Consider the following 57,671-nt stretch of genomic DNA (forward strand, 5'->3'; position numbering starts at 1 on the left):
GAATAAAAAGATTTCTCGCTTCGCTCGAAATGACTGGTGAGCCAACTGTCAGTCTTGATGCATTAGATTTATATCGCTCACGACATTTATTGGGATCGATTTCGCCAGCATAGTCAAAATAAGGATCCAGAAAAACGGTTTTAATTTTAGTGATCAAATCCATTCGTTGGGCAAGAACCAGGTTTCGGGCTTCACGCTGCAAATCATCCTGGGTAAAATTTTTCCCTTCGGACTGCCATTGTTCCGCCAATTGTTTCTCGACATCGATTTGCAGCGTGCCTTTGACCATAATTCGATAAGCGTATTCATCGGGATGATCGGGAAAACAGAGCGTCTTTGCCATGCCCACGCCGTCCATGCCCCGATTGCGCATGGCAGTCAGCGCCTGGTCGAGAATGTAGCCAGGGATGGGCACGGTGCCGTTGATCGCTGCCACGCCGCAATTGGATTGGGCCGTGGCTCGTGCCGCCATCCGTTCCTCAAAAAGCTGCTCATCCTTTTCGATCTCTTTGATCACTTCTTTGCGAATGCGGTAGCGATGATCCACCCGCTCCTTCAATCCCAGCCAGTGGATGGCATCGAACCTGCCCCGCAGTTCCCGAATATCCTTGAATCCCAGCGCCGCCAGCGCCCTGGTCACCTGCATCTGGATCATGGTGAAGGCATTGATCATCTGCACCGTATTCAGCTCCACATCCCGCAGCTTCTGCAAAATCAAATTGCTGGTGGCGATGCCCCGTGAGCAGCCATCGTGACAGTTGCGATTGCGGTCGCAGCCAATGGCAACCAGCGGAGCGGTGCCCCAGATCACACCGTCAGCGCCCAGCGCCACGGCTTTGATCACATCCTCGTAGGTCCGAATGCCGCCCGAAACCATGAATTTGACATAGTTGCGCAGCCCATCTTTCACCAGCCGATTGTGGATCAACGGAATGGCATATTCGATGTGCATGCCCATCTGGCCCTTGATGATATTGGGCGAAGCGCCTGTCCCGCCTCGAGGCCCATCGAGCCAGATTTCGATCTTCATGCCATACTTTCTGGCGTATTCAGCCATCTCTGCTGAAAAATTTTCCTGGCGTTGAATTTCCGTACCAAATTTTGCCCTGACGATTTCTTCGGTATTATCTTTGGCAATTCGAGCCAACCCAGTGGCAATAAATTCAATATCGATGGAGGGCGAAACTTTGATGGCGATCACGGCCTCGGGATTGATCATTCGAATCACATCGATGAACGCCTTCACGTCTTCAATCGAATAGCAGTTGTGGAACGGGAACGGCGAGATGATGCTGCTGTAACTGTATTGAATGATCTCCTCGCAGGATCGGACGATATTTTGAAACTCAATCGGGTCGATGGAATGCTGGGCGTTCAAATTGTACGCCGTCTCCTGAATCTGCCAGAGCACGTTTTTCAGCTCGTCGGTGACTTTATCCGCTCGCTGTGCCTCATCGATGGTCGGCAGACTGGCTCCCGCCACGTCTTTCAGCGGATGATTTTCTTTGGCCTGAATTTTCTGGAGCTGTTGAAACAATCCTTCTAACTTTTCGAGGTTCAACTGCTCGATGCCTTCCACGCCTCGCATGTACGAGACCAGCTTGTTGACCTTCTGCGCCAGAATGTGCCCGCCGATGCCCATTTTGGCGCCCTGGCTATAGGCGATGACGACCCGCCGAGCCTTTTTGATGGTCTGTTTGGTCACGCCGAACAGACCCGTTTTCAGCTCGGTGCTGACAAACGGCTGATCCGCCTCATCGACCACGACGGTAAAATGAAACGGCTTGAGCGAGGGATAGTGCTGAATCTTTTGATAAATTTCGGGATGACTTTCTGGCGTAATGCCCTGCTCCGATAAAATTTGCCGCATCTGCTGAACCGTGTAATCCTGCCCGCTCTGAAAGTAGGGCTTGATCAATTGAATCTCATTTTCGGTGAAGAAAATCGGCTCGCCCTTGGAATTCAAAAAAAAGCAGGTGGGATAGCCGCCCTCGCCCGTGTCGAACTGGATGCCCAGCTCCCGTGCAGCGACCACATGGGCACGCCAGGTATCCAATCCGATCGAGCCGACCGATTTGCCGCCGAACATCCAGGGCGCCTCCAGAACCAGATTTTTATCCAAAGGCAGGGCGGTCTTAACCTGATCCAGTTCGCTTTCAGGAATATCCATGGGGTCACGGTTGTACAGAATCCGCATCACATCAAAGCCATCGCCCAACAGACCTGTGGCTTTGACATTTTTGAATTCCAGCATAGAGAGATCGCCCGCCGCCATCCGTCCCATGGATTCGATCAGTTGTCCAGGCCAGACGAAATCCCGCTTGTACAGGTTCTGATTGGTATCGCCCAGTCGATAAAAATCATGCGGCGCTTTGACCTGCTTGATGCGATTTTTCAATGAAGAATAAGTTCGCACCGAGCCATCAGGAATGGGTTCGGCCTGGATCAATTCTTCATTCAGCCTGGCGTATTCGGCTAAAATATTATCATCTTCAAAAATCTGGCGCTGGATGCGATTCTCCAATTTGATGAAATCGATCAGCCGACCCTCCTCGCCGACGGTTTTTTTCAAATCTTTGAACCCCGATGCGCCGAGTACTTCCAGAATCTGCACTTTGCGGGACTCGGCCTGATTGTTGAGTCGCTTCACGGCCCAGTCGATGTCCAGGCTCAACAATTTTTCCGTGGTCGCCTTTTTCTCGATTTTGGCTTTGTAGGCCGAAGGATCGAGCGCCAGCAGCGCCGCAAAATCGATCAACGTGGCTTCGGCGCCCCGCTGAATGGTCTTTTGCGTATCCGAAGCCAGCCGAATGCCGCCCGAGGCAATGATGCTGACCTCGTGCCGCCTGCCGATGCGCATGAGATAATGATGCAGCGCCCGCACCGCCATCGAGGTCACGTAATATTCGTCCTTGTTGCGCAGCCCGTGCAGGTGCAGAATATCCACACCCTGGTCGAGAAAATGATTGACCTTTTCCTTGATCTCGGCATCCAGGCTGAGCGAGCCGATGAGATCGTACTCGGAAATTTCCAGGTAGCCACAGATGAGGGGCTTGCCGCCATTTTGCGCAGCGACCGAATCAAAAATATAGTTCAGCGTGCGCTCGATCTGGGGATGATATTCCACCTCGAAAACGGGCATGCGCCACAGGTCGATCAAAAAATCCCGATTGGTGCGGGGATTGACCATCAGCCGATGGATCAACTCGTGATCGACCCGAGGGATGATCACGGCGGGCAGTCGCTCGTACTTGCCTTCTTTCAGGAGAAATTGATAATGCTCCAGCAGCCGCTCCAGCGTGATGACGACCAGGCTCTTCTGTTTTTCAGCGACTTTGATGAACGCCAGCTCTGCCTTGCCATTGCTCTCCAGCGGAATGGCGTTGTACAGGATCGGCGTCATCAATTTGATGGTCGGGTGAATGGGATTGACCAGGTTGCCGTCCCGATCAAACTTGCAGAAATCCTCCCGCTTGCCCAGGATCACCGAAAGCTCCTCATCGGGATCGCCCTCGTGCAGCCGATTCTGGGCAGGGCCCACGATGTGAAAATGGGCGAACCGTTCCGCATCAAAGCCAATGCCCTGGTGCCGATCGCCCTGCCCGCTGCCCGAAACAGGAATCTTGCCCGTGGAAGCCTCTTTATCGATCTCCATGATGATCTCTTCGGTCACGTAGCGATCGGCCATCTCGGTCAGGTAGGTCGAGCGCTGGACTTTGGTCGTGTCATGAATCCGATTCTGCTGCTTGATCCAGTATTTCTTCTCCTCCAGATCGGGCGCATGGAGGATCAATTTGTCCAGCACCATCCGCTCTTTCTGCGCCTGCTTATTTTGCGGGCAATAATTGACGCAGGCGTTACACAGCGCACAATTGATATTTTTCAGCTCTGGAATTTTACGAGGACGTCCCTCCCGTGCGCCGTACATGCAGGCATTTTCATGCGAACACATGCCGCAGCGGATGCAGGTCAGCGGATCGATGAACAACTGGCTGTACTCGAATCCTTTTTCATAAATCAGCTTCACGCCATGGGACAGGTGCGATTTTTCATCCTTTTGATCGGCCAGCGTGTGCTCCCTGTACAGCGGACTCTGCTTCACGATCTCCCAGAAACGATCGACAAAATCTTGTTTTTGATTCGGGTTCAAATTCACTCCTGTAACTTAGTACCATATTTTATAGGGCAGCAAGCTGCAAATTCCAAGTTCCAATAGTCAAATCCCAAATAAATTTTCAAATTTCAATGACCAAAAATTTTGAAAAAATCCGCCCGCTATCAGCCAAAAGCTCATTATAACCGCCATACCCATCTATACAAAACTGGAGAAATTACTATTCTTTTTGACTCATTTTTGACTCATTTGACTCATTATTGCCTCATTTTTGACTCATAAAGGATATAATGTGATCCCCTTTTGCCCTCTCCTATGAGTTTAATTATTTTTTTAGACACTAATTCCGCAAGGTCTCTGGTGGCAGATTGACGGCTTATGTTATTTAATTCGGTATAGTTCTTATTGGTGATCATCCCCTTTTCCTTAATAAACATAACAGCTTTAATCTGCCTTTCATTACATCCTAATTTTCTAAGATGCTCCTCTGTCCATTTATCCTTATAAAAAATAACATTCATCACGCCATGATCTTCAATAAATTCTGGTTCGGGCAATCCCTGTTCGATACACTTGTCAACCATCATGAGCGTGCCCCTGCCCCAGGCTTCAATAAATCCAGCATAGTAAAAAACTTCTGCCAGCAATTTATTCCTCGGTTTGGACAGATGATTGGTTTTGAGTTTTTCCACAGGCACTTCTGGCGGCAAACTTCCTTCGTTCATAATGACCAGCTTATCTGAATAAACTCTAATCTGGATGTGCGAAGTGCCCCAATAGTCTCTATGGATGAGCGCATTGATGATGGCTTCCCGTAATGCTTCATAAGGATATTCCAGAATATCCCGCCGATGGATGCCTTCGTAACTGATGTTACTTTTCAAATACTTGGTTCTGAGGATTTCCAGCGAATTTTCCAATTGTTGGAACAGATTACCTTTAACAACATCAGTGGTTTGAATATCCGTATCCGATAAAAAACGACCAATCTTTATATAAGCATGGCTATAAAACCGCTGTGGCTCATTCCCAAAAAGAAGAATTGCGGCACGTTTCAGGCTTTGATTTTCGATGAGATTTAATTTTTGTAGAATGATGATAAAATCGGTTTCACGAACAATTGAAGGAATGCGATCCACAGCAAATCGCTTGAAATCTTCTATGGTAGTATGATTGAGACAGTTCAGATCGCCTTTATCTTCAATGGAGTTGTCCCAGGCAATGCCAGTCTTTCTTATCAAAAAGTCAGCCAGGTCTTTTCCCTGCAATTCCTGCACGGTACTCCCAGTGCGGAGATAAAACTTCCCATTATGCGAAATCGGGACAGATGAAGGATGTATCTTTATTTTAATTATTTCATGCTCGTTTACCTTTTCTAATTCGACGAAGGGAATGATGCCAAGTCTGTTTCTTATCTTATTGGGAATATCCTCTAAAAGTCTATTGACGTGCTCCACAACGACAGGTTGTCCCTTATCATTGAGACCAATAATCAGCGTTCCGCCCTTGCTATTTGCAAAAGCAGAAACTACTTTCAGATGTTCATCTCGCCAGTCACTTTTAAATTCGGTATCCTGGGCTTCTTTAATTGACATTGGTATCTCCACATTCAAATCAGAAATAGCTATGATTCTATAACACATTGATTGCTTTTAATATAAAATTTTTCCCTTCAATTGTCAATAAAAAAGTCAATGTAACTTTTTACCATGCTAATTTTACCCAACCAGGTGAGAATTATGAATCAAAATTGAAAGCATATTAATGTTTTTGTCAACTCGTTGTCGGTGAACAGGCTAAGACGCAATCGTCTTAGGACGTGAGAAAAAATAACTCTGCCCTTGTCGGATCTCTACCATAATAAAGATCCGCCGAAGGAGGATTACCCAGTTGATAGTCCGATTATCGTTGTTTGCAGCTATCCTAAATTTGAAATTGGTCATTTTATTTAATCCCATGTCCTTAACTGCGCCAATTCAACGCCCGCTGAAAACGCTCATCTTCTTCAACCAGATCGAACACCTTCGTCAAATTGATATTCGTGGGACAGATATGGGTGCAATTATCGCATCGGGTGCAGGCCAGAAATCCGTACGCCTCCCGCTGGCTGATCGGCTGGTTGGTTGCGATGCGATGCGCCGTCAGCCTGCGAGTGATCGGCGTAGCAGGCCCGTACAGACCGAACACATCCGACGTCGGGCAGACCCGCTCGCAACTATCACATTCGGCGCAGACCGAAATCATTTCTAGAATCGGATTTTTGCCGTTGGCTTTGAGATGCGGCGGCACGATGCGTGGAAAAACGATCTGAATCGTCTTCCAGACTATTTTTTCCAGCGGATAGGACAGCAGCAGCCGCTTCCCCTCCAGCCGTTTATGATAGGTGCTGACAAACCATTGGCTGAACCATGGCGTGATGATTTTCATTATTTTGAAAGCCAGTTTCTGTCCCTTTGGATTGAGAAATTTGCCCTGGTTGATCAGCCCATTTGGATCACTCTGCTTTTTAAACGCAGCAAATTGGGTTGCTTTTTGGGGATAGACCTGGCGCCATTTTTTCATGAAAAAATAATTCCATAAGCCGATGCCATAGGGTTTGGCGCCGAAATAATGCGCTACCTGCGCCATCAATGGCACCAGCGCAAAATAAATTTTATGACGAAACGTTCGTGTATCTGCCAGGAAAATCGATTGCACCAGAATTTCGTGATTGGGCAGCAGATGGGCTTCATATTTCAATTCAATATCAAACACTTTGTCAAAGATTTTGCCCAACAAATGCTGATAGGCTGGAAAAGCCGCAAACGGCAGGATCGTTTCGCTCACCAACAGCGAAGGTCCCTTCTGCTTCATCTGCACGGGCAGGAAGCGATGCTCCCACAGCAGATGCGCCATCGCCGTAGTCAGTTGCCGATAGGTTAGATGATTGACCCGCCGCTGCTCACCGCCAGAGCCGAACAGTCGGGATTTCAGCGCCTGCTGATAATCGCTCGCTTCATCAAAATGCAGCACGATCACATGCGCCTCGTCCTTGATCTCCTCGATGAGATCGTAATCCTCTCGAGCATCGGCCAGCCGCAGTTGATCGTTGGTCTTGAGCGCCTCAGCTGAACGGTGCTCGATGTGTTCCTTTTCAATCTGGTAGGTCTGGGCTAAGTACGATGGATCAAAATAGATGATCGAGGTCGGGTTCAATTTAGCCTCATAAAGCATTCCCATGAATTGGTGCGCATCCTCGGCGCTCTGAAACGAAAAGGCGAACGGCCGTTGCACAAACGATTCCTTGCGAACCCTGAGCGCAGCGCCCACGATAATTCCGAATTGCCCTTCGCTGCCGAAATAAAAATCGAATGTCTCATCGCCTGGTTGGAGCGTAATCAACTCTCCATCAGGCTGAAGGATCATCAATTCCAGCACCGACTCTTTGACATGCCCATATTTGAAACTGCCCAATCCGATCCCACCTGTGGCGATCCAGCCTGCGATTGTTCCACTGCTGCGATTGGTCGTCTCCTGGCGCAAGGCATAGCCCCGCTCCTGCAAATATTTTCTGGCGTCAGGAAACAGTACACCTGCTCCGATCAACAGCGCTTCATGTTCCTCATCCAATTTCAGAAAATCCAGATAGGAGAGATCGACCAAAACATCGCCTTTCAAAGGCACGCACCCGCCAAACGGATAAGTGCCAGCGCCTCGCACCGTGTAATTGCACCGATTCTCACCCGCCCAGATGACGAACCGCCGCAAATCCTCGACACACCCAGGTCGGATAATAAAAGCCAGCTTGATATCGGCGAGCAAATTCTTGAAAATCTCTGGCATGATGTGCGTGCCCGTATCAGCGCTGTAAATCTCCTGCTGCACAGGCTCGGGAAAAAACACATCCGTTGCCTCCGAAATTTGATCGAGCAAATTCCTAATCTGTGGAAACTGTTGCTCTTTTTGATCCGAGCTTGATTCGATACCTTCGAACAATAGGGTTCTGGCACGGCGTTGTTCAAAGGCTCGTTTTTGATTGGATTGGGTTAATAGAAATTCTGATAGATTCATATTTGGCTATTATGGTTCTTGAATTATTATTTACTTAGACAAATATTGATTTTAACTTTATGGGAGAGTAGGTTTTAAAGGGTAAGAATATAGCAGAAAAATTTTATTATGCAAGGGAATATTTTTGGGAGCATGTGAAAAGGTTGTAATAAGTTATTCTGTCTGAGGAAGATGATTTATGATTAGGTTTAGAGAGATTATGTGGCTTTGTTAATAAAGTAACAGCTTATACTTTTGTTCTATCATCAGCATCCCCTGGGATAATTCATTGTAGCTTCATCATGATTCAAATCGTGTGCGGTTGCAAGTCTATAATTATGGAATATTAGTTGGTTTCAATATAAAATATTTTACGTGAATTGTCAAGAAAAAATTCAATTTACTTTCAATGCGTCTTATATCCCTTCACTCCCGCAGCCGACAGGCCAAAAGATAAAATGGCTTGTTATCGTCAACAATCCCTTATCCGAGGGAATCACAATTTATTCTGTATCTCTCGCTCACACAACTGACAACGAACTACAGACAACGGACAACTTACAATGGCCTTTCTCACGAATATCATTCCCACCACTTTGAAATTGAACTGCTCCACTCGCTGTTTTAATGCTTCTGAATTGGTGGTTTCGCCGTTGTGCGTAAACGCCTGAAGTAAACTGGCAACCAATAGCTTTCAATTTGTTGACATCACGCCATGCGTTAAGCATTAAAAGTTATTGATCAACAAAAGCGAGATATACAATTTGCTCATTATCCGAGATCAATAGCGATCAGTCACCTTGGGATAAATGCGCTCTCATTCTTAAATACATCACGGCCATCATCCGTGCTTTTCGAAGGGTTTAAATCGCCTTTGGTTATTATTTGATCACCGCAGCCTTAGTCATAGCCGTCTCGCCGGTGCCGGTCTTGATGTAAATAATATATACGCCATTCAGTACCCGATATCCCTTATCGTTGGTAGCATCCCAGACCACATCGCCATCGTGCGGGCCTTTTCTTCCCTGGGGATCACTGGCGCGGTAACTCCGAGACCAAACCAGTTCTCCAACCAGCGTATAAATTTTGATGTCCACGTCAGTGTCCTGGGTCAAATAATAAGTAATGGTCGTGGTGGGACGGCTTGGACTGCCAAATGGGTTCGGATAATTGGCAAAATATTCTTTTAAATTATCCGCTTTGATCAAGCAAAAATCAGAAGCCAATTTCAAATTGGCGCCTGATTGGTCTAATAGGTTCTTCAATTGTGGCCGATTGAATGTCAATGCCTCTTGAACGAAGATGTTGCTATCGCCATTGATTGAAAAACATACGCTATTGATCGTCGGTTCGGCAGCGATATCGATGATCACATCGATAGAATCAGCGCGGCCCGGATGCACTGTATCTGGCTGGGAAAGCACCAATGGGATGACAGCGCCAGTATTGAAACTAGTCACTTGACCGTAGATACGATCGTGATCATGGTAATCTGTGACAGCGACTCTAGAAATTACCTGAGCTGGATTTTCGATGGGATTTCCCAAACGATCTTTGATGACGAGATTGAAGCCGTTCAGGATCACATTATTAGAGAATTCATCTTCCTGCTGATTGAAGATGCGAATTCCCATCATGGGAACCTGCGTTTGACCTTTGACCACAGTGTTCGGCGTGCGATTGATGTCGATGGTTGAAATGATCACTGTTTTCCGAATGGTCTCAATTGCAAAGAAACTGCGCCGCTTTTCTTGCCAGAAATGAGCTTCCGCTCCTGAATTTTCGTCCTTTGGACCCAGGGTAGCAGGAACGCGGACCTCAATGGTCGCCGCAGGCATCGGCTGAGCTGGCGCTTCAATGAGCCATTCCACTTCCTGATGCCCAGTGGTCGCCCGTCGTAATGGGTCCTGGGTGGTATAATTTGCCGGGAGCACCAGTTCGAGATAATATGGATCGTTGGTAAAGCTGGCATCGCCATAATTTTCCAGATGGGCGCGAACAGTGAACTTCTGGCCAACTGATACTTTTCCATCAGTAGCTCCCATGGGCGAGACAATGGCCGCAATCACCTCTGCCTCAGCTCGACGAATCACCGCGAACGAAAGACCGACAGTATCGCTTTGGATCAGAACCGTTTCGTCCTGCTGGTCATAACCCCAGGCATAAACCTGGACATCAGCTCGGGACCTGGCATCTACCGGCGCATTCAAACGCCATTGCACCGATTCGCCGGAACGGAACGATTGAGTCGGTTTGATATCAGCGTCAAACGAGAAGTCGCCCGGCAACAATCGCGCCCGCAAGCTATCTACCCCAATAGCAGTCACATTGGCTTCTACCCGAATGATCTGCTGGGTTGAGATGACGCCATCCACAGCACCAGCGGGTCCCAGCAATTTCAACGCGATGCCGATGCTGCCGCCGCTCACAGTCGCTACGTCCAGCCGAGTAAATGTACTATCGTCATCGAATGCTGGCAGATTGGTGTTTTCATCGTTCGGCTTTTTGAGATATTTGATAATTATGGGCGAAGTGGAAGTCGGAACATCCGGGGCAATTAAGTTCCATGTCAGCGCGCTATCGACGACAAAACTTTTCACCAGCGTATCCGTTGTATCGGCAAGCCGACAGCCAGTCGACCCCAGATTGAGCTCCAATTCCCCGGCGCCAGCAACGCCGGCCACGCCATAATTTTTGATTTCAACTTTGATCCCAAACGGTCGACCGACACGTAGTTTGCCGTTTTTGGCCGCCTCGGGATAGGCAATGCCTCGCACAAATTTCAGCTTGGCGCGGGCCACGGTTTTCACCCAGAGCGAATCCAAATATACCTTCGGCGTACCGCGCTCCTTCGCGGTGATCCGAATCTGAAACAATCGAAAATCTCCATCTGGAACCGGCGGGGCATCGATGCTCCAGTAAACTGGGACGCCTTTCTGCACCGATTGGGTCGGATTTATTGTGGAATGGAAATTATAAGTTGGCTCAGCATCAGGCAAAATGAGCGTCGCAGTCACATCTTTCAAATTGTCTGAAAATTGAATATCAGATTTTACCTTGAATGTCTGATAAGTGGAAACAATCCGATCCGTCGCACCAGAGGGTTCTGCGATTACCGTCTTATAGAGGATATTGGTCGCCAATGTGCGAACCACTATGGTATCGGTGCGCTGCGCCACCAGTGCGCGCTGGTCGATGTTCTTGTCTTTCGGCGCAACATCGATCGCGAGGATGATCGTATCCGGCCCCGAAGCATATTCTGGCGTAACAATGGTCCATTCGAGCTCTTGATTCGGCTTAAATAACTTGATGTGGCTATTAGGAATGCTGTCGGAACCGACAATAATCCGATAGTCTTTGGGCACAGAGAGTCGTAGCACACCGCTATCATCGACGTCGGCTGGCATGACTCCCAAATTTCTCACTAGCGCCTTTACTTGGAAGCTCTGATTGGTAGTGAATACGCTGTCTATCGCCCAGGCCGTCAGCGCAAGTTTGGCAGAATCATATACCGCAATCCGTGCTTTATTGTTGGCAGTGTTATCGATATCTGCCGGAAGGCCGGTATCAAACTCAATCGCCGACTCGATCGCCGAAGTGAACACCTCATTAAGGTCGGTCTGATTGGGATTGGCGATGACATCAAAATCAGCGAAACGGGTTTCATTGTATTCGATTGATGGGATCGAAAGCTGTGGCTGAGTGATGATCGAGCCTCCAGTATTGGTAAGCTTGACCCTCACATCCTTCACCTTCTTGCGTCCCAGATTTTGGAGTGTCAGTCTCACTGCAAAGTTTTGTCCCCGATTTACCAATCCCTTTGCGCCATCATAATTATTGCAGAGCACCTCGGTGCGCAATAATTGCACTGCAGCAGATGAACGGATGAAAAAGTCCCGACGAGCAGGTGAAATGAGCAGTTTCTGATTATTGCGATCGTTAGCTGACAAGACCGCTTCGATGCTTGCTGGCCCGGCATTGGTGGGAGAAATCGTTACCGTATAAACCAAAGTGTCGGTCCGGCCGCCTGATAAAATGAGCCCTCCTCCCTGCAATTCCATCGGGGGAGCGATAATATAGTCATGATGATCGATGTTATTCACTTTGATCACAATATTCTCTGGAGCTGGAGCTTGGATCGCTGCGGCCGCCATGCCTGTGTTGCGAACAACCAATGCTATTTTCCACGGTTCGATCTGCGAAGCTCGGATCGTATCCGGTGAGATCACATTGGTGATCTGAAATGTAGCAGGGTTCTGGATCACAACGCTCTCGGTCGAATCGGATGCCGATTCATAGATCACGGCTGCAGGCTCTTTAGTGTTCTGCGCTTCTGCTGAAGTTATTTTCACTTGAAAGACCTCGGTTGCGGCGGCAGATGAATCAGCTTTGATGCTAAAAGCTTGCTCCTTCCGTCCGCCATTGCCAGTAATATCTGTGAACACTTTGCTCATTCCTCCAGGGATTGAACCCCGATTGGAAGTCATGGTCACAGTCGCTTGCTTGATTTCGTCTTGGCCATTGTTCTCAAGTGTCACAAGCAATGAGAAGACCTGACCGCGATTGACAAATGGCGCATTTTGTGCCTGATTAATAACAGAGACGATCTTGAGCCGCGCAGGTTGTTCAATCACGATTGGCGTAGTCCGCTGAAAAGTCGCCACAGTGGTATCACCACTCGTGGTCTGAACCCCAGTGACTCGAGCTGAAATGAAACAGTTGCCCGTCGTCATGGTGGTCCCATCGATAATATAGGTCAATGTATCGATCGTACCTCCCGGCAGGGTTAGCCGACCGCTATTGAGCGCTGTCGGATATTTGATTACGAAATCATTTGCCAGGCTGAACGTTAAAAATGTTTTCGTCGGCTGCAATACCATTGCGATATCCGACCCGCCTTCGTTATTCAATATCACTTTCACCGTCCAATCCTGTCCCTGATTTCGGGTCACGCTATTCTGAGACGGAATCAGGTTGGTGATCCGCAAGGCCGCAGGCTCCTGAACGATGATGCCGGCATACGTTTCATCGATGCTGATCGGATTACCCGAAGCTTGATCTCTCAAGAACGGTTTGCCAGTAATAACCACTTGCCCAACGCTTGAGCCGGTCTTCGTGACGATAAACTTCAGCGTATCGATTCCACCAGCCGCAAGCAAATTTGTGCCGGATTTTTGAAATTTAGTGGGCTTCACCACTGAGTATTGGGAGCTGATATTGTTGCCTACCAGGAAAAACGCCACGGAAGCGCTATCCAATTTGACCACGGTCCCGCCCTTGTTTTCGATGACCATAATCAACTGCCATGGCATGGTCTGATTTTTGGTTACCACCGATTGGGACGGTGAAAATTGCTTGATGCCCACTAATGGTGCTGGTTTGACTTGCCATTTATGCGTGGTATCAGCAACATTGACCACTACAGTAGTCCCAGAGTTTGCGTCACTTCCAGTTAATCGTCCATTAATTACCACCTCTCCCAATGATGCTCCTGTGCTTACGCTCACCAGATAATTAAAAATCTGGGGAACAGCGGTTCCAGGCACAACGGTTGGGTTATTGGGTGCAGGGACAATCTGGTACTCACTGGTTACATCCTTCCCAAAGTTATTCGACCAGAAACTTAGGGCAGTAGAGCTAATATTGGCACTCGCTTGCCCTTGATTCAACACCCTCATTGAGACAGCGACATTGGCCCGACCTTGTGCTACTTCACTCAATAACGAATTGATACGGGTAATTCTGAGCAGCGGTGGCGTCTGCACCTCCCATTTATGCTTGGTCACGGCAAACGTATCGGTCACAGTCACACTGCTGATCTCGCCCGAAATCCAGGCGTCAATGGTCACTGTATCGGTCTTTGCCGTACCACTCACTGAGACATTAAATGTAAGGGTTCGATTGGCCCCTCCTGGGATGCTGGTGATCCCATCGGTGCGCACCACACTGGGAAAATCTGCATTGCGATTCTCAAATAAAGGCGCTGGACCTTTGAAAATCAGTCCAGCGGACAGATTGGTGATCGTGCTGGTCCCAAGGTTTTGAACGACAACATCCACGGGCACATTGGCCTGGCCCCGTGAGACTGCCGTCTTGCTGCTTGAGATTGAAACAATATTGAGATTGCTCATTGTCACCACGACATTGCCCACTGCGCTGCCATTAACACTGCTCACACTGACATATGCTGTCCCTCCAACAGTGGCGGATCGCAACGTGAATTGAATCTTGCCCGAATCATCGGCAGCCACCTGCACTCCTTGAATGAGCGGGTTGACATCCGTCGTGGTGATGGTCCCCAGCGTTGTGGTCACTGTAAATTGGGTATTTTTAGCAATGGTATTTCCATCAGCATCCTTGATCTTTTCAGAGCTGATGATTGATGTGCTCGAGCCATTCGCTGGAATAACTGATGGATTAGCGGAAAGCAATATCACGCCCACCGGTGCACCGGGAACAATGGTGATTATGCCCGTAGAATCATCGATCGCCGTGGGATGATCTGCGATGATCCGTCCCGAGGCAGGTGCCTTGGTTGGCTGGAAATTAACCGATTTACCGGTATCATTCACACTTGGCGTCAAAATCCCAATCGACCGCCACTGGACGCTCACATCGCCAATGAAATTCTTCCCTGCATCGTAGCCAGCGCAATAGAGCACCAAATTCTGATCGGCTGTGATCGTCGTATTGCCCAATTCGATTCCTGCTCCATCGGGTGCAGTCCTGACTTTTACATAAGCAATGCTGCCAACAGTGATCGTTCCAGTGGAATCGGACTGAAGGCCAGTGGAATCAGCGTGAATTTTGCCCGAGGTTCCAGGTGTCTTGGGATCGAATACCGTAAACCGACCTAACGTCGGTGAAGGCTGGTCGAGCGTCCCGCTCGCCCTCCAATTCGAGATGATGTCGCGGACATAATTATTGTAGGCATCGTACCCAGCCGCATACAGGGTAATCTTATCATCCAATGACATATTCAATGCCCCAACTTCGACACCGCTGCCACCAGCCGCGTCACGAATTTTTAATAAGACTGGATTATTGGGGATGACATTGAAGAAATTCGATTGACCGAGTTTTCCCGAGCCACTGGCCACAATATATACATCGTTCTGCTTCTTCGTAATCCGAACATTGCCAGTCCACTCGCCACTTGTGAAATTCGTCGTGCTCGTCGGAGTGATCGTCCCAGTATTATCGGTCAAAATAACCGAAGAATTATAGCTGGTCACCACGTTGTTATAAATATCCTTGGCCTTAATGGTGATCGGAAACGAAACGCCTGCTGTTTTGGGGCTTGGGATATTGGCGAATTCAAAATGGTCAAGCACATTATGAACAACGGAAAAAGCATTGGATTGGCCTGCTTTCCCACTGCTTGTAGCGGTGATTTGATTGTTGCTCCAGCTCTTAGTAATCGTGACATTGCCCTGCCAGACACCATTCACAAAATTTCCAGTCGTCGTTGGACTGATTGTCCCGCTCAAATCCGATAGCGCAGCAGTCCCAGTGAATCCAGTAACCGTATTATTATCTTTGTCCTTTGCCGTGATCGTAATTTGGAATGGCACACCAGCGGTTTTTGGGCTGGTAATATTATCGAAGACAAAATGATCAACCGAACTAGCAATGACATTGAATAGATTGGATTGACCGGTTTGAGAACCGCCGGTGTTGGTTACCGTGATTCGATTGTTCTGTCGAACCTGCGTGATCGTCACATTCCCAGTCCATTTTCCAGCACTGAAATTCCCACTAATTGTCGGAGTGATGGTATTGGTTAAATCTGAGATGTTTACCGTGCCAGTAAATTGCGTAGCGATATTATTATAGGCATCCAATGCGGTTACAGTGATGGCAAATGGTTCGCCAGCCGCTTGGGTGCTGATATTACCGATCTGAAAACTCGCCAAAGCACCGGGGTTCACGTTAAAGATATTCGATTGCCCACTCTTACCGCTCTGGGATGCAGTGATCGTCACATCCGTTTGGCTTTTCGTGATGGTCACGTTCCCAGTCCAACTACCGTTGGAGAAATTCGAAGTTACCGCGGGCGAAATTGTTCCAGTAGGATCCGATAAATTGGCGGTTTGGAGGAAAGAGGTCACTTGATTGCCGTACGGGTCCTCAGCATAGATGGTGATGGAAAAGGGATTACCCGCTACCTGGGGGCTTGGGATAGCCTGAAAGCGGAAATGATCTAACCCTGCCGGGGAAATATTAAAAGCATTTGACGTACCAGCCTTCCCACTGCTCGTCGCTGTGATTGTATTTCCAGTCCGACTTTTGGTGATCGTCACGTTGCCCGACCATTGCCCACCAGTGAAATTGGTGGTCGTTGTCGGGCTGATGGTGTTGGTCAAGTCTGAAAGTGTGGCAGTGCCAGTAAAGCTGGTCACTAAATTATTGTTCTTATCTTCAGCACGAATGGTAATCGCGAACGGCTGACCAGCCACTTGATTGTTGATGGTACTGATAACAAAATGATCGATTGAACTAGAAATGACATCGAAACCATTGGAATTCCCGGTCTCGCTGCCCCCCTGTCGAACCACAGTAATCACATCGTTGCTATTGGCCTGGGAGATAACCACATTGCCAGTCCAACGGCCGTTGCTGAAATTACCGCTCTCCGTTGGACTGATGGTATTGGTCTTATCCGAAATGTTGACTTTACCAGTAAATTGGGTTGCTGTATTGCCGTAATTATCCTGCGCCGTCACCGCAATCGCAAATGGGACCCCGGCCGCTTGTGTAGATATGGTCCCAATCACAAAATGATGGAGGTTGGCAGGATTGATATTAAATTTATTGGACTGCCCAGATTTTCCTGAGCCAGACACATTAATAATGTTATCTGTATAGGTCTTGGTGATCGTTACCTGACCAGTCCACTCTCCACTGGAGAAATTGGTGGTCACTGTTGGGGTAATGGAGTTGGTGCTTTCACTGAGATTCACTGTGTTGATGAAAGAAGTAACTTTATTCTCATACACATCTTCAGCGGTAATGGTGATAGAGAACGGTTGCCCGGCCACCTGCGGGCTCCCAATGGTCGAAACCCGAAAATGATCCAGACTTGCTGGATTGACATTGAACGAATTGGATATCCCAGCCTTTCCGCTGCTCGTAACGGTGATGGTGTTATTTGTCCGGCTTTTAGTGATAGTGACGCTTCCCGACCATTGTCCTCCTGAGAAACTACCAGTTGTGGTTGGATTGATGGTATTCGTCAAGTCGCTCAGCGAGGCGACCCCAGTGAAATTGGTCACCAGATTATTATTGCTGTCTTCGGCGCGAATGCTGATGCTGAACGGCTGCCCCGCCACTTGATTACTGATGCTTGAGATCACAAAATGATCGACTGAACTGGAGATGACGTCGAAGCTGTTCGAACTTCCGGTCTCACTCCCCCCTTGTCGCACCACGGTGATAACATTATTAGCATACGCCTGAGCGATGACCACGTTACCAGTCCATTGCCCATTAATAAAATTGCCGCTGGCCGTTGGGCTAATCGTATTGGTTTTATCGGAAATATTGACCTTACCGGTGAATTGAGTCGCGGTGTTCCCGTAATTGTCCTGAGCGGTCACGCTAATCGCGAACGGTGAACCAGCCGATTGGGTCGTGATGGTTCCCAGTACAAAATGGTGTAGGCTGGCAGCAATGACATTGAACCCATTGGATTGCCCCGTCTTGCCCGCTCCTGTCACTTGAATTACATTATCGGTAATGCTCTTGGTAATCGTCACATTGCCAGTCCATTCACCACTTGAGAACGCGCTCGAAACTGATGGAGTGATACTCCCGCTATTGTCACTCAGATTCACCGTTCCGGTAAAACTGGTGGCTTTATTATTATATGCGTCCTCAGCAGTAATTGTAATCGAAAAAGCTGTGCCAGCGACCTGGGGGCTAGTGATCGATGAAAGGCGAAAATGATCCAATGCGGCAGGATCCACATTAAAGGCGTTCGATGTGCCAGTTTTTCCAGCGCTGCTGGCGGTGATGGTATTCCCTGCTCGGCTCTTCGTAATCGTCACGCTGCCACTCCATTGGCCCCCAGTGAAGGACCCCGTTGTCTTCGGGGTGATAGAACTTGTTAAATCGCTGATCGAGGCAGTTCCATTGAAGCTGGTCACCAAATTATTGGCCGCATCTTCGGCGCGAATGGTAATGCTAAATGGCTGGCCAGCTATCTGATTGCCGATAGTTGAAATCACAAAATGATCCACCGCACTGGCAGTCACATCAAAATTGTTCGATGTCCCGGTCTCAGTGCCTCCTTGCCGTGTCACAGTAATGGCGTTATTGGTATAGGCTTGGGTAATTGTCACGTTGCCAGACCATTGGCCATTAGCGAAATTATCGCTTAGCGTCGGACTGATCGTATTGGTTTTATCCGAAATGGTCACCTTGGCAGCAAACTGAGTGGCTATATTATTGTACTGATCCCGAGCGATCACTGTGATATTGAATGGGATATTTGATTGCTGGCTACTGATATTATTGAGGCTGAAATGATGCAATGCGGCAGCCTGGACGTTAAATTTGTTTGAAGTGCCATTTGCGCCTCCCTGCGTCGCAGTGATCTCTACATCATTCTGGGCTTTTGTGATTGTCACGTTGCCAGTCCATTCACCATTACTGAATGGTCCGCTAGCGGTCGGAGACAAACTGCCAGTATTGTCGGAGAGCGTTGCAGTTCCAGAAAATGAAGTGACGATGTTCTCATAATTATCACGGGCCGAGATCGTGATCGAGAACGGCTGACCGGCGGTTTTGGGACTCGTTATCGTGGCGAAACTAAAATGCGTCAATGAATTCGACTGAATGTTAAATAAATTGGAGCTGCCCGATTTTCCCGCACCCGTGGCTGTGATTTTGTTATTTGTATAACTTCGGGTAATGGTCACATCACCAGTCCAAACCCCATTGACGAAATTGGTCGTCACAATCGGGCTTATCGTCCCAGAGAGATCGCTTAGATTAACCGTACCATTATAGCTCGTTACAGTCGCATTATTTGCATCCTTCGCCGTGATGGTCACGGCAAATGAGACTCCAGCGGTCTTCGGGCTTGCGATATTTGAGATCTCGAAATGATCGATATTGCCGGCGATGACATCGAAGCTGTTGGATGTCCCGGTTTGAGAGCCACCAGAATTTGTGACTGTAATTTGATCCCCATTCCTCACCTGAGTAATGGTGACATCGCCGCTCCACTGTCCCAGATCAAACGCCCCGCTGGCATTCGGTGTGATAGTCCCGGTGAGGTCTTGGATCGAAACGGTACCATTGAAGTTGGTAACTCGGTTTTCGAAGGTATCTTTTGCTGTGACGGTAATTGCAAATGGGACTCCGGCAGCTTTGGTCCCGATCGTCGCGATCGAAAAATGGTCTAGGCTGGCGGGCTCGATGTTAAATGGGTTAGATTGACCAGTGATAGAACCCCGGGTTGCAGTGATCGTCACATCGCTCTGGCTTTTCGTAATCCGAACGGCGCCAGACCATTGACCTTGTGCAAAATTTGAAGTTGAGGTCGGATAAATGGACCCAGTCGCATCATTCAATGTGACCGCGTTCGAAAAAGAGGTCACTCGGTTACCATAAATGTCCTCAGCGGTAATTGTGATTTGAAAAGATTGACCGGCAAAATGGGGACTGGAGATAAATGCAAACTGGAAATGATCGAGATCATGCGCATTGACATTGAAATCGTTAGAAGTCCCACTCTTGCTCCCATAAGTGACGGAAATTCGATTGGCCAACCAGCTCTTGGTGATCATGACGTTTCCAATCCACTCTCCCTGGTTAAAAGGTCCAGTGGTATTGGGACTAATCGTATTGGTTAAATCGCTAAGGGTTGCGGTCATACCAGTGAAATTGCTTACAGTATTTCCATGAGCATCCTTGGCCACGATCCTGACCTGGAACATAACGCCAGCCGTTTGAGGACTTCCAATGGGGTAGAACTCAAAACGGTCAAGGGTATTAAAACCGACATCAAAACCATTAGATGAGCCCGATTGTGTTCCATTGGCTGTCCGCTGCACTCGGATTATGTTATTTGTTTTAGCCTTAGTTATAGTGACATTTCCAGCCCAATAACCATCGACAAAGTTGCCGCTCACAGTAGGAGTCAGCGTTCCCGTGTCATCACTGATGTTCACCGTTTCATCAAATTGATCCACTTGGTTATTATACTGATCTCGGGCTGTAACTTCGATCAAAAAAGGCACGCCAGCGGTTTGGGAAGCAATCGATGCGAGTTCGAAATGATCCACGCTATTAGCTTGCACATTAAATGATTGCGATTGGCTAGAGACGCTGTTCGCTGAAACTGTGATCCTAACATCCCTCTGTTTTTTCGTGATGGTGACAGTCCCCGCCCACTGTCCACCGCTAAAAGCGCTGGTCATGGTTGGTGCGATGCTGCCAGTATTGTCCGAAAGTGTCGCCGAATTGGTAAAGGTGGTTACAATATTATTATAAGCATCTTCTGCGGTAATGGTGATTGGAAATCCGATCCCTGCGGTCTGTGGGCTGGAAATGGGCTGAAAAGCAAAATGATGCAAACTGCCTGGACTCACCACAAATGTGTTTGAATTTCCGGTCTTGTTTTGGCTGGTTGCAGTAATTTTATTGTCCGCATGGGTCCGAGTAATGAGGACTGTTCCGTTCCAGACTCCTGAGATAAAATTGGTGGTCGTATCTGGAACGACCGATCCGGTGAGGTCTGATAATGCGACTACCCCGTTAAAAGAAGTGACCGTGTTATTATAAAAGTCTTTAGCAGTGATCTTGATAGAAAAGTTGCTCCCAGCAACCTGATTAGGAATTGGGTCAAATTTAAAAGTAGCTAAGCTACTATGAGTAATGACGAATGTCGCAGATGAACCAGAATCGATGACCGTGTCATTTTTCTCCAACGTCTCAATCGTGACGAAATAACCAGAGGCAGCCAGCGTATCATTTCGAATGATGGCGACTTTTAGGCCGACGACTTTATCGCCTGAAATCAAATTGCCAGTCGAATCTCGCACCACGGTGATGACGCTGCCGCTCCCAGTAGCCGTTAGCCCACCATTGAGCACCAGGGGATCAGTGGCACTGGCAATCTCCGCCTCAGCAACGTTGAACCCAACTGGAAAAGTAATTCGGATTTTTCCATCGGCTGGCAAGCCGACAACCGAACCATTACCGACGGTTGATGTTCGAAATGAAAAGGTATAAATCGTAAAGGCACCGGCCTTGTTATCGGAAGGGGTTGCGATCACTGAGGTCAACTGACCAGCTTGAACTAAACCTGATATACTAAAAATAAAAATCACTAACCAGGACAAAGACTTCCAATTCATCTTGTTTACCTCACCAATTTTTTATTAGGCAAAATAATCTAAGTAAATCGACCAGCGCTGAAAGGCGAAGATGCAGAATCTCGGGTCATGTCTGTTGTAGGGAATTGAGCATCATGTGCTCTTTGATAATACTAAGTCGCTACAAATATTATGCCGTGTTCATTTTTTGTTATTGTCTTTTTTTCGTCCTGCAAATCAATATTAATAAAAATTTTTAAAGACAATGCTGGATCTAGAATTTATCAAGAATGTAACACTGTCTCTTTATAATACAGGTTTCGTTAATTTTTTTTAAACTTCGAGGTAGCCAATCCATGAGAAATGATCTGACCAAATATTTGCCATCCTAAGAATTACTCATGGCGGGTTATTTTCAAATTAATGCCGCGATTCGGTTTGCACCAACTCAAACAGATCAAAATATATAAAAAAAAATTGAAACATGAAAGCAAATATTAAGCCGATTTAAAAATGACTACCAGTGGTTAAAATTTTCCCTTGACATATTAATCGAATTTCTATATATTACACCAAATTCATATTAGCTCCGCTATTTTAAGCTAAGGCCTTGATCTTAACAACCTAAAGTGACCTCGATGCGCAAAAATTGCTCCATCGCAGACTATCCAATTTCTCTCATTTTAACTTCATGTGCTTTTTATATAAACCGAAATCCGTAGCTATGCATTTGCAGCGCTTATCAGTATTGAATCCATCAACGAATTTTTAAATTCAGTTTACGGGAGGAAAAATATGCCCAAGAATAAGCTCGCAAATTACTCGACCTTCCAATTGACTGCTTTAGTGATTCTAAGAATGATGATCGGTTGGCATCTGCTTTATGAGGGCATTTCAAAACTCATAAATCCCTATTGGTCATCGGCAAGCTATTTGATGGAATCGAAGTGGATTTTCTCTGGCTGGTTTCAATCCATCGTTGCGAATCCCACGGCATTAAAGGTCGTTGATTTTTTGAACGAATGGGGACTGGTCGCAATCGGCCTTGGGCTGATTGCTGGGATATTGACTCAAGTCGCCACGATCGCGGGCCTGGTGTTATTGCTGCTATATTATCTTGCAACGCCTCCGCTAGTTGGCTTGAGCTACTCGATTCCGAGCGAGGGAAGCTATCTAATTATCAACAAGACGCTAATCGAAGCCGCTGCTTTGTTGGTCCTGGCAGTTTTTCCAACAGGCAAAAAGATCGGTTTCGATGCATTGTTTTTCAAAAAATGAGAGATAACATGTGTGCATCAATCCGAATCATCAAAGTGATAAATTTGCCTTGAGGAATGATTAAATCGAAAATTTTTTATCGAGCTTTTTAAACATGAGGAGGCTAAATCCAATGAGTCAGGAAAACGAAAGAGAACAAATAGAGTTGAGTTCCAGCAAAAAAACTGGAGTGAAACGAAGGGATATCCTGAAAGGCTTGGCCACATTGCCGATTTTTGGAGGCTTCATCTATGCATTCCTGGTGAAACGCTCCAAAGATAGCACTAAAAAACAAGCGATTTTAGAGGAACTTGGCATCAAGCCGATATCACCGGCAGAACAAGCTCCAACTGTTAAGCCTTCTGCCCCAGCAGTGATCACTGGCAAGCCGAGTGAGACGATTCGTCTGGGAATTATCGGCAACGGTGGCCGGGGCGAGAGCCTGATTCGCGCGGCCGGCTTTGCCCATCCGGATTGGATCGAAGAACAACGGAAAAAAGCGCAGGAGAACAAGTTGCATACCGGACTGCGCGATTGGTTGAATCAGGACGATCTGAATGTGGTTCTCACCGCTGTGTGCGATGTATTCGATGTTCGAGCGGAACGGGGGCTGGCTGCTGCTAAAAATGAGCTCCGTCCTGGGGGTGCTTCTCGACCTTTGCCTGGGGCAAAGCGCTTTCGACATTATCAGGACCTGCTCAATAGCCCAGATGTTGATGCTGTCATCATCGCGACACCTGACCACTGGCACGCGCAGATGGTCATCGATGCTGTGGCAGCAGGCAAGCATGTCTATTGCGAAAAATGCATGACGCGAACGGAAGAAGAAACGCATAGAATGTACGCCGCTGTAAAAAACTCTAACATCGTCTTTCAATTAGGCCATCAGAACCGACAATTAGAGAGCCATGAGAAAGCCAAAGAGCTAATCCAGAAGAATATTTTGGGCAAGATCACGCTGGTCGAAACGACCACCAACCGTAATTCCCCCGATGGTGCGTGGTATTATGAAATTCACGAAAAGGGTAGCCCCGAGACGATCGATTGGGAACTTTTTCAAGGGCCTGCGCCTCATAAAGTGCCATTCAGTCTCGAACGTTTCTTCCGCTGGCGCTGTTGGTTCGATTACGGGACAGGGCTTTCGGGTGACCTGCTCTCTCACGAATTTGATGCGATCAATCAGATTCTGGAATTGGGTATTCCAAAAACAGCGGTCGCTTCGGGCGGAATTTATTATTTCAATGAGTCCTGGCCTAAAAAAGATGAATATAAGATGACGGAAATGCGCGATGTCCCTGATGTGTTTAACGTCGTTTTTGAATACCCAGACCGCGACCTGACCCTGATTTATAGCGCCACCTTAGCCAGCAATAAGGAGCGCGGTAAGCTGATCATGGGGCATGATGCGTCATTGCGCGTAGGTTGGGACCTGGAGGTCTATGCGGATCGGGAATCCACCCGCTATAAAGAGAAAATCGATAAAGGCATGATCGATCCATCGCTGCCATTGTTCACCTATACCCCTGGTGCCAAAGGAGTGGATGCCATTACTTCCGCCACTCAGAAATATTTCGCCAGCCGTGGCCTGCTTTATACCTATCGTGAAGGCAAACGGGTGGATACAACTTTTCTCCACATCAAAGATTGGTTGGATTGCATCCGCAATGGCGGAAAGCCCAAGTGCGATGTCGAGCAGGGATTCCAAGAAGCCATCACCTGCCATATGGCGACTCAATCCTATCTGCTGGGACGAAAGGTGGAATGGGATCCTGTGGCGAGGAAGATTGTTTGAATTGAAAAAATAACCAAATCCCAAACTCCAAATATCTAACAATAGTCAATGGCCGAATTCCAATTTTCAAACCCTTTCGAATCAATAAGTGCTTGGAGCTGGGAAAAGTGAGTTTTGCGATTTGGTTGGGATTTGGGTTTTGGAGTTTGGAATTTACAGATATAACCGCTAAGATGCAGAAAGATCAACAATCATTTCTTTGCTCCTTAGCGGTTACGCGTGAACTAAAAAGGAAAGGTCAATTTATGGGTGAAAATCTGAATAATCCAAAGTCTATTACTGCTGCCAAAATCCAGCTCAGCATCATGATGTTTCTGCAATATGCTATCTGGGGCGCCTGGGCGCCTGTGCTGTCTGCTTATTTAATGAACAATCTGGGATTCAGCGGAACCCAGGTCGGCTTCATTTATAGCCTGCTGCCGCTGGCAACGATCATTTCACCATTCATTGGTGGACAAATTGCTGACCGCTATTTTCCTACTCAATATGTACTCATGTTCTTACAATTAATCGGCGGCGGATTGTTGATTGCCATGTCCTTTATTACCGACTATACTGCTCTGGCCTGGCTGATGTTCATCTATTGCGTTTTTTACGCCCCTACTCTTGCCTTGACCAATTCCATCGCCTTCATCAATTTAAAAAATTCAGAAAAAGAATTCGGCGCAATTAGGGTCTGGGGAACCATCGGTTGGATCGCAGCAGGAGTGATCTTGATGGTTTGGCGTACCTTGGCTAAATCGACCCCCGCCATTGGCTTGCAGGGCGATACGCTGTTTCTGGCAGGTGTCTTTTCGATCATCATGGGGCTCCTGTCATTCAAGTTGCCGCACACGCCGCCCAAAAAAGAAGCTGCTAAACCCTGGGCATTTTTAGAAGCCATCAAAATGCTCAAGGACACCAATTTCCTGATTTTTGCCATTATCTCGTTTGTGGTCGCCACCGAGCTGCAATTCTATTATGTTTTGACCTCTCCATTTTTAACCTCGACGAAGATTGGCGTGGCAGAATCGGCCGTTTCTGGGGTGATGGTCATTGCCCAGATTGCCGAGATTTTTGTGATGGCATTCTTGCTGCCCTGGGTGATTGAGAAATATGGCATCCGAAAAACCATGGTGTTCGGCATCTTAGCCTGGCCCATTCGCTACATTATCTTTTCCATCGGCTATCCCTCCTGGCTGGTAATCGCTTCGCTGGCACTGCATGGCTTCTGTTATGTGTTCTTCTTTGTCGCCGCCTATATTTATGTGGACAAAGTCGCCCCCGCTGACATCCGAGCCTCGGCCCAGAGTCTGATCGCCATCGTCATTCTCGGATTCGGCAATTTTGTCGGGAGCAATTTTTCAGGTTGGATTCAGAAATTGTTCACAACTGATGCTGGCACCAATTGGACGAAGGTTTTTATCGTGCCGACTATATTGACAATTTTGTGTGCCGTGATTTTTATGCTGTTTTTTAGGGATGAAAAAGTGAAAAGCAGGTAATTTGGCGACTGGGGAATTAGGAATCGGGATCGATTCTGAATATTGCCACGACCACTTTAAAAGAGGAAATTAAATAATTCATAGATAATATAGCGAGCTGAAGAATGAACACTCTCCCATAGAAATGAAATCCCACCGAATCTCTTCATTTCGTTTCTATGGCATTCCAATTCTGTGGGAGAAAAAAGATTCTTATCAAGGAGGCCAAATATGCACAAAAAACCTTTAGGCGTCGGCTTTGTCGGTGGCGGTTTTGTTGGAAAATTTCATATCCGCTCATTTGTTGGCGTCCGTGATGCAGATGTTTTGGGCGTTGTGGGAGCGCGCAATGACAAAACTGCTGAGGAAGCTGCTGCCCTTGCCAGAAAATTGAACGTGGGCGAAGCCAAACCTTATAAAACCATTACCGAGATGGTGGCTGATCCTAAAATCAATGCCATTTGGATTTGCTCGCCCAATTTCACCCGCATCGAAGTGATGGAAGAAATTGCTCATGCAGTTCAAAGCGGCAAAGGCGAGCTGATCGGTGTTTGTTGCGAAAAGCCGCTCGGCAGAAATGTCGCTGAGGCGAAGAAAATGTTGGAACTGGTCCAAAAAGCTGGCTTATTGGATGGTTATTTAGAGAATCAATGTTTTTCGCCAGCAGTCGTTCGCGGCAAAGAGATCGTTTGGGCACGGGGTGTTGCCACGACGGGCAGACCCTACCTGGCTCGTGCCGCCGAAGAGCACAGCGGTCCCCATATGCCCTGGTTCTGGGAAGGCTCGCTGCAAGGTGGCGGAGTTCTGAATGACATGATGTGCCATTCAGTCGAGGCCGCTCGCTTTATGCTCACGCCCCCAGGAGCGGATCGCAATGTGCTTAAACCAATTAAAGTCACTGCTTACACCAATTGCTTGAAATGGCAGGATCCCCATTACGCAAAAATCTTAGCGAAAAACAGCAATGGAAAATTGGATTACACGAAACGGCCGGCAGAGGACTTTGCCCGATCACTCGTCGAATATCAAGATGAAAAAGGAAATAAATTGGTGGTGGAAACAACCACGTCCTGGTGCTATGTGGGCGCAGGCCTGCGGCTCACTATGGAACTCTTGGGACCTGAATATGCGCTGCAAATTAATACCTTAGATTCGGGCCTAAAGGTGTTTTTCAGTCGCAACGTGAAAGGTGAGGCAGGTGAAGATTTGGTCGAAAAACAGAACGCCGAAATGGGATTGATGCCGATTGTCAGTAGCGAGGAGGCAGAATACGGTTATGAGGCTGAAAATCGCCACATGGTGCAATCCTTCCTGGCTGGCAAGCGCCCGATGGAGAACTTCGCCGATGGTGTCAATGTCACTGAATTATTGATGACGGCCTACATGAGCGCTGAACAAGAAAAAACCATCCCGTTCCCACCGCCGGGGCTGGATAATTTCACCCCTGCTGTGGCAAAAGGAGAGTGGAATCCCAGCAAATGACATCAAAAATGAAAAGATGTAGTCCACTTTAGAAGTGGACTACATCTTCAAAATTGAGGTAAAATATGAAAACATTCCTATCATCCCTTTGCATATTGATTGTTCTCTTTTCTTGTACAAAGAAAGATAGACCCGCATCAAAACTTGAGCAAATAACAACCGAGTATCAATCCGTTAAAATCAAACCGTTCCCCATCGCGGTCCAGTCCTGGACATTTCGCAAATTTACTTTTTTTGAGACACTGGAGAAGGTTAAAGCGCTGGGGATCAAATATCTTGAGGCCTATCCAGGGCAAACGCTCAGCAGCGATCAGCCCGATCTTCGTTTCGATCACAATCTCAGCGATGAACAATTGCAAAAAGTAAAAGAGAAGCTGAACGAAATGGGGATTACACTGGTTAATTACGGCGTGGTGGATCTGGGCAAAGATGAAGCAGGCATGAGAAAAGTATTCGATTTTGCCAAAACGATGGGCATCACCACGATCATGGCGGAACCAGAATTTGAAGATTTTCCATTGGTCGAAAAACTGGTTCAGGAATACGACATCCAAGTGGCAGTCCACAATCATCCCCAGCCGTCCCGGTATGCCCTGCCAGACACGGTGTGGAAATACGTCAAAAACCTGGATAAGCGAATTGGCTCCTGCGCTGATACCGGGCATTGGCTGCGATCTGGCGTCGTCCCTGTGGAAGCGTTGCGCTTGTTGAAGAGCAGAGTTTTAAGTATCCATTTGAAAGATTTGAATGAATTCGGCATTCGGGATGCCTATGATGTCCCATTCGGGAAGGGTGTCGCCAATATCCATGATATTTTGGCTGAATTGACATTACAGGACTACAAGGGATATCTGGTCGTCGAGCACGAAAACGAAGCCGAAGCGCTAAATCCATCCCCTTCGATTTCAAAGGGATTGGAATACATTCGAAGCATCACAACGTTTGAGGAGAGATAACCATGTCCTATAAAAATCAATTCCTGCATTTATTCCTGGCCATATTGATCGGTGGAGCGGCATTATTGGGGTGTGCAAAAAAGTCCGAATGGATCGTGCTATTCAATGGCAGCTCAACCGGCGCCTGGCGCGGTTTTCAGCGGCAGGATTTTCCAAGCGGTGGATGGGTCATTGAAAATGGCTCGTTGAAGACTGTGGTTGGCGGCGATCAATGCGATATCATCACCAAAGAGAAGTTTAAAAATTTTGAACTGGAGGCCGAATGGCGGGTGGCTCCTGGTGGCAATAGCGGGATCTTCTATCGGGTGACTGAAGAGTACCCAGCGGTGTGGCAATCCGCCCCAGAAATGCAAGTACTTGACGATAGTCTCCACCGCGATGGCCTGGACCCAAGGACCTCAGCGGGAGCACTCTATGGACTGATTGCTCCCACCAACAAAGCGCTCATGCCTGTTGGCGAATATAATAAAGCAAAAGTAATTGTTCAAGGCAATCATGTTGAGCATTGGCTGAACAATGTCAAAATTTTGGAATATGAATTGGGAAGCGAAGAATTGCAAAGTTTGATTGCGGAAAGCAAGTTCAAAGAATTTGCTGGATTCGCGCGCGCCAGTGAGGGGCACATCGCGCTGCAACACCATGGTGAGGAGGTTTGGTATCGCAATATTCGAATTCGTCCCATTGATTAGTGAGGTAGGCTCGGGACGCTTCGGTATCACGCCTCATTTAGCTGGAAAACAAACCTTTGATTTTGGCCTATTAGATTTCTGCAAACTCAGATAGTTTGCAACATCGAGGTCATACACCTGCGAAGGCAGATATATTTGAAGTTCTTAATCTATTGCAGAGAGAAGACTCTAACATCCGCATGTTAGCGTCAACCTAAGAGCATTATCTCATGCTGCGCGACCGAAGGGAGAGAAGAATCTCCTGATTTAGCGAAAGCGTTTGCATTTATTAAGGGGTTCTTCGCGCTTCGCTCCTCAGAATGACAGCCTCTCCTCATGTATTCCCCTAGGTTGACGCCAAGATGCATCCGCAGGAGTCAGAATCATTGATTCAATATCTGTTTATTATTGTCGAGCAGCCAATTTTATCTAAAGGTGGAGTGCAAAATGCCGATCAACAAGCAAATGTTTCGGTGGGTTATCATCTTATCTTTTTGCATCGCCGTGTTTCCGACGGATGTTTCTCCTCTTCCCAATTTGCCTAATTACCCTACTGTTCAAGCTCCACCAGAGGGTTTTGTACCGCTCTTTAACGGAAAAGATTTGACTGGATGGAAAGGTTTGGTAGGCGATCCTGTGAAACGAAGTCAGATGTCACCTGAGGAGCTTGCGAAAGAACAGGCAATTGCGGACTCGATCATGCGCGCACATTGGAAAGTGGTAGATGGAGTCCTCGTGTTCGATGGTGAAGGATTTCATCATATCTGCACGGCGAAGGATTATGGCGATTTCGAGCTGTTGGTGGATTGGAAGATTCAGAAGAACGGAGATAGTGGCATCTATCTCCGAGGGTGTCCCCAGGTGCAAATCTGGGACCCTGCGCAATGGCCCGAAGGTTCGGGTGGATTGTACAATAACCAGAAGCACCCTAACAAACCGCTGAAATGCGCTGATCGGCCGATTGGGGAATGGAATACTTTTCATATCCGAATAATCGATGATCAAGTAACGGTCTATCTGAACGGCGAATTAGTGGTCGATCAGGTCGTCATGGAAAATTACTGGGAGCGAAACAAGCCCATTTATCCTCACGGACAAATTGAGCTGCAAGCGCACAATACCCCGCTATTTTTCAGAAACATTTTTATCAAAGAAATTCCTCGCAAATCCGATTGGCGTCCTTTGTTCAATGGGAAAAATTTCGAAGGCTGGACCGGCGCAACCGATAGCTATATGATTGAAAATGGAAAAATCGTGTGCTTGGAGCACGGCAGCGGAAATTTGTTCACGAAAGAACAGTTCAGCGATTTTATTTTTCGATTTGAATTCAAGCTCACTCCAGGCGCTAATAATGGCCTCGGCATCCGTTCCCCCTTGAAGGGCGATGCTGCGTACGTCGGAATGGAGCTCCAAATCCTCGATGACTCTGCCGAGCAATATCGCGACTTGAAACCTTACCAGTACCATGGCTCAATCTATGGGGTGGTTCCAGCCAAACGGGGTTTTCAAAAACCAGTCGGTGAATGGAATTTTCAGGAGGTGATTGTCAAGGGAAACCAAATCACCGTCAATTTAAACGGCGAGACCATTGTAGACGTGAATCTGGACATGCTCAGACACCCAATGGATGGCAAAGCCCATCCTGGTTTGAAGCGCAAGAAAGGGCATATTGGATTCTTGGGACATGGATCGAAGGTTGAATTTCGGAACATCATGATCAAAAAATTGGACTAAACCAAGGACAATTCAATTTAGGGAATATGATGTGAAATGGTTGTCAAAGAAATTTATTATTTTGAAAAGCCGGGGACTCAGAATACTGAATTGGTTATTCAGGCTGCGAAGAAGCGAATTCAGGAGCTAAATATTCAGCACGTCGTAGTCGCATCGACAACCGGTGTAACGGCGCTGAAGGTCTGGGATGCACTAAAGGATCTAAATGTTTCTATTGTGTGCATCGGCGAGCATTATGGCTTTTGGGGCGGTGATGAGCAAAAATTTTCTGAGGCGACTCGAAAGGATTTAGAAAGCAAAGGCGTGCGAGTTTTCTTCGGCTCTCATGCGCTCAGCGGTGTCGGACGCTCGATCTCCAACAAGTTCAAGGGCATCAGCCATACAGAAATTATTGCTTATACTTTGCGCCAACTGGGACAGGGAATAAAAGTATGCGTCGAGATAGCCATCATGGCAGCGGATGCGGGATTGATTCCAACCGATCGGGAAGTAGTTGCCATCGCTGGAACGAGCAAAGGCGCTGATTCGGCCATTGTGTTGAAGCCAGCGCATATGCACAATTATTTCGATTTGGAGATCCGAGAGATCATCGCCAAACCCCGACAATGTTGATACTCGCAGCCTATGATCTATTCATCACCGAGAGGATGTAATAGCTGCCAAGTGAATTGTACGAAATCAATGAAAAAAACCGGCAGGAGAAATAGCTGCTAAAATTCATGCGAGCATTTTGAGTTAGCTCTCTCAGGGCAAGCCACGACTAGCCCTCTTTTACCACATGCAGAGCGATCCATGTCCCTCTAATAAATTTGCCTCTGATGACTGAAGCGATCGGTCTCTGAGTCCGACCAATTAATCGACGGGAACTTTATTGGAACTTTAAGGTAAATTGTTCACCCCTTTGGTGTTATTAAGTCGAAATGCGCAAAATAAAAAGGACGTCGAATATGTCAAGTCCAATGCTGCGGGCACAATAGTCTGCGTCATCATGAGAGATGATGGGTTATAAGATTCCTTCATTCGTAGGTCTGATTCTTATATTTCAAATCATATAACTTTTGCTGAAGCCTAAAAAAATGATTCATTCTAAAGGAGCATAGTTTATGGAAATCGTCAATCCTAAATTAGAGAAATATATTTTCGATCTGTTGCCGAAAGAAAATGAAGTTTTAGAGGAAATGTATCAGTATGGAATTGAGCGAAATTTTCCGCTGATTGGTCCGTTGTGCGGTCAATTTTTGCGGCAAATGGCGCTGGTGAGTGGAGCCAAGCGAATTTTTGAAATGGGATCAGGGTACGGCTATTCGGCAGTGTGGTTTGCCATGGGGATGCCTGATGATGGTAGGATCATCTGCACTGATAGCGACCCTGAGAATCGCGAGCGAGCGATCGGCTATTTCAAACGGTTAGGAATTGAGCACAAGATAGAGTTCCATGTGGGCATAGCGCAGGATATTCTGCTACAATTTGCTGGCCCATTCGATATCATTTTTAATGATGTGGACAAGGAGCAATATCCAGAAACGCTGGATCTCGCCATCCCACGCTTGCGAAGCGGCGGGATTTTCATCACTGACAATGGCCTCTGGGACGGAAAAGTGATTGACGCAACGGGTGATATTTATACCGAGGGGGTGAAAAAGTTCAATCAGCTATCCTTTAGTCGCAAAGATCTTGTCACTATGATCGTCCCGTTGCGCGATGGCCTGGTTGTCAGCGTGAAAGTCTGAGATGCTTTATCAACTGGCCTATGGCAGATGTTCAGCAACAAGCTGAGATTAGCAAGCTCCTGAAATGGGAAGATAGTCGATTAAGTCGCCGCGGGATACGATCCCAACACTTTGATGAATTCGGTGATCTCTTCCAGATGGCGAAGGGCATTCTGGCAACTTTGCTGCGCCAATGATCCCTCAAAATCCAGATAGAAGATATATTGCCACGGCTTGCCGCGAAGTGGCCGGGATTCGATCTTGAGCAAATTTAAGTCCCGCAGAAAGAACACGCTTAAGCTTTTGAACAATGCCCCAGGAATATGTCGCGTGGCAAACACGATCGATGTCTTGTTGGGTTCCCCAAAATGAAATTCCTCGGTGGAAATAATCAAAAATCGGGTATAATTCTCTGGATAGTCCTCGATTTCGCTCAATAGAATATTCATGCCATAATCTTTGGCCGCCTGATAGCTGGCGATGGCTGCCGCCTCTTTTAGATCTCGCTCTGCGATAATTTTGACGCTGCCAGCAGTATCGTAGGTGGGCACGATCTCAATCTGGGGGTAGCGCTTCCAGAAATTCCGACATTGTCCGATAGCCGCGGGATGGGAATAAACGGTTTTAAGTTGCGAAATCGATACCCCGGGGGCGGCAATGAGATTCAATTCGATGCGGAGATTGACCTCGCCCACAATCCGCACGCTATTCTCCAACAACAAATCATAATTTTGATGGATGCTGCCGGACAAAGTGTTTTCGATTGGCACGATTCCTAATGTTGGATCTTTGGCTTTTACGGATTGAAAGACCTGCTCGAATGTCTCACGTGGATGACATACGGCTGATTCGCCCAAAAACTTCTTTGCAGCTAACTCGCTAAATGCGTAATGCTCGCCCTGAAAACAAATTTCATAATTGCTCATTGTTCGCTGTCTCGCTTAGATGTTTTACCAAGAGTTCGAGGGCATCCAGATAGCTTTGTATTCCTCGACCAAAAATCTGATCCATGCATACTTCTCGAATCACAGAAATGCGGCGAAATGGCTCACGATGATGAATATCAGAGAGGTGCACTTCAATGGTCGGCTTGTCCACCGCAGCGATGGCATCCCTTAAGCTGTAACTATAATGAGTCAATGCCCCGGGATTGATAATAATACCATTCGCCCAGCGCCGAGATTCATGAATAAAATCGATAAGTTTTCCCTCACAATTGCTCTGGAAAAACTTCAATGTTGCTCCCAATTGCGCTGCCCGCTCACACAACATAGCATTAAGCTGCTCCAACGTTGTTGCACCATATATTTCTGGCTCCCGCTCCCCCAAAAGATTTAGGTTTGGGCCATGAATGATCAAAATCTGAAACATTCCAGCTCCATTAATTTGGTTCAATGTGTATCGTATCGGCACCCAATATTGAAGGCTCAGCAGCGAACATATTTCATACTGCCATGATCGAAGCCTTTGCCGAGTAAAAATCGATATAAGTCCAAATCAAAAATTATTAGCGCGCTCGACTGTGCGTCAGAATTGTTTGAATACCCTTGGCAAGGGAATTTGGGTCGATCAAATCGACCCGACACTCCCCAATCGCCTGGATTAGAACAAATTTCAATCCAGCCGAGGTCATCTTCTTATCTCCCTGGATGACTTGTAGGATCGGTTCCATATCGATTTCGGCTGGCAGTTTCGGCTTTTCGATGCGATCGATTAACTGATTTGCCCGTATTGCTTGATCGGAAGGGAGAGCACATTGTTGCTGCGACAAGCCAACAGCCGCCAGCATCCCCCAGGCAATGGCCTCGCCGTGTCTGAAATAGCTGTAATCGGTCAATTTTTCCAGAGCGTGCCCAATGGTGTGACCGAAATTTAAAATCCTTCGATAATCGCTTTCGCGCTCATCTTGTTCAACTACTGTGGCTTTCAGACGACAGCAAGTTCGAATAACATGGGTGAGATAATCCTGTTTTTCAAGCGTCAATATCTTTTCCCAATGGGCCTCTAAGAAGTCGAACAACTCGCGATCGAGGATCAGGCCATACTTGATAACTTCGGCCAAACCATTATAAATCTCTCTTTTTGGCAAAGTTTTCAGCGTTGCGGGGTCGATCCAAACCATTTGCGGCTGATAGAACGCGCCGATGCTATTCTTTGCTAGGGGATGGTTTACCCCGACCTTTCCGCCAACGCTACTATCGACCTGGGCCAGTAGTGTAGTTGGAATTTGTACCCATCGCAGACCGCGTAAATAAGTAGCAGCGATAAAACCTGCCAAATCTCCAACGACACCTCCGCCCAAAGCTATAATGACATCGTCTCGATGGATTTGATTCGCCAGAAGCCAGGTATAGATCTGACTGGCCACGTTCAAAGATTTCGATGGCTCCCCTGGGGCAATTTTATATGGCAACCAGTTCACCTGAACCGATGCCAAAGCTCGTTCCAAGGGATCCAAATAGTGTTCGCTCACATTTTCATCAGTGATCACCACATACCTTTTTGCCTCACAAAGCCGCACGAGCTCCTTCGCTGCACTGTGGAAGCTATCAACCTCGATAAAAATTGGGTAACTTCGATGACCTAGGTTTACCGTCAAGATACGCATTCGAGTTTTGACTCCTCTCTAAATGTTCGATGGAAGTCTTTCGAGAATAAGCGCCACAATATCCGCAGGACCAGTTTGGTGCTGACCATGAATAATGAGATCGGCTTGTTCATAAAATGGCCGGCGTTGCGCCAACATTGTTTCGATATGCGACAACAATTGATCTTTTGGGACAGCACTCAACAGGGGACGATTGGTTTCAGCAAGAACTCGTTGCGCGAGGATTTCAGTCGGCCAATCAAGGTAGATGCTGAATCCGCTCGCTTTCAGAATCGATCGATTTTGTTCGCTCAGAATGATGCCGCCTCCGGTTGCAATAACCTTGCCATCTTGCTGTGATAGATCGCACAACGCATCGCTCTCCAACTGCCTAAAATAAGCTTCACCGAATCGTTCAAAAATCTGCGGGATAGTAAGGGTTGAACGCTGGACAACCACATCGTCTAAATCAATAAAAGGACGATTCAGTTGTTCCGCTAATAAACACCCGACCGTCGTTTTACCCGCACCCATAAAGCCAATAAGGTAGATCAGCATTTCTGAATGACTTTCACCCCAAATTTGTTTAAATGAATCGCGATAATTCAAGCCGGAAACCTGTTTTGGGCGGCTTTTTATTGAAAACACCTGAGAAATGTTGGAGAGGTTTAATGATGAGGATCTGCCAGAAGGCTGAAACTAAGCGATCCGAACTTGCCTTTATTAATCCAGAATTCCTGTCCACCAGTTCTGCAATAGCCCGATATGAAAGGATATTTCAAACTATTTGAATCTTGCAGACGCAGTGGTAGTCGATTATAGGCAAGTCTATGATTGAGCAATATCTTCTGCAATCGATTGAAATGAGATTGCACCGCAATTTGCGAAAGATTCATTGCCAATTCAAATCGAGCCATTAATCTGTCAGCCCCAATCTCCAATCGCCCAGACTAAAGGTTTGCAGGATATCGAGTTGTCGTTCATAAAGTACGTTTTCCATATTATCCTTCATCTCTCCAATAGAGTCGCCGCCGAATTTCTGGCATAATTGATCGGCCAGTACCAGGGCGACCATCGCCTCAGCGATCACAGCGGCAGAGGGGAGGGAGCAAATATCGCTCCGCTTTTTGTAGCGACGATTTGGTGTTTTCTGGGTGATGTCGACCGATTGCAATGGTTTCATCAGCGTTGGGATAGGTTTCATGGTTGCGGTAACGATGATGGCCTCCCCGTTTGAAACCCCACCTTCAATGCCCCCAGCATGGTTGGTCGTTCTGACATATTTGGTCATTTTTTGGTCCCAGTAAATTTCATCATGCACAGCAGAACCATATTTATCCGCCAATTCTTGACCATCGCCGATTTCCACAGTTTTAATACCTGGGATGCTCATAACCGCTTGGGCTAGCAGGCCATCCAGCCGCAAATTCCACTGGGCGTAATTTCCCAATCCAGCAGGGACCTGAAGCGCTACAACCGCCAATCGTCCCCCCAAAGTATCTCCTCGTTCTCTGGCAGTATCGATGGCTTCCATCATTTGTTGGGCCACTTTTTCGTCCCCACAATGAACAGAAGAATATTCGATTTGCTGAAGATATTTTTCCAAATCTTTATCAGAGAGCTCGCGATAATGTTTGTGTATCGGTCGAGGTAAAATGACCTTACCGGTTTGAAATACTTCGCTGAAAATGCGGATATGAAAATACGCCAGCAATTGTTTTGCTACAGCGCCGAGCGCCACGCGCATGGCCGTTTCCCGCGCACTGGCGCGTTCGATCACGTTGCGGATATCCCGATGATGAAACTTCAAACTGCCAGCTAGGTCGGCATGACCCGGTCGAGGAACGGTGACGGTCTCTAAATCTGGCGGCGGCGTCCCAAACATCGCCATTTCCTCGGTCCAATTCACCCAATCTTTATTCTCAATAAATATGGCGATTGGACTTCCAATGGTCTGCCCGAAGCGGATGCCCGACACAAACTCGGCATGATCCTTTTCAATCTGCTTAGCCCGCAATCCACGACCATACCCCTTCTGTCGGCGCTGAAGTTCATATTGGATAGCCTGCTCTGAAATGGACAAGCCTGCTGGAATTCCCTCAATGATGCCGATCAGTCCCCTGCCATGGGATTCGCCGGCAGTCCGCCAACTTATTCCTGACATATTTCCCTCCTCAACAAATTTTTGACCTCGCCAAAGCTGCTTTCATCCATCACCCACGGGAGATTGGTCCAGAAACGCAATGATGCGATCCCCTGTAAAATGAGCATTTCAAGACCATTCATCCAGGAAAGGCCATACCGTTCAGCTTGCTGGATCAATCGCGTCCGATAAGGCCGATAAATCAAATCGTAAACGAATAAATCTGCATGAAGCTCAACAGTGTCAGGCAAAATCGATTGATCTTGGGAGCTTCCCATCCCCACAGTCGTAGCATTCACCACCAATTGGGAAACGGATATTGCTTGCTTCAAAGCTCGTTGGTCCGATAAGTCCAACGCAATCAGTGTTGTGTTCCCAGCTCGAGGTAAAAATTCCTGCACCAGAAGCGCTGCTTTGTCTCGGTTGCGGCCGAACACAGCAATTTCACGACACTGGCCCCGGATCAGAGCGATCATTACAGCTCGCGCTGCCCCCCCAGTACCGAATAGGACAACCCGTTTCCCTGCCACAGAATAGCCGCGCAAGCGCAAACTGTCCTCAAAACCAATTGCATCGGTATTATGGCCGATCAATCTTTCGGACGCGACTTTCACCGTGTTCACACTGCCAATGGCCTGAGCCTCAGGCGTAAGCTGATCCATGTAGGGCACAATTGCATGTTTATGCGGTGTGGTGACATTGATCCCTTGAATGCCGCTATCTACCAAACGTCGTAGCGCTTCCCGAAGCTCTTCGGCCGAGATTCGTTGTGCCTCATAGCTGCCATCGATCCCGAATTTGTCCAGAAAGCAGCGATGCATGAGCGGGGAGAGTGAATGACTGATGGGATCGCCGATGACACAAAATTTCCATCCAGCTTTATTCAACTGCGATCTCCTGCAATGTCTCGAAAAAATTTGGCATGGAAATTTGCACACACTCGCTATTCATTATTTGGGTTTCCCCAGCAGCAATCAGGCCAGCAATGCTAAATGCCATGGCAATGCGATGATCATTAAAGCTATCGAGCTGGGCACCGCGCAATTCTTGGGGGCCAATAATTGTAAACCCATCGGGTAGTTCAGCGACTTCTGCCCCCATGGCTCGCAAATTGTTCACCACTGCCTGAAGTCGATCCGATTCTTTCACGCGCAGCTCGCTGGCGCCAGTCAAATTGGTGATTCCATGCGCTTGGGTAGCAATGACCGCCAGGATGGGCACTTCATCGATCAGGCTTGGAATGCGCTCAGGACCGATGGTGGTGCCATAAAGCTGCGCCGCGTTAATCGCTACATCGCCGACTGGTTCAGTGGATCGCTGATAGTGCTGCTCGACCTGGATGGCAGCACCCATTTCATTGAGAACCTCAAGCAACCCGATCCGGGTGGGATTTAAGCACACATTCTTGATAAGCAATTGGCTACCGGGAATAAGTAAGGCAGCAGCAATAAAAAAAGCCGCTGACGAGAAATCGCCAGGTACGGTGATATCGCACGCGCGCAGCATTTGTTGCCCCGAAATCGATACTGCCAGTCCATTTTTTTCGAGAGAAACACCAAAATCCGTCAACATCCGCTCGGTATGATCGCGGGATAATTGGGGTTCGATCACTGTGGTGGTCCCTTCGGCGTAAAGCCCTGCTAATAGAATGCAAGATTTGACCTGAGCGCTGGCAATAGGGCTGCGATACGTAATGGCTTTCAAGCGATTACCCGAGATGGTCAATGGGGCTAGTCCGCCTGGCTGGCTTTCGATGCTCGCGCCCATCAGGCTGAGCGGCTCGATGATGCGCTTCATGGGACGACGGCGCAGCGATTCATCCCCATCCAGTTGCGATACGAAGGGCTGAGCTGCCAAAATACCCGAAAGAAGCCTCATTGTCGTCCCGGAGTTGCCACAATCCAATGGTTGCCTCGATGCCTTGAGCCCGTAAAGCCCATGGCCAATGATCTCAAGCCCGTGATCGGTCGCAGCGATCGAAACGCCCAACTGCTCAAGACAAGTTCGGGTGCTATTCACATCCGCAGCACTGGAGAGATTCTGGATCGTCGTTTTTCCCTGGGCAATTGCACCCAGTAGTAGACTTCGATGAGAAATCGATTTGTCCCCGGGAACGGTCATTTGGCCTCTGATCGCCGTAATTGGTCGAATTATTTTGTCCATGTGCATCCTCCTCTGTTGTCTTCCACGAGAAAAAATATCTGAATCCCTGCTCCCTACCCCAATTAAGGACATTCTTAGTACGGAGATCGGCCAGTATCGTTATCTGAGCAATCGTTGCCGATTCTTAAGCCACTGTAAGGCGATGATGGTTTTCGCGTCGTAAAACTCTCCATTGTTGAGCATTTCAAAGGTGGTTTTCACTGGAATTTCAAGGATCTGAAGATTTTCACCCTCTTCGATCACGCCTCCTCCAGCATCGAGCCGATCCTGATCGGTCACGGTAGCAAAATACAGAAATACCTTTTCGTTGCTCCCGCCGGGCGTAGCATAAAAACTGAACAGCGGCTTCAAAAGATGTACCCGATAACCGATTTCCTCCTTTATCTCCCTCATCATGGCTTCATCGGGCGAATCATGGGGATCGATCACACCAGCGACGATTTCCAGTGACCAGGCGTTGTCTGGGTCTTTAGTGAAGATCGGATAGCGAAATTGTCGGACGAAAATTAGGCTCCGATTGGTCTCGTGATAGATCACAGCACCAACTGAATCCCCCCGATCAAAATTTAATCGAACGATTTCCTGACTCATTGATCCATCGAACTTTTCGAACTGCAAAATGGCGCGATCAACCTTAAAAAAATCATCAAGGATTCGTTCGACCTTTTTCACTCTAACTTTCATGTCATTTAATTGGCTTATAGTCCAAAAATAGTGAGTAGCAAAACATTTGAAACAGAAAATGATAGAGCGCCAGCAGGCAGGAGAACCAGCCAATGCTGTCAGCTTTCGAGTGCGGAGAGAGCAGCCAACTGGCAAGCAAAAGCACTACCGCCGAAATAAAACTGATTAAAACAGCCGAGTAATAAAACACATTACCTTTTTTTCCAGGTGAAGGGATGGTCTTCATATCCCATAACAACGCTGAACGAGCCAATTCATCAGGGATGCGCCCGTTGACAATAAAAAACTCTTTAATTTGATTCATGGCTGCAGCACTATCGTACCAGGCCTGACGCAGGCGAATGATATGCATAAAATAGATCCAGCCCACAAAATTGATGATGATGGCTCCAGCGATCATGATGGAAATGTATTTAGCATCACTGAAAATATCTGCTGCGCTAAAAAAACGGCTCGCAATCGCTGAAAGAAATACGCCAGTGATGATGAGGAAAAAGTTTACCATTGTGTGGCGGTCATTCATGGCCTGAGCCGCCGTATCACGAATATAATCGAATTCCTTCAACAACAACCTCGCAAATGAGAAAGCGTTTTCCTGGAGTCGAGGGTTTTTGAGTTTCTTCACATAAATGGCTCGACCTGTGGTGGAATTTCGATAAGCAAAAAAGGTCAACAGGACCAAAATCTGAATAATTACTAAATAAACGATCACAAAGTGTTGGTGTAAATTTGGCTGATAAAAAAATCCCGCCACTACAAAGACAAGGCTAATGATCGCCGCGATAATTATAAATATTGTCCGTTTCATAGGGCTGTCCAAAGTTAAACCCATAACTGCACTCCTTAGAAAATGGTGATTAATGGATTCAGGGACCAAATTGAAATGGCTGCTCACAATGACGAGCAGAGCAAATAGCAGTTGAGTGCAACAGTTGTACGGCGTGTTGACTAATACAATTGCCAAAGAACATCATTCGGCTCACCATCGGTTTTGAAGGTAATTGCAAGATTCTGGCGAACTGCAAAAAATCGTCGGAAAGATTGGGACGACCATGGCCCCGCAAATCAACCCAATCGCGATTCGGTTTTGCAAGGTTTTGTGATGACGCAAATTGGTCTCGGCGATAGGTGACTTCCGCTATACGGCATGAGACATAGCTCGATCGAACGTTTTTCATTCAGCGAGTTGCTTCCAATCGCTATTCTGGAAATCCCTCAGGGAATCCAAGCGCTAAGCGAGATCATGGCTGGTTTGCAAGATCAAATTTTTGAAGGCAAACCTTGCTTGCTCTTGTTGTTCCTAACCGAGGGCAGTTACTCCGCAATGAATTGATTCACGAAATAACTTGGGGAAAGCGTTTCGCCAGTCGCTCGAGCGATCATTTCATCCCATGGATAATGGGCACCCAAAGCAAAAACGTGGCGCCGCAAATAATCGCCAATCGCAGGATGATTGACATAGGAGACAGCCTGATTGGTCTTTAATTTCAAAATCTGTTTGACCAGGTAGCTATGAAGCTGGGAGGCTAACAGCTCTCCAAGCATATAATTGTGATAATACACTGGGGCAATGATGAAATGAATTTTCGCCGCCCAATCCGGGGCGTTGCGACCATCAGGTTTTTTGACCATCTGGTATTTTTCTACCAACGCCCACCATAGGTTGTTCAAATCTTGATCTGGGTCCTGATAGAGGGCTTGCTCAAAGCGGAACATCACCTGACACCAGCGGGAGAAAATCAATTGGCGTAGCCGTAAGCTTCGATCTGCCGAAGCGGTTATCTGTTCGGCCGTCATATCTGGAAGCGCGATCATGTCCCGCAGCCAATAGCCATTGCGAGATAATCTGCCAAATAGCATGGCAATCGCCTCGGTCGTGAAAATGTGGGCTGGCTCGCGAAGCAGAAATGGAAGCTGCTTGTCGATGTATTTCTCATACACGGCATGCCCCAGTTCATGAAGCATGGTTTCCATCCATTTCTCATTATTCTGAATATTTGCCAGCACCCGAACATCCTCATTCCGATCGATATTCGTACAGAACGCATGCGGATTTTTCCCAGGCCGCTCATAAAGGTCGCTTCTGGCTATAATATCATCCACTGGCAGATTGATGCTGACAAAAAATTTTTCAGCCAACGCCTTAACATCCTGAGTTTCATAATAACGATCCAGATTGACCACATCAACCATCGGTCCTTCCTGAAAGAATGGATCGTGGTAATGCCATGGCATGAGCTCCTGCGGTTCAATGCCGTAGTTTCGGGCCAGTGCACTATCAAGTTCAGCTTTGAGTTTCTTAAAAGGTTGCTCCGTCACAGCCGAAAGTTGATCAAAAATTTGCGTCAGTTGATCCAATCGCTGCTCCGACAGTTCCAGGGACATCAAGTAAAAATTATCGAACCCTAATGTGCGGGCCGCTTCATTGCGGAGCTTGACCAATTCAACAATATCTGACGCCACAATAGGTCCGACCTGCTTACTGGCCAGCCAGGCATTCCGTCGCTTCGCCGAATCCGTTTCTTTTTTCAGAATATCACTGATCTCATTATCCGTCACCGTGCGAGTGCCAATTTTTCCCCGAAACACAGTGAACTTGTTTTCGACAGCGTTTTTCTTTGCAACAATCTTTTTCAATAGATCGCCGGGAATTTGATTGCCCAAATACGCGCGATATAGTACATCCAACTGTCGCTTTAATAATGGATCATGAACTGATTCAGACGCGCGCAGCCGGCTCAGATAGGCATAGTCGCTAGTATCGGAATAAATGGTGCGAATCTGCAACTCATACTCCGCCGCCTTGTCAAAATCCTCTTTAGCCCCAGTCAGCGAAGCCTGCCAATAGCTCAAATTCCACGCCTTCATCAGCGGCTCAACTTTCGCCACATGCGCGGTCACAAAGTCGGCAAATTGTTTCTCCACCCCTCTTCCTCCACAATTAATAATTCCCAAAATTAACACGATACCAATGATGAACTGGCATCTGATAGACTTTAATAGGTATTTTTCTATTTTGCCAGTTTCCAATTTCATTGCTTCCTCCCAGCCATGAAATACTCATCATCTCTCATGCGATTGCCTCGCTTTTGCCGGCAAATAATACGAAATATAAATCACAAATTCAAGCATTTTTTTGGAGGCAAAAAGGCTTGAGATATTATTTATCAACAATTGATGATTAAAGCCCTGCAAAGAACCTTAAGTATAGGAGGGGATGATCTCCGCTGCTATTGTTAACAGATTTCTATAGTCGCCTCAAAAATGAAAGGTGACGCCTCTTTCAGAAGAGAGGACACCGCCTCGCCTTTTGAGCCATAAAAAATCATTTGATTGTTTAATTATAAAAATGGGAATTGCAACTTCAACGCTGATTCCTCCGTTGCAGAACAAATCCCATTTTTGTTATATTATCGAGATACCGATTTTGATACCTGTCCACACTTCAATGTGAACAATCTGTGGATAACTTGTGCTTAGCCATATATTACCTAACATGAATTGGATCAAGATCGATCACGATATTTTTTCTCATAATTTAATTCACAAAATATCAGAGGGTTGATTGAATTGAAAATTAAGGGCACTCGGGCGGTCAATCGAGCTGATTCCTGCAGATCGAATGTGGATAACTTCTACCCACTACCATATATAGTAGCGTGACAAAAAATTAATACAATTTATTTGTTCGTAACGTCGCTAAGCTATTTGTGCTTCATTTTAAAAATATGAATTGGCGTTTCGGCATGTACTCAAAATTGTGCACAGACATCACAAGGGAAGCTTTTGTAGCTTTCATGAGATATACATCTTGAGCGCGAATCAGAAGAAATAGTGCCTATGATGAGATAGATCGGTGGCTAAAATGATCCCAGGCTTTAGCTTCTATTGATATTTTTTTTCCCTTTGAGTCAATCAAAAAGCAGCCTGCCTCAGGAGCTCGGACGCATCCAATCTCGAATAAGCTGATGTTGCATTGCTGAGCGATGGTCGCAAGCAGCGCATCGGGAGTTTCTGGCTTCATCGTGACCAATAATTCATAATCTTCCCCACCATAAAGCACGATATCCCACACTGAGCAGTTGACCAACTCGCAAGCCTGAAGAAGTAGATCGGGGAGAGGAATGCGATGCTGATAGAGTTCAGCACCCACTTGGCTTGCGGCAAGGATATGCTGAAGATCTCCAGCCAACCCATCGCTGATATCGATCATGGCGGTGGCGAAACCGCATTGCGCCAACATTTGGCCAGCGGCGATCCGAGGTATTGGCTGCAAATGCTTTTGAACCAATGGATCGAACTGTTTGGGAAAAGCAGGGCCATAATGTTCTAAGATCGCAAACCCGGCTGCAGAAGCACCCAGTGGACCTGTAACAAAAATGCGATCGTTAGGTTTGGCGCCTGATCGGAGCAAAAATTGTCCAAATTCAACCATGCCAATGAGCGTAATGTCAATGATCAGGCCACAATCCGACTGAGCCAGATTTCCACCGATAATGGCAGCAGAGAATTCCGCTAATTGATCACAGATCCCGCGATAGAGATCATCAAAATCAACCAGGGGGAGTGATTGTGGGAATGCTAATGAGGTGAGTGCACAGAGCGGCTTGCCTCCCATGGCAGCGATATCGCTGAGATTGACAGCCGCAGCGCGCCGACCCAGTTGATAGCGCGAAAGATGATTCGACCGAAAATGTTGTCCCTCGATTTGAATATCGCAGGTCACTAGGATTTCCCGCTGGTCATCCAATCGAATCACCGCAGCATCATCTCCGATGCCTGTGATCACTCCACTTGGTACAAATTTTGGAATAAACCGTTGAAGCCGGGCAATTAAACCGAATTCACCAATGTCGGAAACCGTCGGCTGAGCAACCATAATTTTCCCCATCGAAAACCTTCAACTAAGAATTGAGAATTGCCACTGATGCCCGATCAATTTCTTCCCTGTGCTCTCAACAATTTGGCTGCATGTTTGGTTCTTTGCTAAAAGACAATTATTCCAACCAATGATTGGAAGAACAGGAAACGTCATCTGGATTTTCAGCCAGGAATTTGCTATGGTCAGGTTCATCGTATAGGCTGGATTCTGAAGCTGCTTGAATTATGTCTCTCTCGTCAGATATTCCAGGCCGATGCGCTTCAGTCGCTCTCGATCGGACTCCTCTTCAACGGCCATTTCGATATACCGTTCGAATTCTGCAGGCACGCTCCCTAGCTCACTGGCAGGTTTGCTGGCCCCAGAGCTTTCAACCCATTGCGAAATGGACTTATTCAAATATAACACTTGAGGAAAAATCGCGTCAATCTCGCGGTTATCGAGTTTGATCAGCGTTTGGCGCGGAACGTTGATGAGCGCCAAGCTTACCAGCGCATCTTTCAAGTTCTCGGTTGATCGTTTGTTCAATTCATCGTAAATTTCAGCCACGGCTAATTCACGACAATCGACTGGCGCTAATTTGATCATTGCCCGAGACGGGAGGTGATGATATTCGATTTTGTTTGTATCAGTATCAACCAGGACATAGCCAGTCGGGTTGCCGGCTTCATTGAAACTGGTGCGCTCGGTAGATCCGCTATAAACAACATGTGGCTTTATTTGAATATGCCGATGATAATGTCCCAGGGCAATATAATCGAAACGGATATCGGTTACTTGCTCGAGATCTGGGAGGCGCTGCTCGTTGAATTCACCCATGGAAAAAGCCTTTTCTCCAGCCCATGCGCCATGGGTGAGCAAGATTTGATAATCATTTTTCCGATGGGGTTTAATCTCTTTAAAAGCGGCCTGAAGTTGCTCGGTTAACGAGCAGTGAGGGACACAATGAATTTCACAGTTATGGATACGAAAGCTTTGATACTGGCCTCGAAAGGCAGCATAGACATTTGGGAACAGAGTAATCGATTCGAAGATCGAGCCAGTGGTGCGGATTTTCGGGGTAGAATGATTGCCTGAAATCATTATCAGCGGAACGCCGGCCTCGCTGACGCGCTGAATTCCGAGCAGCGCCACGGCAATAGCTCGATTGCTGGGCCGTGTGGTGTGAAATAAATCTCCAGCATGGAGCACGAAATCCGGTTTCTGTTCCAATATCGCATTGATCAAATGGTCCCAAGCGCGATAAAAATCTTGCTCGCGCTGGTTGAGGCCAGTCTCTGGATCAATTTTATAGTACTCTGCATAGCCAAGATGAGTATCAGAACAATGTATGAATCTCATTGTGTCTGCCCGCTATTTAATGTATCGCCAAATACATGATCAAATCTATGATATGGGCATCCATCTAATCTCTTGAGGCTCATCCCAAGGGCTAATATGATGGCCGAATATTTCCTGATACAAGTCGATAATCCCCAAACCCATATTCATCATAGAACACAAATTTTTCTCTTAAATCATCATAATACCACACTTCATATTCGCCCTGGTAGTATTGTGAGGGTGTTGTTCGTTCGACGCGATCAGGAGGGCCAAAGACGATATAAACGCGACCGCGATCGGTCCGCCATCCTTCTCGACGCGTATGGCTAAAGGTCCGATTCGCAAATTCGACGCGGCGATAGAATTCATCGAATAACGGGTTGTTCGGTGCCCCAGGGCTGGGATTTCGTTGATCCCAGAATGCCTTGAAAACGCTGTCTTTCTTTCCTTCTGGCGCGGTGACAAGTTTTTTCCAATCATCCGCATCAGTAACATAGATCAATGGCCCAATCAGATCATTGACTGGCAACCCTTCGAACGTTTGCAGGCCAGCAACAAATCGAAGATCCTTTCGAACCGTTTTGATCTGCCCATCACCCGTGGCGCGTAATACCAGCTGATTTTCCCCCTGTATCATGCTCTCTTTATTGATTTGCAAAAACACCTTGGTGATCTCCTGAATCGGCACAATCTGCTGAACAAACGTGAAGCCCTCTGCACCCTCCTTTTGTCTCAACACTGATTCAAGTTTGATCTCCCGCTTATTTATTGGACTGACGACTTCGGCAAACACAAAGATTTTGTCCTGAATTGGTATCCGAAACGATGGGATCACATTCTGTTCAGGAATATTATGCGTGTCCGCCTCGCTGATAAACAGCACATCGCTGACCTCAATTTGGTTTCTTTTGAAGGCGCGGACCGTTTTCCTTCGGTCCTGAAGCCGCAGCCGATTGGAATTTCGATCGAGCAAGCGAATTTGGAACAGATATTCATCCGCTGGCAATTTCAGCGCAAATCGATGCACGCGCTGCACTTTTGGATCGATGGTTGTCGCATAGCTGCGCTCGAATACTGTAAAGTTTCGATCCTCGGTCAGAATCGATCTGCCTCGAAGATTGGAAACACCAATATTGATCTGATATCGGGCAGAAAAGCCAGAGTCGCTGGTCACATACTGAAGATGCGTGTTTCGGACCCATACATAGACGAATGTCTCTGGCTGTTGAAATCCCTCACTGGGGAATGAGACAATTTCGAAATCGAAGCGGGGAAGAAACCTCTCATTATCTTGAGCTTTTCCCAGCCAAGGCAACAAGACAATTAGGATAGGAACTAACAATAACTTATTTTTCATCACGCCAATCATATTTTCCTCTTCAAAGTCTCGTAAAAATTATTTACAATCAATTGCACTTTCGTCGCTTTAAAAATCTAGGCCAATTGACCAGTAGTACAGCGGTTTTGACACATGATTGAAATCGGTTCTCCAGGCAGCGTCGAAGCGCAGCAACACGAAATATAGGTTTGCCCGAATCCCATACCCAAATCCGGTGACAATATCTCGGACATATCGCTCGCCATTGGGCTTCGTCGCAGTGAAGCGCCAAGCACGATCATTGCTCCAAGCAGAGCCGGCATCGAGGAAGAACGACCCAAGGATGTTGGACAATCCGAAACGAAATGGGAATTTCGTGATAAAATACTCGACGAATGGGAATCGAAATTCCGTATTGATCATGGCGGCGCGAGTACCGACTAGTTCATAGAGCTCGGCGCCACGAAGCGGCATCATCCATTCTGACAGAAAATAATCGGAGATATCCGAGAGACCAATATCTTGATAGAATCGATAATTAAGCCAGTTTTCGACCCCTCCCATGATAAACAATGTGGGATTCTTGCCAAAACTGGCGCCGCCAGAAAAGCGCAGCGCAAATGTATAGTCATTTCCAATTGAGTAATAGCGACGGAAGTCAAAACTGCTGGTCAGAAACTCCTTGCCATTACTACCGATTTTGGGACTTCCCACCAGGCCGATGTAATTGCGATTTCCCCTCGCTGGCCCAATATAGCGCCAGATCGTATTATCGGTATTATAGGCGAGAGTGGGCATAACCACGGAATAGCTGTACGGCTGGAAGAAAAAGTAAGAAAGGAATTCCTGACGGATATTAAAATATTCCAAACCGGCATCTATCCTATGAAAACGCGAAAACGGATAAGAGGCATTGGCGGCAACACCCCGACGTAAAAAGCGGACCGTTCCCACTTCGGTCAAAAAATAGTTAACAAACTGATAACTGACGATCGACCAATCCGTTCGATTTTTCAAATTCGCATACCCTAAAAGGAAGTCACTGTTGTTCAAATCGCGGATGACATTAGCGCCCAGGACGATTTGATGATCGCCCAGCACATCGCTCAGATAGAGCTGGGTGAGACCATAGACGCCCAAAATAGGATCATAACCCGCGTTGACATCGACATAATCCAATCCGAATTTGACCTTATATGGATTGGTTCGAAATGCCCCGCTCGGTTCCTTGAACGCATCCGTAGCCAGCCGCACCTCTCGTTTTGGTCCACTCACTTCATCGACGATACCTCGTCGGAAATTCGAACCGAACACATATCGGGAGAAATCCTGGCCACTTTTCACCGTTGTTTCGATTTTCTGCCCTTCATTTTCACTCCCTGGAGCCACGGATACCCGCGGAGGTTGCATACGCTTGAGCATATAAGCTGTCAGTTTTGGCTCGGCGGTTCCTTCCCGAATCGATCCCATGGGATCTGCCCAAAGGAAAATATCATATCCACCGTTGGAAAAAGCAGTAAACGCCAGCCGCGAGCTCTTCTGTCCGATGGAAAGCTGCGCCACCCCGTTAATGATGTCGGTCAGCGCTTTAACTTCTTCGGTCTCCATGTCCATATAATAGATATTGGAAATGCCGGTGTGGTCGGAAATAAACAGCAGATACTTGCCGTCTGGGGTCCATTGCGGCGATCTCTCGTCCAGTTCAAAGTTGGTCAAGCGGCGCAGCCCCGCACCATTGGCTTTCACCAGGTAGATATCGGTCGTCCGATAATCATGATCTTCAATTCGAATCTCCTTCAACAATTCAGCCGGCTCGACATTCTCTTTTCGATCAGACACGAACGCTAACATCGCGCCATCTGGAGACCAGGCTGGCTGAGCGTCACTAAAAATGTCATTAGTAATCTGGCGAAGTTGCTTGGTGTCGATATCAAACACATAGATATCGGAGCAACATCCTTTTACACCGACAAAGGCGATTTCATTGGACACAGGCGACCATGCCGGGGCGAAAACCCCATCCATTCCGAATTTGTAGGAGTTGACAATCCGCCGCCGCTGGACATCGAGAATGTTGAGAGCATCCTCCCCAGCCGATCGAGCAGTAAAGGCCAAATATTTTCCATCATTGGACCAGCTCATGCCTGGACGCAGCCATTGCAATTCCTCAAGATCCGCTTTTCGTTGGCCCGAAACTAATTTGCGCAGTTGCTTCCTATCTGTGGCTGATACCACATAAATGTCGAAATAGCCGCTGCGATCCGTGAGAAAAGCGACGCGATCCCCAGTAGGAGAAACTGCAGGACTGTTATTCACAAAATTTTTCCAATCTGTGTGATCCGTCAATGGCTGGGCATAATCGTAAGGTTGTTTTCGATTGGCAATTTCTGGCCAATATTTCTTTCGCATGTAGCGTTGCCATTTTTTGCTGGATTCGTCGAGGTTTTCATTCAGCGCATTGCGCCAGGCACGATCGAAGTTGCGCGTGGTTCGGATGCGCTGCAATAGCTCGGTCACCTTCTGACGGCCATACGTCTCCTCGATGTAATTGAGCACTGCCTGCCCCCCTTTATAAGCAAGATAAGCCTGGAGATACTGAATCGGAGGCAAATACCCAGCCAAAGTCGCGTCTCGAACAAACATATCAGAATCCGTATCCCAGCCAATCGAACAATACTCCGCCATCCCTTCGATAAACCATATCGGCGGCGCTGAGCGCGATACCCCTTGGATGATCGATCCTGGGCCAGCCCCATACAAAAACTGGAGCATCACCGCATGCGTCAACTCGTGATGAATCACATGCCGAAATTGCTCGTAGGAGCCATCAAAGGGGATGACAATGCGGTTTTTGAGAAACTCGGTGAATCCACCCACCGATTCCTCCACAACTTCTGGCGAGGTATTGGTTTCAGTAAAATCATTATGCGACCGATAGACGATAATTGGGATGCGATCGATCAGTTGATAATTGAATAACTGTTTGAGCGACACATAGGAAGACTCGGCAACGCTGGCTGTAAATTCAGCCAAGCGACGCCCCCCTTGATAGTAGTAAATATCGAAATGCGTGCTCTGAATGAACTCCCAATTTTTTCTTTCATATTGGACCTTGTTCCGGCCAAATCTCTGCCCATTCGCAGCGCCGGCCAAGATTATCCCAGCGAAAATGAAAATGAAAAGGAAAAATATCTTGCTCGTTCTCATCGTTACACCCTGGTTTCAGATTAAAAATTAAATTAAATGATATTATTCACCACAAAATTGGATAACTATAGCTTTTGGATTCATATTATTTGAATAAGATTCGCTTCCCATCTTGAAGTCCCCAACTCTGGCAATTAGCTCATAACGATCAAGACATGGCTGCATTTCTTATCCGCAATTCTGCTATCGTAAACAAAACCGGCAACGAAAATCAGGGGAAACCGAATTTATATATTACTAAATCCGGCATTCAAACAAACCGTTCAAACTTACGATACATTTCTTGACATTTGGCTTTTCATCGCGAAAATCGCTTATCCAATAAGCCAAGTAATGGCGATCGATAAGCTCAACAACATAGAAAAGACCAAATGAAGCTGTACATTTAGTTGAGCTGCGGCTTTCAGCTCATTCGGTTCATCAGAATGACGTTTTAGGATGCCAGCGATCCTGGGCAAAATGAGCAAATATGGCAGCCATGTGATTAATAAGATCCAACCATTGGTTTTTAATTTATACGCCAACAGGCCGACATTCATCATGAGCAGCATCTGAACCACCAAGTAAATCATGCTGGTAGTTCGATTGCCCAATCGGACGGCACTGCCCCATTTACCAGCCGCCCGATCAGCATCCCGATCGATCATTTGGCCCAACAAAAGAATCGACAACGTGCTAATGCCAGTAATTGGCATCGCTAAAACAATTATTGGGTGAAAGTTCAAATTTTGGCTCACTGCTGCAATCAAAATAGCCATCGGCCCAAATGCAAACCATACTGCGAGCTCACCCAATCCCCGATATGCTAATTTGATTGGCGCTGCCGTGTAGTATTTGCTGAGAAACGCAGCGAATAAATATAATGCCCATAGATAGGGCCAATGGGTCCGATCGATCACCAGCGTCAACGCAATGGTTGCCACGAGCGCGATAAGCAAACCCGCCCGAGCCAACCAATACATTCGGGAAATCATTTCGGGATATCGGACCAAAATGCCAGACCCGCCGCTGAACGGATTCCGATGGACATTTACTCGGTCTGTTCCCTGTTTGGTATCATAGATATCGTTGTATACGTTGGTAGCAACGTGTAAACCGATGCCAATGATTAAGACGATTAAAAAGCCCAAAACATTCATCTTCTGATTGATAACGACGGCAAGTAGCGTTCCTGCAATCAAAGGGGAGAGGATCGACGACAGGAACGGTGCGCGCGCCATTTGAAAGATATTTGGATATGGAGATGCCACTTTGTTTCCCTCTTAAAAATACATTGCTTTCTTCAACTATTTTCATTACTTTTTTGTTAAACTGATAAGACATAAAAAAGTTTTCTGATAGGCTCTCGGTTGGAGTTGCAATGGCTCATTTTTTTCAGATATGGCGACCTGCTGGATTTCACGGCAGAATGGATAGTCGTCATCATTTCTTTGAGGGGTGGTTCTTCAAATTTGTGGACCATTCCCGACAGCATAGCTACGCCTTCATCCCTGGCATCTCGTTGGGAGAAGATCCCCACAGCTTCATTCAAATCCTCGATGGTCAAACCCATCAATCCGACTACATTCGATTTCAAACGGGCCAATTCCATGCTGCCGCCGATAAGCTGGATATCCAAATAGCAAACAACCATTTTACTTCTCAATACTGCCAGCTTGATATTAGATCTAATCAACTGGTTGTAACAGGCCAATTAGAGTTTGGTCCGCTGTCCCCATGGCCTGTAAAGCTCTGGTCGCCAGGAGCCATGGGATGGTATGCTTTTGTCCCATTCATGGAATGCTTCCACGGAGTGCTCAGCTTCGATCATCAGCTCCGCGGGACGCTGATAATCAACGGCGTCCCCGTTTCGTTCGATCAGGGCCGGGGCTATATTGAGAAAGATTGGGGTCGATCGTTCCCCAGCGCCTATGTCTGGCTGCAATCCAATCATTTTGATCAACAAAACGTCAGCCTGATGGCCTCAATCGCGAATATCCCATGGTTTTCTCGTTCGTTCCGAGGATTTATTATCGGCTTGTGGTTTAACAATCGTTTGTATCGCTTCGCCACCTATACTGGGGCGAAATTAACCGCTCTGAATCTGAGCCGCAGGCAATTGTATTTTCAGGTAAGCGATCGAAATTTTTCACTCTCGGTTAGCGCAAAGCGAACCTCGGGCGGAATTTTGCATGCGCCATACTCCAATCACATGGTGCAGCGAGTCTACGAAACTCTCAACTCTTCAGTGAAAATAGCGCTCTTCCAACGAACCAGACAAGGAAAACGCTTGCTGTATCGCGGTAGCGGCCAACCAGCCGCGCTGGATATCAACGGCAAATTAGAACAAATCATCGACCGCTGAGCGGGTTGGTTCACATCCATCAAAAACCAGATTCCAGTGACCCATCATTTTTCGGTTAAGCTTATGGCTCGACATAGCACCCCACGATGGATTTATGGACCCCATGCTCCAGGAACAGCCAAATTTATGTCCGTGATTTTGAGCCATTCAAAGGCATGAATGACTGGGACGTCTTTGGATCGATCGATTTGATCCTCTTACTTTTTTCAAATCGTCATTATGGCTTGATTTCGCCCTTCTTGGTCTTCAAGCCCCTGTTTGCAAAAGCAACCGCTCGATTGCATCACAGATGCTTTTCCAATCCACAAATTGATCAAGATCCAGCCAAAGAATGCGTGGGTCCTTTCGGAACCAAGTCAATTGTCGTTTGGCGTAATTGCGAGTCCGTTGTTTGATCAGCTTCACCATCGTGTCAAAATCAAAATGACCATCCAGATATAAGAATACCTCCCGATAGCCCACAGTTTGCAGGCTATTCAATTGAGGATGATAGCCCATAGAAATTAAATGCTTGACTTCCGCAACAAGGCCTTGTTGCAACATCTCATCGACCCGCTGTTCGATCATTTGATAGAGCCGGTTTCGCTCTCGCGTTAATCCGATGAACACTGGTTCAAACTCAGCCCTCTGGCTGGCCTGTGCCTGGAACGTGGATAATGGCTCACCAGTGAGCTCATAAACTTCCAAGGCACGGATAATGCGATGATGGTCATTGGGGTGAATTTTTTCAGCAGCGATAGGGTCCACCTGGAGGAGGCGCTGATAAAGTTGAGCAAGGCCCTTTTCTTTCATTTCCCGTTTGAGTCGCGCCTTGATGCTTTGATCGTAAATTTGCCTTTCAAAAAAACCATCCACCAAGGCGCGAATGTAGAGCCCAGACCCTCCGACGACAATCGGTGATTTTCCCTGGGATTGCAGCACTTCAATGCGTTGGCGCGCCTCACGGCCATAGCGTCCTGCACTGTAATACTCATCAGGATTGATAATGTCGATAAAGTGATGAGGGATTTTGGCCCGTTGCTGGGGCGTTGGCTTGGCAGTGCCAATGTCGAGATAGCGATAAACTTGTCGGGAATCAGCGGAGATGATCTCGGCGTTCCGCCAGCGCTCTGCCAGTTCTAACGAAAGGCTGGTCTTTCCCACGCCAGTGGGACCGACAATAATGAGCACTTTTTCCTTCATGGTTCAAAAATTCGACTAAGTGTAAACTGGAGCTATTTAAAGTGATACCTCTGCCAGCCGGGGAGATTTGCAGCTTTCTTTCGCTCATCGAATTATTTATCATCTTGATCGAGCTAAATCCTTCCAAACCGTTTGTCCAATTCCTCCAATGAAAGCGTGACGATCACTGGTCGACCATGGGGGCAAAAATAGGGACTTTGTGTGGCAAATAAACGATCAATCAACTGGTTCATCTCTTCGCGGCTGAGCGGATCTCCCTTCTTGACGGCCATGCGACAGGCAAACGACTTGGCGACGTTATCTCGGATGTCCAGACTATTGCCCCGATTGGCTTTGAATTCATCAATGATCTCGTTCAGTATCGTTTCGGGACGGCCAATTTTTAACCCCGATGGAACAGCTTCAAGCACCACGCTAGTGCCCCCAAATCCTTTGATCACAAATCCGATCCGTTCTAAATACGGCAGAATCTCAGTCAAATAAGAGAAATCGTCAGGAGTTAAATTAATGACCTGAGGAAATAATAACTGCTGGGAGGCGGGTTGCCGTTGTTCAAAGTTCTTCAACGCCTGCTCATAGAGGATCCGTTCGTGCGCGACATGTTGATCGATAACGATCAGCCCACTTTTAATTTCACATACAATGTACTGATTATGAACTTGCCAGACATTGGTCCGTTCATATTTCGGCTCTTTTCGCGCCATGGAAATGGACGCTGGCTTCGTTACCTCGGGCGTTGCTGAGCTCGAAATATCGAGGCGCGGCTCTGCAGTTGGCTGTGGCCCATACAGCGGAATAGCTGTTTGTCTGGGATATAACTGATCGATGCCTGGGGGAATGCCTCGAGGCGCTTGAGATGGCTGGACCGACAAGGGTGGTATGATCTGCTCTGATGCCAGTGCGCGCTTCACAGCCGCACGAAGCAGATCATAAACCAATCGCTCATCAGCAAATTTCACTTCCATCTTTGAGGGATGGACATTGACATCGACCCGACGCGGATCAATTTCTAAGAAGATCACATACAACGGAAAACTGCCATGAGGAATGATAGAACCATAAGCGGATACCACCGCATGATTGAGCGCTCGATTGACAATATAGCGACCATTCAGAAATAGAAATTGATCTCCTCGGGACTTTCGGGCGCTGTCCTGGTTGCCGAGAAAACCCCAGATTTGCAGCATCGGGCCCTGATCTTCCACAGGCACCAGCTTATCTTTGTACCGGTTGCCTAGCACATCGATCAGCCGCTGGCTCGGCTCTGCTGGCTGGAGATCGTAGACCAATTGATCATTATGATAAAGTTTGAAGCTGATTTGGAAATACGCCAGAGTAAATCGTTGCATCACTCCCAAAACATAGCGATATTCGGTTTCATCGCTCTTGAGAAATTTCCGGCGCGCCGGAGTATTGTAGAATAGGTTTTTCACCGCGACAGTTGTGCCACGAGTTCCAGCGCAGGCACCAATATCCTCAACCACTCCTCCTTCAAGCTTGATCCGAGTGCCAGAATCCTGTTGATTCAGTACTGTCGAAAGCTCCATCCGGGATACAGAAGCGATACTTGCCAACGCTTCCCCCCGGAATCCCAGAGTCCGAATATTATGAAGATCTTCGTAGCTATGGATTTTGCTGGTAGTATGCCGCTGAATCGCTAAAATGGCATCCTCGCGACTCATCCCACTGCCATTGTCTACCACTTGAATCAGCGTCTTGCCACCGTTTTTGAGGATCACAGTGATCTCATCGGCTCCAGCATCGATGGAATTTTCAACCAATTCTTTAACGATGGCAGCAGGACGATCCACCACTTCACCAGCGGCAATTTTATTGGTCAAATCTTCGGGGAGAATGATAATTTTATTGATCGCCATTTCGTCGAAACATCTTTAAATGAATTTCTGTTCGAGCATCTAATTTTTAAACACAGTCGAATAACTCCTGATCACGAAATAAATTCATAATGATCTTTCGCCCTCAGCACAGAGATCAACCAAAAAACAGATGCCTGCATCCGCAGGCCTGAAAGTTCATTTTGTTTAATTTTCTCTCAATATTCCTTGCTTGCCCGGAGACCATTGGAGCGCTCAAACAATCGCGAACGCAGGCAAAATGGTAATTACTGCCAATTTCAACTCAATTGACAAGTATGCAATGGGCTTCAGATCGATTTGACCTTAATACAAAGGAAGCGAAATGCGCTTAAGAAGAAAAATGATTCTCGCTTTCTCCCCACCATCCTAACGAGCTCAGGGAAAAAGCTGCTCGATCAATTTCCAATTGAACCTTTCAGCAAATTTGGTGACCACCTGGGCATCGTTCATTTCGTAGCCTCGAATAGTAATCAGGATAGAGGGGGTGGGAACCATCATGAGCTCGGCGAAACGATCCACGCCATCATAACGTTCGATGGCACTGTAATCGCTGACGGTGATGATTCGGGAGCCGTTGCCCAATTGTTTCACCATCGCTGGATTAGCAAAGGCCATTCTGATGTTAGCAATTCGGGGCGCATTGGTCTGGATCTCAATTTCAACAGATTGCCCACCGCCTTGTTTAAAATAGCGACATTTTGACACCACACTGGTGGTATACGCGGTCGGGGTGATGCGGCTGAGCGGCAGATCGCGCCGCCAATCCTTTAATGGCTCGGGGAAAACTGATTCCACCTGAGCGATGATCTCTTTATTCACCAAATCTAACGCCGTACTAAGTGCATTAGCTGCTGGTGCAATTTGCTTGGCAAGATAGAGCCCCTTTGCTTCTTCTATTGCTCGGATCACATCCTGTTGGCCGAAGCCGAGGCTCGTCAATAATAATGTTACCATGGTCATGATGCCAGCTCGTGATGCCATATCCAAACCTCCTGATCAATTCTTCATCCAAAAAAGGAATTTATGGGTGATCGCTGCTGAAACTTCTCAATGCCTCCTCGCGATTCTGATAATTGATGAGCACATTATCCAAACGCGCGATCCTGACCAGATTCATGATTTTTTCATTCGCTGCGTAGAGCTTAAGTTGGCCATCGATCCGTTTCATCTGTCTTACGCCGAACAAAAAAGCCCCCAAACCCGAACTATCAGCATATTGGACCTCCGAAAGATCGATCAAAATTTTATCGACCCCGTCATTGGACAGAAACAGGATTTCGGATTTGAGTTGGGGCGCAATCATGGAGTCCAATCGCTCATGGGCGATCTTGATGATCGTCACCCCTTCCTGTTGTTCTGTTATGAAACCCATTGCGGTCTCCTTGATAGATTCATTTTCCCAGTCAATTGCGAAACCAATGACAGCTTTGGCAAA

32 protein-coding genes and 1 pseudogene are annotated in these 57,671 nt (G+C 47.1%); 10 read left to right on the plus strand and 23 right to left on the minus strand.

Annotated features, from left to right (window positions below; all coding sequences use genetic code 11):
* The 4 genes from ONB37_15445 to ONB37_15460 all read right to left on the minus strand — a co-directional run.
* The coding region (locus tag ONB37_15445) for a glutamate synthase-related protein (GenBank protein ID MDZ7401550.1) at positions 1-4,150 on the minus strand (4,150 nt) is incomplete at its 3' end.
* Positions 4,151-4,371: 221 nt separating this feature from the next.
* Positions 4,372-5,709 (minus strand): putative DNA binding domain-containing protein, encoded by a 1,338-nt coding sequence (locus tag ONB37_15450; protein ID MDZ7401551.1) that lies wholly within the window; start codon positions 5,707-5,709, stop codon positions 4,372-4,374.
* A gap of 367 nt (positions 5,710-6,076) precedes the next feature.
* The gene (locus tag ONB37_15455) at positions 6,077-8,164 is read right to left on the minus strand and encodes an FAD-binding protein (protein ID MDZ7401552.1); all 2,088 of its coding nucleotides are present in this window, start codon (positions 8,162-8,164) and stop codon (positions 6,077-6,079) included.
* A gap of 860 nt (positions 8,165-9,024) precedes the next feature.
* Entirely contained in the window at positions 9,025-21,510 is a 12,486-nt protein-coding gene (locus ONB37_15460; protein ID MDZ7401553.1) for a hypothetical protein, read from the minus strand.
* Between the two features lie 753 nt (positions 21,511-22,263).
* On the opposite strand from ONB37_15460, the gene ONB37_15465 reads away from it, so the two are divergent.
* From ONB37_15465 to ONB37_15505, 9 genes and pseudogenes are all read left to right on the plus strand, one after another.
* Positions 22,264-22,746, plus strand: coding sequence for a DoxX family membrane protein (locus tag ONB37_15465; protein MDZ7401554.1), 483 nt, complete (start codon positions 22,264-22,266; stop codon positions 22,744-22,746).
* 112 nt (positions 22,747-22,858) lie between these two features.
* A complete protein-coding gene (locus tag ONB37_15470; protein MDZ7401555.1) occupies positions 22,859-24,517 on the plus strand; it encodes a Gfo/Idh/MocA family oxidoreductase in 1,659 nt (552 codons plus the stop codon).
* A gap of 245 nt (positions 24,518-24,762) precedes the next feature.
* Positions 24,763-26,001 (plus strand): MFS transporter, encoded by a 1,239-nt coding sequence (locus ONB37_15475; protein MDZ7401556.1) that lies wholly within the window; start codon positions 24,763-24,765, stop codon positions 25,999-26,001.
* Positions 26,002-26,211: 210 nt separating this feature from the next.
* Positions 26,212-27,462 (plus strand): Gfo/Idh/MocA family oxidoreductase, encoded by a 1,251-nt coding sequence (locus ONB37_15480; protein ID MDZ7401557.1) that lies wholly within the window; start codon positions 26,212-26,214, stop codon positions 27,460-27,462.
* Between the two features lie 65 nt (positions 27,463-27,527).
* A complete protein-coding gene (locus ONB37_15485; GenBank protein ID MDZ7401558.1) occupies positions 27,528-28,418 on the plus strand; it encodes a sugar phosphate isomerase/epimerase in 891 nt (296 codons plus the stop codon).
* A 2-nt stretch (positions 28,419-28,420) separates the two neighbouring features.
* Complete coding sequence (locus ONB37_15490; GenBank protein MDZ7401559.1) at positions 28,421-29,107, plus strand: DUF1080 domain-containing protein; 687 nt, start codon at positions 28,421-28,423, stop codon at positions 29,105-29,107.
* A gap of 549 nt (positions 29,108-29,656) precedes the next feature.
* A pseudogene (locus ONB37_15495) lies at positions 29,657-30,820 on the plus strand (DUF1080 domain-containing protein).
* 36 nt (positions 30,821-30,856) lie between these two features.
* Complete coding sequence (locus tag ONB37_15500; GenBank protein ID MDZ7401560.1) at positions 30,857-31,432, plus strand: hypothetical protein; 576 nt, start codon at positions 30,857-30,859, stop codon at positions 31,430-31,432.
* Positions 31,433-31,923: 491 nt separating this feature from the next.
* Positions 31,924-32,550, plus strand: coding sequence for an O-methyltransferase (locus ONB37_15505; protein ID MDZ7401561.1), 627 nt, complete (start codon positions 31,924-31,926; stop codon positions 32,548-32,550).
* Between the two features lie 80 nt (positions 32,551-32,630).
* On the opposite strand, the gene pheA is transcribed toward ONB37_15505, so the two are convergent.
* The 15 genes from pheA to ONB37_15580 all read right to left on the minus strand — a co-directional run bounded on the left by pheA (position 32,631) and on the right by ONB37_15580 (position 52,083).
* Complete coding sequence (pheA, locus tag ONB37_15510; GenBank protein MDZ7401562.1) at positions 32,631-33,455, minus strand: prephenate dehydratase; 825 nt, start codon at positions 33,453-33,455, stop codon at positions 32,631-32,633.
* On the minus strand, positions 33,442-33,900 hold the full coding sequence (gene aroQ, locus ONB37_15515; GenBank protein ID MDZ7401563.1) for a type II 3-dehydroquinate dehydratase: 459 nt from the start codon (positions 33,898-33,900) through the stop codon (positions 33,442-33,444). The genes pheA and aroQ overlap by 14 nt, the downstream gene beginning before the upstream one ends.
* Before the next feature lie 136 nt (positions 33,901-34,036).
* The gene (aroB, locus tag ONB37_15520; GenBank protein MDZ7401564.1) at positions 34,037-35,137 is read right to left on the minus strand and encodes a 3-dehydroquinate synthase; all 1,101 of its coding nucleotides are present in this window, start codon (positions 35,135-35,137) and stop codon (positions 34,037-34,039) included.
* 18 nt (positions 35,138-35,155) lie between these two features.
* The gene (locus ONB37_15525) at positions 35,156-35,725 is read right to left on the minus strand and encodes a shikimate kinase (protein ID MDZ7401565.1); all 570 of its coding nucleotides are present in this window, start codon (positions 35,723-35,725) and stop codon (positions 35,156-35,158) included.
* Positions 35,726-36,032: 307 nt separating this feature from the next.
* Complete coding sequence (gene aroC / locus ONB37_15530; GenBank protein ID MDZ7401566.1) at positions 36,033-37,271, minus strand: chorismate synthase; 1,239 nt, start codon at positions 37,269-37,271, stop codon at positions 36,033-36,035.
* The gene (gene aroE, locus ONB37_15535) at positions 37,268-38,146 is read right to left on the minus strand and encodes a shikimate dehydrogenase (protein MDZ7401567.1); all 879 of its coding nucleotides are present in this window, start codon (positions 38,144-38,146) and stop codon (positions 37,268-37,270) included. The genes aroC and aroE overlap by 4 nt, the downstream gene beginning before the upstream one ends.
* Positions 38,139-39,428, minus strand: a complete 1,290-nt coding sequence (aroA, locus tag ONB37_15540) for a 3-phosphoshikimate 1-carboxyvinyltransferase (protein ID MDZ7401568.1) — start codon at positions 39,426-39,428, stop codon at positions 38,139-38,141. The genes aroE and aroA overlap by 8 nt, the downstream gene beginning before the upstream one ends.
* 93 nt (positions 39,429-39,521) lie before the next feature.
* Entirely contained in the window at positions 39,522-40,094 is a 573-nt protein-coding gene (locus tag ONB37_15545; protein ID MDZ7401569.1) for an NUDIX hydrolase, read from the minus strand.
* Positions 40,095-40,107: 13 nt separating this feature from the next.
* Positions 40,108-40,938 (minus strand): hypothetical protein, encoded by an 831-nt coding sequence (locus tag ONB37_15550; protein MDZ7401570.1) that lies wholly within the window; start codon positions 40,936-40,938, stop codon positions 40,108-40,110.
* 482 nt (positions 40,939-41,420) lie between these two features.
* Complete coding sequence (locus ONB37_15555) at positions 41,421-43,142, minus strand: M2 family metallopeptidase (GenBank protein ID MDZ7401571.1); 1,722 nt, start codon at positions 43,140-43,142, stop codon at positions 41,421-41,423.
* Between the two features lie 802 nt (positions 43,143-43,944).
* The gene (thiL, locus tag ONB37_15560) at positions 43,945-44,997 is read right to left on the minus strand and encodes a thiamine-phosphate kinase (protein ID MDZ7401572.1); all 1,053 of its coding nucleotides are present in this window, start codon (positions 44,995-44,997) and stop codon (positions 43,945-43,947) included.
* A 213-nt stretch (positions 44,998-45,210) separates the two neighbouring features.
* Complete coding sequence (locus tag ONB37_15565) at positions 45,211-46,326, minus strand: exonuclease SbcCD subunit D (GenBank protein ID MDZ7401573.1); 1,116 nt, start codon at positions 46,324-46,326, stop codon at positions 45,211-45,213.
* A gap of 91 nt (positions 46,327-46,417) precedes the next feature.
* A complete protein-coding gene (locus ONB37_15570) occupies positions 46,418-47,677 on the minus strand; it encodes a GWxTD domain-containing protein (GenBank protein ID MDZ7401574.1) in 1,260 nt (419 codons plus the stop codon).
* Between the two features lie 57 nt (positions 47,678-47,734).
* A complete protein-coding gene (locus ONB37_15575; GenBank protein ID MDZ7401575.1) occupies positions 47,735-50,833 on the minus strand; it encodes a hypothetical protein in 3,099 nt (1,032 codons plus the stop codon).
* Positions 50,834-51,147: 314 nt separating this feature from the next.
* The gene (locus ONB37_15580; GenBank protein ID MDZ7401576.1) at positions 51,148-52,083 is read right to left on the minus strand and encodes a prenyltransferase; all 936 of its coding nucleotides are present in this window, start codon (positions 52,081-52,083) and stop codon (positions 51,148-51,150) included.
* 110 nt (positions 52,084-52,193) lie between these two features.
* Between ONB37_15580 and ONB37_15585 the strand changes: the two genes are divergently transcribed.
* Entirely contained in the window at positions 52,194-53,177 is a 984-nt protein-coding gene (locus ONB37_15585) for a tocopherol cyclase family protein (protein ID MDZ7401577.1), read from the plus strand.
* Positions 53,178-53,423: 246 nt separating this feature from the next.
* Here the strand turns inward: ONB37_15585 and miaA are convergent, their stop codons facing one another.
* From miaA to ONB37_15605, 4 genes are all read right to left on the minus strand, one after another.
* Complete coding sequence (gene miaA / locus ONB37_15590; GenBank protein ID MDZ7401578.1) at positions 53,424-54,359, minus strand: tRNA (adenosine(37)-N6)-dimethylallyltransferase MiaA; 936 nt, start codon at positions 54,357-54,359, stop codon at positions 53,424-53,426.
* Positions 54,360-54,472: 113 nt separating this feature from the next.
* Positions 54,473-56,236 carry a DNA mismatch repair endonuclease MutL gene (mutL, locus tag ONB37_15595; protein MDZ7401579.1) on the minus strand — a complete coding sequence of 588 codons (1,764 nt, stop codon included), beginning with the start codon at positions 56,234-56,236 and terminating at the stop codon, positions 54,473-54,475.
* A gap of 375 nt (positions 56,237-56,611) precedes the next feature.
* Positions 56,612-57,217, minus strand: a complete 606-nt coding sequence (locus tag ONB37_15600) for a hypothetical protein (GenBank protein ID MDZ7401580.1) — start codon at positions 57,215-57,217, stop codon at positions 56,612-56,614.
* A gap of 40 nt (positions 57,218-57,257) precedes the next feature.
* On the minus strand, positions 57,258-57,608 hold the full coding sequence (locus ONB37_15605; protein MDZ7401581.1) for an STAS domain-containing protein: 351 nt from the start codon (positions 57,606-57,608) through the stop codon (positions 57,258-57,260).
* Positions 57,609-57,671 lie beyond the last annotated feature (63 nt).

It is taken from the genome of candidate division KSB1 bacterium (assembly GCA_034506395.1).
GTDB lineage: Bacteria > Zhuqueibacterota > Zhuqueibacteria > Thermofontimicrobiales > Thermofontimicrobiaceae > Thermofontimicrobium.

What these genes read in the sequence shown, in the direction of transcription:
- ONB37_15450 (MDZ7401551.1), bottom strand. Translation starts at nt 5,709, where the DNA reads ATGTCAATTAAAGAAGCCCAGGATACCGAATTTAAAAGTGACTGGCGA.
- ONB37_15455 (MDZ7401552.1), bottom strand. Translation starts at nt 8,164, where the DNA reads ATGAATCTATCAGAATTTCTATTAACCCAATCCAATCAAAAACGAGCC.
- ONB37_15460 (MDZ7401553.1), bottom strand. Translation starts at nt 21,510, where the DNA reads ATGAATTGGAAGTCTTTGTCCTGGTTAGTGATTTTTATTTTTAGTATA.
- ONB37_15465 (MDZ7401554.1), top strand. Translation starts at nt 22,264, where the DNA reads ATGCCCAAGAATAAGCTCGCAAATTACTCGACCTTCCAATTGACTGCT.
- ONB37_15470 (MDZ7401555.1), top strand. Translation starts at nt 22,859, where the DNA reads ATGAGTCAGGAAAACGAAAGAGAACAAATAGAGTTGAGTTCCAGCAAA.
- ONB37_15475 (MDZ7401556.1), top strand. Translation starts at nt 24,763, where the DNA reads ATGGGTGAAAATCTGAATAATCCAAAGTCTATTACTGCTGCCAAAATC.
- ONB37_15480 (MDZ7401557.1), top strand. Translation starts at nt 26,212, where the DNA reads ATGCACAAAAAACCTTTAGGCGTCGGCTTTGTCGGTGGCGGTTTTGTT.
- ONB37_15485 (MDZ7401558.1), top strand. Translation starts at nt 27,528, where the DNA reads ATGAAAACATTCCTATCATCCCTTTGCATATTGATTGTTCTCTTTTCT.
- ONB37_15490 (MDZ7401559.1), top strand. Translation starts at nt 28,421, where the DNA reads ATGTCCTATAAAAATCAATTCCTGCATTTATTCCTGGCCATATTGATC.
- ONB37_15500 (MDZ7401560.1), top strand. Translation starts at nt 30,857, where the DNA reads ATGGTTGTCAAAGAAATTTATTATTTTGAAAAGCCGGGGACTCAGAAT.
- ONB37_15505 (MDZ7401561.1), top strand. Translation starts at nt 31,924, where the DNA reads ATGGAAATCGTCAATCCTAAATTAGAGAAATATATTTTCGATCTGTTG.
- pheA (MDZ7401562.1), bottom strand. Translation starts at nt 33,455, where the DNA reads ATGAGCAATTATGAAATTTGTTTTCAGGGCGAGCATTACGCATTTAGC.
- aroQ (MDZ7401563.1), bottom strand. Translation starts at nt 33,900, where the DNA reads ATGTTTCAGATTTTGATCATTCATGGCCCAAACCTAAATCTTTTGGGG.
- aroB (MDZ7401564.1), bottom strand. Translation starts at nt 35,137, where the DNA reads ATGCGTATCTTGACGGTAAACCTAGGTCATCGAAGTTACCCAATTTTT.
- aroA (MDZ7401568.1), bottom strand. Translation starts at nt 39,428, where the DNA reads ATGCACATGGACAAAATAATTCGACCAATTACGGCGATCAGAGGCCAA.
- ONB37_15550 (MDZ7401570.1), bottom strand. Translation starts at nt 40,938, where the DNA reads ATGGGTTTAACTTTGGACAGCCCTATGAAACGGACAATATTTATAATT.
- ONB37_15555 (MDZ7401571.1), bottom strand. Translation starts at nt 43,142, where the DNA reads ATGAAATTGGAAACTGGCAAAATAGAAAAATACCTATTAAAGTCTATC.
- thiL (MDZ7401572.1), bottom strand. Translation starts at nt 44,997, where the DNA reads ATGGGGAAAATTATGGTTGCTCAGCCGACGGTTTCCGACATTGGTGAA.
- ONB37_15565 (MDZ7401573.1), bottom strand. Translation starts at nt 46,326, where the DNA reads ATGAGATTCATACATTGTTCTGATACTCATCTTGGCTATGCAGAGTAC.
- ONB37_15570 (MDZ7401574.1), bottom strand. Translation starts at nt 47,677, where the DNA reads ATGATTGGCGTGATGAAAAATAAGTTATTGTTAGTTCCTATCCTAATT.
- ONB37_15575 (MDZ7401575.1), bottom strand. Translation starts at nt 50,833, where the DNA reads ATGAGAACGAGCAAGATATTTTTCCTTTTCATTTTCATTTTCGCTGGG.
- ONB37_15585 (MDZ7401577.1), top strand. Translation starts at nt 52,194, where the DNA reads ATGGCTCATTTTTTTCAGATATGGCGACCTGCTGGATTTCACGGCAGA.
- miaA (MDZ7401578.1), bottom strand. Translation starts at nt 54,359, where the DNA reads ATGAAGGAAAAAGTGCTCATTATTGTCGGTCCCACTGGCGTGGGAAAG.
- mutL (MDZ7401579.1), bottom strand. Translation starts at nt 56,236, where the DNA reads ATGGCGATCAATAAAATTATCATTCTCCCCGAAGATTTGACCAATAAA.
- ONB37_15600 (MDZ7401580.1), bottom strand. Translation starts at nt 57,217, where the DNA reads ATGGCATCACGAGCTGGCATCATGACCATGGTAACATTATTATTGACG.
- ONB37_15605 (MDZ7401581.1), bottom strand. Translation starts at nt 57,608, where the DNA reads ATGGGTTTCATAACAGAACAACAGGAAGGGGTGACGATCATCAAGATC.